The organism is Candidatus Electrothrix sp., assembly GCF_052785085.1.
This window is the reverse complement of record NZ_JALAAI010000003.1, coordinates 1-57671: the sequence shown is the minus strand read 5'-3', so window position 1 is coordinate 57671 and position 57671 is coordinate 1. Positions and strand designations below refer to the sequence as shown.

55 protein-coding genes, 1 tRNA gene and 1 other RNA gene (1 of these 57 running past the window's edge) are annotated in these 57671 nt (G+C 48.5%); 12 read left to right on the top strand and 45 right to left on the bottom strand.

All coding sequences use genetic code 11. From position 1 onward, the window contains the following. Together L2082_RS01010 and L2082_RS01005 are read left to right on the top strand one after the other, a co-directional pair. Window positions 1–239, top strand: the end of a protein-coding gene (locus L2082_RS01010; RefSeq protein ID WP_446008751.1) for an aspartate carbamoyltransferase catalytic subunit. The gene continues 694 nt to the left of window position 1, outside the view; 239 of the gene's 933 nt are visible here — the last part of the coding sequence; its start codon lies beyond the left edge, outside the window; it ends in the stop codon at window positions 237–239. Between the two features lie 71 nt (window positions 240–310). Then, window positions 311–1600 carry a dihydroorotase gene (locus L2082_RS01005; RefSeq protein WP_446008750.1) on the top strand — a complete coding sequence of 430 codons (1290 nt, stop codon included), beginning with the start codon at window positions 311–313 and terminating at the stop codon, window positions 1598–1600. 27 nt (window positions 1601–1627) lie between these two features. Here L2082_RS01005 and L2082_RS01000 read toward each other — a convergent pair whose 3' ends face one another. Beyond that, on the bottom strand, window positions 1628–2803 hold the full coding sequence (locus L2082_RS01000) for an RtcB family protein (RefSeq protein WP_446008749.1): 1176 nt from the start codon (window positions 2801–2803) through the stop codon (window positions 1628–1630). Window positions 2804–2897: 94 nt separating this feature from the next. Further along, the gene (locus tag L2082_RS00995) at window positions 2898–3776 is read right to left on the bottom strand and encodes a DUF1835 domain-containing protein (RefSeq protein WP_446008748.1); all 879 of its coding nucleotides are present in this window, start codon (window positions 3774–3776) and stop codon (window positions 2898–2900) included. A 324-nt stretch (window positions 3777–4100) separates the two neighbouring features. On the opposite strand from L2082_RS00995, the gene L2082_RS00990 reads away from it, so the two are divergent. Then, window positions 4101–4460, top strand: coding sequence for a c-type cytochrome (locus tag L2082_RS00990; RefSeq protein WP_446008747.1), 360 nt, complete (start codon window positions 4101–4103; stop codon window positions 4458–4460). A gap of 133 nt (window positions 4461–4593) precedes the next feature. On the opposite strand, the gene L2082_RS00985 is transcribed toward L2082_RS00990, so the two are convergent. Continuing rightward, window positions 4594–5661, bottom strand: a complete 1068-nt coding sequence (locus L2082_RS00985; protein ID WP_446008746.1) for a hypothetical protein — start codon at window positions 5659–5661, stop codon at window positions 4594–4596. 1054 nt (window positions 5662–6715) lie between these two features. On the opposite strand from L2082_RS00985, the gene L2082_RS00980 reads away from it, so the two are divergent. After that, window positions 6716–7159: a general glycosylation pathway protein gene (locus L2082_RS00980; RefSeq protein ID WP_446008745.1), complete on the top strand. Its 444-nt coding sequence runs from the start codon at window positions 6716–6718 to the stop codon at window positions 7157–7159. A gap of 124 nt (window positions 7160–7283) precedes the next feature. Here L2082_RS00980 and L2082_RS00975 read toward each other — a convergent pair whose 3' ends face one another. The 12 genes from L2082_RS00975 to L2082_RS00920 all read right to left on the bottom strand — a co-directional run bounded on the left by L2082_RS00975 (window position 7284) and on the right by L2082_RS00920 (window position 21315). Continuing rightward, window positions 7284–7934 (bottom strand): bacteriohemerythrin, encoded by a 651-nt coding sequence (locus tag L2082_RS00975; protein WP_446008744.1) that lies wholly within the window; start codon window positions 7932–7934, stop codon window positions 7284–7286. 291 nt (window positions 7935–8225) lie between these two features. Further along, a complete protein-coding gene (locus L2082_RS00970) occupies window positions 8226–9209 on the bottom strand; it encodes an NAD-dependent epimerase/dehydratase family protein (protein ID WP_446008743.1) in 984 nt (327 codons plus the stop codon). 47 nt (window positions 9210–9256) lie between these two features. Then, window positions 9257–10186: a formylglycine-generating enzyme family protein gene (locus L2082_RS00965; protein WP_446008742.1), complete on the bottom strand. Its 930-nt coding sequence runs from the start codon at window positions 10184–10186 to the stop codon at window positions 9257–9259. Further along, window positions 10176–12284 (bottom strand): CotH kinase family protein, encoded by a 2109-nt coding sequence (locus tag L2082_RS00960; protein WP_446008741.1) that lies wholly within the window; start codon window positions 12282–12284, stop codon window positions 10176–10178. The genes L2082_RS00965 and L2082_RS00960 overlap by 11 nt, the downstream gene beginning before the upstream one ends. A gap of 23 nt (window positions 12285–12307) precedes the next feature. Then, complete coding sequence (locus L2082_RS00955) at window positions 12308–13018, bottom strand: DUF4956 domain-containing protein (RefSeq protein ID WP_446008740.1); 711 nt, start codon at window positions 13016–13018, stop codon at window positions 12308–12310. A 57-nt stretch (window positions 13019–13075) separates the two neighbouring features. Next, window positions 13076–13825, bottom strand: coding sequence for a VTC domain-containing protein (locus L2082_RS00950; protein WP_446011357.1), 750 nt, complete (start codon window positions 13823–13825; stop codon window positions 13076–13078). A 31-nt stretch (window positions 13826–13856) separates the two neighbouring features. Then, window positions 13857–15458: an alginate O-acetyltransferase AlgX-related protein gene (locus tag L2082_RS00945; protein ID WP_446008054.1), complete on the bottom strand. Its 1602-nt coding sequence runs from the start codon at window positions 15456–15458 to the stop codon at window positions 13857–13859. 4 nt (window positions 15459–15462) lie between these two features. Beyond that, the gene (locus tag L2082_RS00940; protein WP_446008053.1) at window positions 15463–16905 is read right to left on the bottom strand and encodes an MBOAT family O-acyltransferase; all 1443 of its coding nucleotides are present in this window, start codon (window positions 16903–16905) and stop codon (window positions 15463–15465) included. Between the two features lie 5 nt (window positions 16906–16910). After that, the gene (locus L2082_RS00935; RefSeq protein WP_446008052.1) at window positions 16911–18140 is read right to left on the bottom strand and encodes a glycosyltransferase family 4 protein; all 1230 of its coding nucleotides are present in this window, start codon (window positions 18138–18140) and stop codon (window positions 16911–16913) included. Between the two features lie 24 nt (window positions 18141–18164). Then, the gene (locus tag L2082_RS00930; protein ID WP_446008051.1) at window positions 18165–19883 is read right to left on the bottom strand and encodes an FAD-dependent oxidoreductase; all 1719 of its coding nucleotides are present in this window, start codon (window positions 19881–19883) and stop codon (window positions 18165–18167) included. 18 nt (window positions 19884–19901) lie between these two features. After that, the gene (locus L2082_RS00925) at window positions 19902–20378 is read right to left on the bottom strand and encodes a Uma2 family endonuclease (RefSeq protein ID WP_446008050.1); all 477 of its coding nucleotides are present in this window, start codon (window positions 20376–20378) and stop codon (window positions 19902–19904) included. A 22-nt stretch (window positions 20379–20400) separates the two neighbouring features. Beyond that, the gene (locus L2082_RS00920) at window positions 20401–21315 is read right to left on the bottom strand and encodes a glycosyltransferase family 2 protein (RefSeq protein WP_446011356.1); all 915 of its coding nucleotides are present in this window, start codon (window positions 21313–21315) and stop codon (window positions 20401–20403) included. A gap of 471 nt (window positions 21316–21786) precedes the next feature. On the opposite strand from L2082_RS00920, the gene L2082_RS00915 reads away from it, so the two are divergent. Further along, complete coding sequence (locus L2082_RS00915) at window positions 21787–22404, top strand: hybrid sensor histidine kinase/response regulator (RefSeq protein ID WP_446008048.1); 618 nt, start codon at window positions 21787–21789, stop codon at window positions 22402–22404. A 7-nt stretch (window positions 22405–22411) separates the two neighbouring features. Here L2082_RS00915 and cysK read toward each other — a convergent pair whose 3' ends face one another. The 16 genes from cysK to ispD all read right to left on the bottom strand — a co-directional run bounded on the left by cysK (window position 22412) and on the right by ispD (window position 34152). Further along, window positions 22412–23338, bottom strand: a complete 927-nt coding sequence (cysK, locus tag L2082_RS00910; protein ID WP_446008047.1) for a cysteine synthase A — start codon at window positions 23336–23338, stop codon at window positions 22412–22414. 60 nt (window positions 23339–23398) lie between these two features. Next, the gene (locus L2082_RS00905; protein ID WP_446011355.1) at window positions 23399–24715 is read right to left on the bottom strand and encodes a hypothetical protein; all 1317 of its coding nucleotides are present in this window, start codon (window positions 24713–24715) and stop codon (window positions 23399–23401) included. Window positions 24716–24841: 126 nt separating this feature from the next. Continuing rightward, window positions 24842–25987 carry a M20/M25/M40 family metallo-hydrolase gene (locus tag L2082_RS00900; protein ID WP_446008045.1) on the bottom strand — a complete coding sequence of 382 codons (1146 nt, stop codon included), beginning with the start codon at window positions 25985–25987 and terminating at the stop codon, window positions 24842–24844. Between the two features lie 12 nt (window positions 25988–25999). After that, the gene (locus tag L2082_RS00895) at window positions 26000–26467 is read right to left on the bottom strand and encodes a Uma2 family endonuclease (protein ID WP_446008044.1); all 468 of its coding nucleotides are present in this window, start codon (window positions 26465–26467) and stop codon (window positions 26000–26002) included. Window positions 26468–26530: 63 nt separating this feature from the next. Beyond that, window positions 26531–26974 (bottom strand): type II toxin-antitoxin system VapC family toxin, encoded by a 444-nt coding sequence (locus L2082_RS00890; protein ID WP_446008043.1) that lies wholly within the window; start codon window positions 26972–26974, stop codon window positions 26531–26533. Continuing rightward, window positions 26971–27186 (bottom strand): hypothetical protein, encoded by a 216-nt coding sequence (locus tag L2082_RS00885; protein WP_446008042.1) that lies wholly within the window; start codon window positions 27184–27186, stop codon window positions 26971–26973. The genes L2082_RS00890 and L2082_RS00885 overlap by 4 nt, the downstream gene beginning before the upstream one ends. Window positions 27187–27234: 48 nt before the next feature. Next, entirely contained in the window at window positions 27235–27378 is a 144-nt protein-coding gene (locus L2082_RS00880; RefSeq protein WP_446008041.1) for a hypothetical protein, read from the bottom strand. A gap of 72 nt (window positions 27379–27450) precedes the next feature. Next, window positions 27451–27771: a HigA family addiction module antitoxin gene (locus L2082_RS00875; RefSeq protein ID WP_446008040.1), complete on the bottom strand. Its 321-nt coding sequence runs from the start codon at window positions 27769–27771 to the stop codon at window positions 27451–27453. Between the two features lie 109 nt (window positions 27772–27880). Continuing rightward, window positions 27881–28153 carry a type II toxin-antitoxin system YafQ family toxin gene (locus L2082_RS00870; protein ID WP_446008039.1) on the bottom strand — a complete coding sequence of 91 codons (273 nt, stop codon included), beginning with the start codon at window positions 28151–28153 and terminating at the stop codon, window positions 27881–27883. After that, window positions 28153–28413, bottom strand: coding sequence for a type II toxin-antitoxin system RelB/DinJ family antitoxin (locus tag L2082_RS00865; RefSeq protein WP_446008038.1), 261 nt, complete (start codon window positions 28411–28413; stop codon window positions 28153–28155). The genes L2082_RS00870 and L2082_RS00865 overlap by 1 nt, the downstream gene beginning before the upstream one ends. Before the next feature lie 358 nt (window positions 28414–28771). Then, window positions 28772–29020, bottom strand: coding sequence for a hypothetical protein (locus tag L2082_RS00860; RefSeq protein WP_446008037.1), 249 nt, complete (start codon window positions 29018–29020; stop codon window positions 28772–28774). Between the two features lie 148 nt (window positions 29021–29168). Next, window positions 29169–29549, bottom strand: coding sequence for a PIN domain-containing protein (locus L2082_RS00855; protein ID WP_446008056.1), 381 nt, complete (start codon window positions 29547–29549; stop codon window positions 29169–29171). Then, a complete protein-coding gene (locus L2082_RS00850) occupies window positions 29546–29767 on the bottom strand; it encodes a hypothetical protein (RefSeq protein WP_446008036.1) in 222 nt (73 codons plus the stop codon). Before L2082_RS00850 ends, L2082_RS00855 begins: the two co-directional genes overlap by 4 nt. Before the next feature lie 94 nt (window positions 29768–29861). Beyond that, complete coding sequence (locus tag L2082_RS00845; RefSeq protein ID WP_446008035.1) at window positions 29862–32948, bottom strand: NACHT domain-containing protein; 3087 nt, start codon at window positions 32946–32948, stop codon at window positions 29862–29864. After that, complete coding sequence (ispF, locus tag L2082_RS00840; protein ID WP_446008034.1) at window positions 32945–33421, bottom strand: 2-C-methyl-D-erythritol 2,4-cyclodiphosphate synthase; 477 nt, start codon at window positions 33419–33421, stop codon at window positions 32945–32947. Before ispF ends, L2082_RS00845 begins: the two co-directional genes overlap by 4 nt. Window positions 33422–33438: 17 nt before the next feature. After that, complete coding sequence (ispD, locus tag L2082_RS00835) at window positions 33439–34152, bottom strand: 2-C-methyl-D-erythritol 4-phosphate cytidylyltransferase (protein WP_446008033.1); 714 nt, start codon at window positions 34150–34152, stop codon at window positions 33439–33441. Window positions 34153–34332: 180 nt separating this feature from the next. Here ispD and L2082_RS00830 point away from each other — a divergent pair, with 180 nt between their 5' ends. Then, entirely contained in the window at window positions 34333–34818 is a 486-nt protein-coding gene (locus tag L2082_RS00830; RefSeq protein WP_446008032.1) for a DUF3015 family protein, read from the top strand. Between the two features lie 25 nt (window positions 34819–34843). After that, window positions 34844–36802, top strand: coding sequence for a lipoprotein N-acyltransferase Lnb domain-containing protein (locus L2082_RS00825; RefSeq protein WP_446008031.1), 1959 nt, complete (start codon window positions 34844–34846; stop codon window positions 36800–36802). A 90-nt stretch (window positions 36803–36892) separates the two neighbouring features. Here the strand turns inward: L2082_RS00825 and rnpB are convergent. From rnpB to bamE, 9 genes are all read right to left on the bottom strand, one after another. Next, window positions 36893–37262: RNase P RNA component class A (rnpB, locus tag L2082_RS00820), an RNA gene on the bottom strand. Window positions 37263–37434: 172 nt separating this feature from the next. Then, entirely contained in the window at window positions 37435–38061 is a 627-nt protein-coding gene (locus L2082_RS00815; protein WP_446008030.1) for a ribonuclease HI family protein, read from the bottom strand. After that, window positions 38054–38779: a zinc ribbon domain-containing protein gene (locus L2082_RS00810; protein ID WP_446008029.1), complete on the bottom strand. Its 726-nt coding sequence runs from the start codon at window positions 38777–38779 to the stop codon at window positions 38054–38056. Before L2082_RS00810 ends, L2082_RS00815 begins: the two co-directional genes overlap by 8 nt. A gap of 104 nt (window positions 38780–38883) precedes the next feature. Further along, complete coding sequence (locus tag L2082_RS00805) at window positions 38884–39726, bottom strand: Nif3-like dinuclear metal center hexameric protein (RefSeq protein ID WP_446011354.1); 843 nt, start codon at window positions 39724–39726, stop codon at window positions 38884–38886. Between the two features lie 190 nt (window positions 39727–39916). Then, window positions 39917–39993 (bottom strand) — tRNA-Ile (locus tag L2082_RS00800). Window positions 39994–40104: 111 nt separating this feature from the next. After that, window positions 40105–40623 carry a hypothetical protein gene (locus L2082_RS00795; RefSeq protein ID WP_446009493.1) on the bottom strand — a complete coding sequence of 173 codons (519 nt, stop codon included), beginning with the start codon at window positions 40621–40623 and terminating at the stop codon, window positions 40105–40107. After that, window positions 40623–41384 carry a YqaA family protein gene (locus L2082_RS00790; protein WP_446009494.1) on the bottom strand — a complete coding sequence of 254 codons (762 nt, stop codon included), beginning with the start codon at window positions 41382–41384 and terminating at the stop codon, window positions 40623–40625. Before L2082_RS00790 ends, L2082_RS00795 begins: the two co-directional genes overlap by 1 nt. Then, entirely contained in the window at window positions 41368–41994 is a 627-nt protein-coding gene (locus L2082_RS00785; RefSeq protein ID WP_446009502.1) for a protein-L-isoaspartate(D-aspartate) O-methyltransferase, read from the bottom strand. The genes L2082_RS00790 and L2082_RS00785 overlap by 17 nt, the downstream gene beginning before the upstream one ends. Before the next feature lie 26 nt (window positions 41995–42020). After that, complete coding sequence (gene bamE, locus L2082_RS00780) at window positions 42021–42398, bottom strand: outer membrane protein assembly factor BamE domain-containing protein (RefSeq protein WP_446009495.1); 378 nt, start codon at window positions 42396–42398, stop codon at window positions 42021–42023. Between the two features lie 383 nt (window positions 42399–42781). Between bamE and msbA the strand changes: the two genes are divergently transcribed. Genes msbA through L2082_RS00760 form a run of 4 tightly spaced genes read left to right on the top strand, consistent with a single transcriptional unit; the run spans window position 42782 to window position 48994 of the window. Further along, window positions 42782–44515, top strand: a complete 1734-nt coding sequence (gene msbA / locus L2082_RS00775) for a lipid A export permease/ATP-binding protein MsbA (RefSeq protein ID WP_446009496.1) — start codon at window positions 42782–42784, stop codon at window positions 44513–44515. A gap of 11 nt (window positions 44516–44526) precedes the next feature. Next, a complete protein-coding gene (locus L2082_RS00770; protein WP_446009497.1) occupies window positions 44527–47082 on the top strand; it encodes an O-antigen ligase family protein in 2556 nt (851 codons plus the stop codon). Further along, window positions 47073–48167: a glycosyltransferase family 9 protein gene (locus L2082_RS00765; protein ID WP_446009498.1), complete on the top strand. Its 1095-nt coding sequence runs from the start codon at window positions 47073–47075 to the stop codon at window positions 48165–48167. Before L2082_RS00770 ends, L2082_RS00765 begins: the two co-directional genes overlap by 10 nt. Window positions 48168–48202: 35 nt before the next feature. Continuing rightward, window positions 48203–48994 (top strand): glycosyltransferase family 2 protein, encoded by a 792-nt coding sequence (locus L2082_RS00760; RefSeq protein WP_446009499.1) that lies wholly within the window; start codon window positions 48203–48205, stop codon window positions 48992–48994. Between the two features lie 122 nt (window positions 48995–49116). Here the strand turns inward: L2082_RS00760 and L2082_RS00755 are convergent, their stop codons facing one another. The 3 genes from L2082_RS00755 to L2082_RS00745 form a co-directional block, all read right to left on the bottom strand. Continuing rightward, the gene (locus tag L2082_RS00755) at window positions 49117–49911 is read right to left on the bottom strand and encodes a glycosyltransferase family 2 protein (protein ID WP_446009500.1); all 795 of its coding nucleotides are present in this window, start codon (window positions 49909–49911) and stop codon (window positions 49117–49119) included. Beyond that, window positions 49908–52166 carry a type IV-A pilus assembly ATPase PilB gene (pilB, locus tag L2082_RS00750; protein WP_446011353.1) on the bottom strand — a complete coding sequence of 753 codons (2259 nt, stop codon included), beginning with the start codon at window positions 52164–52166 and terminating at the stop codon, window positions 49908–49910. The genes L2082_RS00755 and pilB overlap by 4 nt, the downstream gene beginning before the upstream one ends. Window positions 52167–52888: 722 nt before the next feature. After that, on the bottom strand, window positions 52889–54652 hold the full coding sequence (locus L2082_RS00745; protein WP_446010455.1) for a formate--tetrahydrofolate ligase: 1764 nt from the start codon (window positions 54650–54652) through the stop codon (window positions 52889–52891). A gap of 425 nt (window positions 54653–55077) precedes the next feature. Between L2082_RS00745 and L2082_RS00740 the strand changes: the two genes are divergently transcribed. Next, window positions 55078–56391: an FAD-dependent thymidylate synthase gene (locus L2082_RS00740; protein WP_446010454.1), complete on the top strand. Its 1314-nt coding sequence runs from the start codon at window positions 55078–55080 to the stop codon at window positions 56389–56391. Window positions 56392–56438: 47 nt separating this feature from the next. Here L2082_RS00740 and L2082_RS00735 read toward each other — a convergent pair whose 3' ends face one another. Continuing rightward, a complete protein-coding gene (locus tag L2082_RS00735) occupies window positions 56439–57194 on the bottom strand; it encodes a hypothetical protein (protein ID WP_446010453.1) in 756 nt (251 codons plus the stop codon). Window positions 57195–57199: 5 nt separating this feature from the next. Further along, window positions 57200–57547, bottom strand: a complete 348-nt coding sequence (locus tag L2082_RS00730; protein WP_446011352.1) for a hypothetical protein — start codon at window positions 57545–57547, stop codon at window positions 57200–57202. Between the last annotated feature and the right edge of the window lie 124 nt (window positions 57548–57671).

Sequence of the window (57671 nt, the reverse complement as noted above, 5' to 3'; positions counted from 1 at the left end):
GCCAGAACGACCCGCTGCTTCCCTCCTTCCGTGAGTACGCATCAAAATACGGTGTCACAGCCGAGGTAGCCTCCTGGGCCCGCCCGGACGCCCTGATTATGCATCCAGGCCCAATCAATCGAGGTGTCGAACTCATGCCCGATGTGGCAGACGGCACGCAGTCGGTCATTCTTGATCAGGTGACCAACGGGGTTGCAGTACGAATGGCCCTCCTGTACCTGGTCTCGGGAAACAGCTAACAGCCAGCTTACAGCTTTCGCCCCTCCCCTTAGGGAAGGGCAAAAAGGATGAATCTCATTGAGGTATAGATATGCCAGCTCCCTTGCTGATAAAAAACGGACGAATCATAGATCCTGCAAACTCCTTTGATGATGTGCGTGATCTCCTCATTGTGGACGGACGCATTGCTGACCCTGCAACAAACATTCCCTCGGATGTTCAGGAGGTGGATGCCAGTGGCTGTTGGGTGATTCCTGGCCTCATTGATATGCATGTACATCTCCGGGAACCAGGTGAAGAGTACAAGGAAGACATCCTTTCCGGTACCAAGGCCGCAGCAGCTGGTGGATTTACTGCGGTGGCCTGCATGCCCAACACCAAACCGGTGAACGACAGTCGGGCCGTAACCTCCTTAATTCTTTCTCAGGCAACACACGCTGATGCACGGGTCTACCCAGTTGCGGCAATCAGTAAAAACAGTCAGGGTTCTGCGCTGACAGAGTTCGGTGAGTTACGGGCAACCGGTGCAGTGGCTGTGAGCGATGATGGCCTGCCCGTCCGTGATAGCCAGCTCATGCGGCGGGCCCTTGAATATGCCGATGACCACGACCTGCTGGTGATATCCCACAGTGAGGAACCCAGCCTGAGCAACGGGGTCATGAATGAGGGCATCGTCTCCACCCGGCTCGGCCTCAAAGGCATTCCCAATGCTGCTGAGTCCATCATGGTGTACCGGGATATCGCCTTGGCCGAGTGCCTTGGTAAGCGAATACACATCGCCCATGTGAGCACAGCCATGAGCACAGATCTTATTCGTTCAGCTAAGGCAAGGGGCGTTCGGGTCACGGCAGAGACTGCCCCCCATTACTTCACCCTCACGGATGAGGCCGTGGTCGGCTACAACACCAATGCCAAGATGAACCCTCCCTTGCGTACAGAGCAGGATCGTCAGGCCATCCGGCAAGGCCTGGCCGACGGCACCTTTGATGCCATTGCCACCGACCATGCCCCCCATTCCATCCTGGAAAAAGAGGTGGAGTTTGATCGGGCCATGAACGGCATCATCGGGCTGGAGACCTCCCTGCCCCTTTCCCTGGCCCTGGTCCGGGAGGGTGTACTTGATGAGAACAAGCTGGTTGAGCTGCTGTCAGTGAATCCGGCCCGGATACTGGGGGTGGAGGGCGGCACTCTCAGTGCAGGGGCAAGGGCTGATGTCACAATAGTCAACCCGGACCTCCAATATACCTACACCGAGGAGCAGGTGGTGTCCAAAAGCAAGAATTCACCCTTTCTCGACGTAGGGGCGACCGGCCGATCGTCCTTACAAGGTCGGGCCGTGTACACCATTATGGGCGGGCGGATAACCCATCGTCTGGCGTAGGGGCGACCGGCCGGTCGCCCCTACAGGTTACCCCTTAATCACCGCCAGGGGTCGTAGCTCCACCTGAATATCAACCAGATCCTGCTGATTCTCCATAACCTGGGAGATATCCTTGTAGGCCCCAGGTGCCTCATCCAGATCCTTGGTATTCCGTATCCCGTGAATCACCCCGACGGCAGCAAGCCGCTCCTGCTCCGCAGCAAGGTCAAGTTCCCGCTGGGCCTGCTTGCGTCCCATCCTGCGGCCAGCTCCGTGTGAGCAGGACATAAAGCTCTCTGACTCCCCCTTCCCCTTAACGATGTAACTGGCTGTGCCCTGACTGCCAGGGATAATCCCCAACTGGTCAGCAGCAGCCTTGGTAGCTCCTTTGCGGTGGATCATCACATTCTTCTTAAAATGATGCTCCATTGCTGCGTAGTTATGAGCGATATTGATCATGTCTGCAAAGTCAACCTCACCCGCCACCTCAGCAAAGGCTTCCTGCATCCGCTGCATCATCAGGCGTCGATTTGCCAGGGCAAAGTCAACACAGTACTGCATCTCCAGCAGATAATCCTGGCCCTTGCGACCATCCAGGGGCAGAAAGGCCAGCTGCCATTTCTCCGGTACCGAGGTATGCCACTTCCGGTTCAGAGCAATAGCCAGCTTGTTGTAATGATGCGCCACCTTATAGCCGAGATTACGGCTTCCCGAGTGGATCATCAGCCAGATATGACCATCACTCCCCTGCTGGATCTCCAGGAAGTGATTCCCTCCTCCCAAGGTACCCAGCTGTTTTAATGCGGCCTTATATTCCTCTCGCACGACCCTGAGTTCATCAAGCCCACCTTCTCCTGTGTCCTCGGGCATGAAGGATGCATCCTGGGCCTTTTTATGGTGCTTGAAGCCAACAGGTATGCTCTTGCGAACCATACCCATGATCTTCTTCAGGGTATCCTGTTCAATCTCTTGCAGAGAAGTCTGGACTGCGCACATGCCGCAGCCTATGTCCACCCCTACTGCATTGGGAATGACCACGCCCTCAGTAGCTAAAACACCACCAATGGGCATACCATAGCCCTGGTGTGCATCGGGCATAAGGGCGATATGGCGAAAGGCAAAGGGCAGATTGGCAAGATGCCTTGCCTGGTCCAAGGCGCCCGCTTCCAGATCATCAAGCCAGAGCTTAATGGGTTTCTTTTCCGTGGTGATAACGTTCTTCATAGGACTCCGTTGTCGATAAAACTCGTGTCTTTCATGTTTTGTAGTCCCGCCCTGGATGGGCGGGATGGTACATGGATGGTACATGGATGGTACATCAGAGGGGATACAAACGAAACTGCCTGAGATCAGCTATCCCCTCCCATTGGGGGAGACGTGCCTGCGGGCCTTGAATCCGCACCAAGGGTGGTTCCTGTTCAGCCAGCTCATTAATCTTTTGCCAAAGGGTGATATCACCCCAGTACTGCGGTGGTGTCTCGCGGTCAGCAACAAAGGCAAAGACCCTTTCCGGCCTGTCGCAGCCGGATTGAATGGCCTCTAAGGCAAGGCGAGACAAACGACCCAGGCCTGTTGCACTGTCCGGCTCTTCCTCTAACCAACGCTGGACAGCAGCAGGAACCCAGGGTAAAGGCGCCTCCTTGCGGGCTGCAAGCCGTGCAAAGGCCTCCCGATCCTGAAGGGCAAAGGCATGATCAACTTGCCCGGCAAAGAGAAACTGCTCCTCTGTGACTGGTTGACGATCTGCATAACAGGAGGCAAGTTGCTCAGACGAGAGTTGGCCCAGCCCATTATAGGGCTCAATTCCAGGAAAGGCATCAATACAGAGCAAAGCAACGTCCTTTTTCCCCAGGAGATGCAGACAGCTGAGGACATGACAGAGCATGGCCTGATCAAACAGGCAGGCATCAAACCAGAGCACCACTGATCCATACGGCGAATCCGGCTGAACAAGCTCTTTGAGTTGAGCATACTGGTCTTGCAAGACCGCCAGTACGTAATCCTCAGCCAGTCCTCCGTCAGTGGTCTCAGAGAGGAAACAAGCACGGGCCTCCAGGATCTCCTCATCCGGCCACCCTGGCTTCCTTGGCCCATCATAGAGGATATCATGCCAAACAATGACCTCACCTGAAACACCGCTTTTTGCAAGGCTCTCACCAGACATGTCGCCACTGCTGATATGTAAAGTAGTTTTCATTTTAGGGATATGTGAAGGATTGCATAAAGGTCGCTGCGATCAAGCCCTGAACAGCACAGCCGGGCGTCCAAAGCCGCCGGGGCAGTATCCTGCCAGATAGGATTATTTCTCAATAAATACAGATTGCTCGCTTAAACAATCGTATCATTTTTCTCTTGACTATACAGTACTCGCTTGTGATATTATCAGATTCATGGAAGGATCGGCATCCGCAGAACCTTCCATGAATGTAAGAGCCACCCAGAGAACCTGATACGTACTGATGGGTTCGTTACGGTTACAGGTGGCAATACACGTTTTTTATTTCAACAAAGGAGGAGTATTGTGAGAACATCTGTTATCAGCATTGCCGCCGCATGTATATTGGTTGCCGGGTCCGCTTTTGCAAGTGAGGAAATTGCAGGGGAATTTGACTGCATGGGATGTCATTCCGTAAAAGAAGATAAAGCGTTGCCTGATAAGTATGGCCCCTATTTTACTGATATTGCAAATGAGTACAAGGAAAAGGGCGACAAAGCTGTCTCTTTACTGGAAAACTCAATCCTTCGCGGCAGCAAGCACAAATGGGATCGCCCTGTGGATATGCAGCCACGGTCGGAAAACGGAAAGACCATAGACCAGGAGAATGCGAAAAAGATGGCCGAATGGATCATGTCTCTGGCAGGGAAAGATTCCGCAGAGTAAATTATACCCCTCCAAGGTACCGACCAGGTGTGAATAAGTATGGGGGCAGGATCTGCCTGTCCTCATACTTGTTCCAGTTCCTCAACCCTGCTTCAGCACATTCCCGCTCTTCGGCCTATCCCACCCTGCAACCTTAGGCACCTGCCTGCACATTCAGAATATCCACCATCCTGCCACTGTAGTTTGTCCTGACCAGTTCCTCCAGACCAGCAGCGTTTTGCACATTGACCTCTAACCCGCTCAGGCCGGAACCGGCAAGATCGGGCAGGATGTACGGTCCGTTACCGTTCACAGTCACGGTATCGGCCTGTACGCCGTTGGCCTGCATGTCAAGAAGACTGAGACGCAGCTCGCCGGAACGACTGTCCAGTACCGCCTGAATCCGCACCTGAGCACTCTCCGCCTCAAGATCGCCGCCACTCACCGTGACCAGGGGATTCCTGTTTGCTCCGCTGAGGATGCCGTCTCCATTGCCCAGGGTTACGGCCAGGGGCGTACGCAACGGACGACCATAGGTACCGGTGCGCAGGCTGCCGTGCTCGGTATAATGGGTCATAACCGACACCTGGTACTCGTTGTTCCATGGGTCATTCTGGGCCGGGATATCCGGTATCACCTGGACCTCGCTGTTGCTGATTGATCCGAAACGGGTCTGCGCAACCTTGCCGTTCCGGGTACCTTCAATGACACAGCCGGTATCGGCTTCATCAGGATCAAAGAATAAATCAGTCCCTGTCAAGCGGAGCAAGCCCTGGGGATTGAGTACATTATCAAGCCGAAGCACTGTGTCCTGGGCACCGGCTATCACAGGTGCCTTCTGGATCGGTGCCAGACGCTCCAGTTGCACCTTCTGCTGCACTTCCTCCACAAAGGCCCTGGCCGCATAGACCTTCACTCGAACGCACTCTTCTGCCGGCGGCAAGGGAGCATCCGGCGCGTCCAGACGGGCGGACAGAGTGAGATGATAGGTAAAGCTGTTTTCCAGAGAGACCTGTTTACCGTTGATCAGCATTTCCATAACCTTCTCGTCCCGGGCCCGGAGGATCGAATCCACCAGATCTGTGCTCCAGAGCGGATTTTCCCGGGAAATCTCCTCGGCCAGTTCTTTGTACCCGATAGTGTCCCTGGGAATAACCTGTGGCTTGTATGAGCGCGGGGTGGTCAGGGCATTTATATACGGTCGCCATTGTACGGTTGACATAGCTGTTCTCCGGTAGAGGTTTAATCTGTTGTAGATCCGCTGAAATTACTTTGATTTCCAAGATTAAAACCGCTCTCGGTCTTTGTCAAGCAAAAAATCAGGCAGCCTCGAAAACATGATGCCCTGAAACCCGATCCTACGTTCGGACCAGGCCCGATCATACGATCCGGCTTTGCCCGATCATGTGATCCGGTTCGTCCCGATCGTACGATCCGGGCAATCAAGCATTCTGGTCAGCAAGGGATGACTCCTCTGTGGAAGATGTGGAAGAAAGGAATGCCGCAATGTCCTGAGATTTAGTCAGCAACCATCCAAGACCACAAAGAGCAAGGATAATAAATACGGCTATAGGATTCTTGATACTTGCAAGGAGAGTATTCATAATTTGTCAGGGAGGTAGGTCACTTGTTTACCGCTTGGGATCAGTACGGAAATGATAGAGCCTGCACCGTAGAATGAGGGCGGGAGATTGTCAAGGGGAATGTCTGGGGGATAGAGAGCCATTGCAATGCCTGTCAGCGCATCAAAAGCACCCAAAAGGTTTGAATGGTGTATACTCGGATGCGCAGGAACTGTAGCTACCCATTGAATGGTATACGGATCGACCTGGATATCACATAAAAATAATTAATTTTGTTGCTAAAATCTGATTTATCATTTACAGTGTAAAGTAGCTTCAGGTTCTGATTCCTTCCTTCTCCATGCAATCCTGCACACTGCCGTAACATATTCCCCCCAAAATGAAAAAAACGACTGGAAGCAATACTCGTCGACCAACCACAAGTATGTCCAATGTAAAAAAAGGTGTGCACCTTATGCGCATAAACAAAAAACAAACAGAACATGCCTTGGAAAAAGCAGCAAAAATGATATGCACCATGAAGCTTGGAGCCTGTCCTCTGCAAGAGGACAATTTTTCCGGTTGCTCAAGTAATTGCCATATACACATTCTTCCCTGGCAATGCTGGAGGTCTCATTTACTCAGTATAAGTGAGAAGTAGCTCGTGGCACCCGTGCCCCTCTCGTCACTAACACTTACAGTTTTGGGTAATCTATGAGTAAATTAAAATTACTTCCTAGTAAAATCGGCCAGGTAATGTTCGCTCTGATCAGTTTATTTCTTAGCCTGATCAGTCTCGCAATGATTACTTTTGCCATTATCAATATTCATACCTCAATCAATGATAAGACATTATTTACAAAAGCTCTTCTTGACGCAGTCGGTTTTATTGTCATAGGTATGGCAGTTTTCGATGTCTCTAAATTCTTGCTGGAAGAAGAAGTTATAAAAAGCCATGAGGAAATAACGCCCGCGACAGAGAAAGCAATGTTGTCAAAATTTCTCGTTATTATAGCTATTGCTGTGAGCTTGGAAGCCTTAGTATTTATCTTTAATGCAGGAAAAGAAGATATTGCTCTGCTCATTTATCCGGCGTTTTTATTAGTTACTGTCAGCTTATTAATAATCAGTCTGGGGCTGTATCATAAGATGACTTAAGCTGATTACTTCCTTTACCTGGGTGCGTGCGTAGCGCAGGACCCGGTATTGCTTTCCCGAATCCTTGATTCGCACCTTCTCTTAAGCGGCCATTCGGGGAGCATCAACGCCCCCCTCTTACTCATCAGCCCTCCAGCATATCCTTCCACTTCAGGTCTTCACTCACCACATGCTTTGTAATCACATTAATCAGAAGAAAACTGAGCAACTCATATGGGGTTGCCTCTTCCGCACGGATATCGTCAACCAGGGACATAGTCTGATCCATAAGCTTCTGATGTGTCGCTTTATGTTGAGGAGCTACTTCCGGGAGCATCTTGATCAAAAACTTCTCTTCATCCCTGAAATGCCTCTGGATATCCCGTAATAGCTTAACCAGGGTCTTTTCGTAATCAAGCTCCTGCTCATCATCTATGATCGCACCTATAATCCTGTTTGCTTCACTGACGAGAAACTTATGCTGCTCATCTATGAGCTTGTCCCCACAGTGAAAGGAGGAACGCCAGACAATGGTTCCTAACTTCTTCAGCTCCTTATGCTCCTCTTCCTTTTCCGCCCTTGCCAGAGCCTTCTGACGCCTGTAGAGGTATCGTTGGCTCGAAACAACCACACTGCTCACAATAAACAAACCACCGCTGAACATACCGAGTGCATTACGTAACAGGACAAAGGTGAACACGCCTGCCCCCATGTACAAGCCTGGAATTGATTCATAAAGCCAATTAGGTTTATACCAGTCACGTTGAGCCTCAATAATATGACGAAGAAGAGCCATAACGTTAAAGGCCTCCATTTATGTGTTAATATGTTATTAATAAGGACGCTGCACAGAACAACAGTCTCTTTATACAACAGGATATCTGTTTTTTTTCCGATGAGTCAAGGGAATAATCATCTTGTAACAATTGATCCTCCTGAGAATCGTTGGCAACATCAACGCTTCTTCAGAGAAAGAGGGAAGTAAAAACAAACGTAATAAAGTGGATGCAAGGAGGGGTGCAGGGGGGCTGTCTCTTCAGGGCAAGAAGGCGAAAAAGAGACAGCCATGAGGGAAAGCAGAAGCAGCCTAGATATACCCCTCAGCCCGGTACCACTCCCCGGTCCGTTTCAACCCCTCATCCAGATCAATCTTGGGAGCATAGCCCAAATCCCGTTTGGCCTTACTGATATCAAAGGCCCGATTCTGGCGGAACCAATCCACCCGACGAGGGAAGATGGGCGGCGTAATCTTAAAGGGCTTGCAGACCTTTTCACAGATATGACCAGCCACCACCAGAGGCATAATGGGATAATGGGGCACCTTGACATCCACGCCCAATGCCTTGCCGGTCTTACGGACCAGGGTCTCAATGGAGACATACTCTTCGTCAGCAATCAGATAGGCCTCGCCCACGCCCTTGCCCGGTTCCATAGCCAGCATCAGAGCATCCACCAGGTTATCAATGTACAGGGGGTGATACAGGGTCTTCCCTGAGCCAAACATGGGAAACGTCCCCTTAGTAACCCGTTTAAAGATCATCTGGAAGCGCTCAGGATCACCAGGGCCATAGATAGCCGCTGGCCGTATGATGATGGTATCCATCCCCTTTTTGCAGTACTCGTTCACCACAGGCTCAGCATCATACTTGGTCTGCTGGTAATAATCCCCTGGCTGGATAGGCGCATCCTCGGCTGCGGGTGGATTATCCACATTGCCATGCACACCACAGGTGGAGCAGTAAACGAATTTCTGCACCTTATGGGCCAGGGCTGCATCCAATACCACCTTGGTACCGCCCACATTGACTTCATCATAATAGCTATTGGGCACATCCAGTTCCCGAAAGGCCGCTGCAAGATGCTGGACCATGTCCACACCTTCCATACATTCTTCAACAACAGCCCGGTTCGTCACCGAGCCGATAACCACCTTGGCGCCCCAGGAACGAATCTCATCGGTTTTTAATCCTTCCTGATAATCCAGACTCACGACATCATGCCCTTCATCAATCAACCGTTTGACCAAGGCCTTGCCAGTAAAGCCGGTGCCGCCTGTTACAAGTACTTTCATGTTTTACATCCTTAAATATTGTATGAAACCGCTTTATAGCGGAGCCTTTAATGATTTTGGAGTCCTGCTTCTTGTTCTGTCTCCATGACTACCCTGAATCCTAGCACATTAAATCTGCTTGCAGGAGGAGAAGGAGAACGCTTGGCGCAGCGGATTGAGTTCGGTTCACTGAGCCAGCTCCCTCCGCGAATGACCCGGTAATCGAACCCGTCCTCTTTCTCTTGGTACAGAGGGTTTCTCGGCCTATCTGCCGCTTGATTGACCCGATATGTTTCCTTGCCATAATGATCTTCACACCATTCCCAGACATTTCCCAGCATATCATACAATCCAGCAGGATTGGCTGGGAAACGACCCACAGGGGCAGAAACAAGGAAACCATCAGAACAATCATGGTAACTTACCCGCTTGAGCTGATAGAAGAAATCAGCAACATTAGCGTACGCACAGGTCTCTGTTGTGCTTTCCTCTTCACCACCCCAGTATCTGGGTGTCTCTGTTCCGGCCCGGACTGCAAACTCCCATTCAGCCTCTGTGGGCAGGCGAAAAAGAGGCCTTCCCTGACGGTCTCTGTTTCGGGTCAACCAATCCATATAGGCCTTGGCATCATACCAGCTCACATACACCACTGGTTGCTCATCACCATTCAACGATCTGCCCTCAGTCTCCTGGCTATTATGGGCTGGTTTGAATTGGCGATACTGACCATTAGTGACCTCATATTTGCCCATCCAGAAACCATCAACACAGACCGTATGCAGCGGTTTTTCAAGGAACAAACGGGTGGGACGCGGATCCCGGCTCCCGAGCTGAAAACAGCCTCCCTGCAACCAGATAAACTCCAGACCTGAGACCGGATCCTTCCACTGCTCATACGGCTGGGGGTCTTCAGGAGGTTGTGCCAATACTCCGATTGTAGAGAGCAACCACACTGCAAGAGAGCATCCCAGAATGCTGTACACATGCCTACTCTTCATCTTGAAAAACCGGCTCAATAATCAAATCTTCACGCACCTCAAGGTCCAACCTGGGACTATTCACTTTTTTTTCGTTCACCAACCAGTAAGAAAATCTCTTCTGATAGGGCGCAGCAATACTGACCGTTATCCGGCTTCCTTTAAAATAATATCCCTGATAACCAGCAGGCTCCTGGTAGCCGTCAATGTCATACTGTATATCAGCCGGGCCTGTGACCTGACACAATAAACTGGGCCCGAGTTTGAAAAGCTTTTCGGTCTCTTTACGCACCACTTCTGGACGTTGCTTCATAAATTCGCCCAGCATCTTCATATACTTCGTGTCTTTTTTGCCGTAATACTCCAACATATTCGTGTAATACGCTATCCTCTCCTTGACAAAACGGGCATTGAGACGATGATTCAACAGATCCCGATACAAGGTAAGGACATATTCACGATACGCAGGATCTTCATTCAGGAGACGACTGAACAGCCGTGGTCGTACATCCTGGGCTGTATAGGGCGGCGAAGCCATATAAACAAGCCTCCAGGCACGCTGCTGCCATTCCGTCATAACGATTTTCTCGGAACGGACATTCTGGATAAAACTCTGATCCATATCCCAATTAATCCAAAAGGCCCTCTTATCCGGTTGACTGTTATCAAGGACAGCCAGTCCCTGATAATAATCACTCGTACCGCAGAAGATAAACGAAAAAAGATGGCGTGCCAAATTGTCAAGATCAACAACTCTACCAGCGGCCTTCATTGTTAAATTCCCCCGTTCTCTCAAGACGCTCCATAACCTGACATTAAGCACACGCCCTTTATGAGAAGGGACGCTCTTATATTTATAATACAAGAAATCACTATGACCAAAGTAGGTTTCCAGCAGCCGCTCTCCCAAATGGGGCACGAAAAAATATATTCCCTGCTCAACACCGTTCAGGTACAGAAGCGCTAAACGGGTTTCCGGGACCTGACAGCCTATACGCCGGGCAATATCATAGGCCAGGGTATTATTAAAATACCATCCTCCTTCAGGCCAGGCAGTATGATGGACCACCAGGCGTTTAACAGGTTCGGTTGTTGTACTAAACCCTATCTTAGGCTGAAAGGCAGAAAAGCGAGACTGACCGTATTCTTTCCTAAAATACAAACGAAAGCTGCTATAAAGCTGCATCCGCTTGCCACCATGCATTCTCATCCCCACCATTGAGGCAAAACGCAACTTGCCATGCTCATCAAAGTATGAGCAATAGGCTGGGCGTTCCCATTGACGCCCACGGGCTGTCTTATTGGCAAGGAGACCTGTATCAGGATGATAGAGATTCGCCTCATCAATAACAAGGGAAAGGATGGGCCAGTTCTCCTTGAAATGCTCTTGCGTAATAACCTGGCTGCTGGGAAAGGATTGTGACCCGTCATCAACAACATGCCGATACAGGCTTTTCTTGCGTTTCCGTGGAAACGCAAGCTGCTCTATCTTTCTGGGGCCACGTACATCATCCAGTTGTAGTTCAAGCTGGGCATCAGCATCCAGAGCTGTGAACGATACCCCATCACCATCATGATGCATGGAACTGATACCTGCTAAGGGCTTCAACAGATCAAGACCGTCCCCAGGAGATAACACGATCTCATGCTCAGCAGAGTACAGGATTATGCGGCGTATTCTTATATCAGCCGGTTTTGTCGTGGGATCAATGCGCAGCAGACGCAGCTCAGACAAGGGAGGAAGGGTGAGGAGATAATCTTTTTGTCCGCTAGCAATAGCAACGCTGCTGCTTCGTTCGATGTCGTACTTCTGCTCTTTTTTCTCTGTCCAGAATACCTGAAGCTCTGTAGCAACTGGGATCTCAAGCTCTATCGTCAGAAGCGATTTCGTGAAATCTAACGCAGTCGCTGATGAAAAAAGTTCCTCCTTGGGCATGGTCTTGATCAGTCCTCTTTCTTTCAGGATCTTTCCCATCTTGCCAACGTCAAGGATTGAGCTGGGAATTTCCTGCCCCTGCAATGCCGTTTTCAAATCAGCAAAAAAAGCCTCTTTTTCCAAAAAACAGGCGCCAAGAGCAAAGCCACAGAGACAGCAGACAATAAGGCCATAGGATCTCATTCTTCCACCATTTCCCAACAGGCCTAAATTGCTCCCTGTTTATTATAGAACATATTTGCCCCGATCGAACCAACCCCATCGTGCTGTCCGTTTTTCAGCTTAGCCTGCAATTGCAGAAAAGCTTCCTGCTCCATCCGGATAAAGTTATAAGAAATAACCGTCTCGCCATTATTATCTGTAATACTGTCAATCCGTCCTTGTGGGATCTCCTCTTTCAGTGTCTGGAAAATAAAGCTGCTCTTTTCCTGAAAGTCATCTGAGGCCAAGGTCAGAATAATGATGCCATCATTCATTGCGCCTTTAAAAATCCGCTGAAAATACTGCATTCCCAGCAGGGCAATCACGCAAACAATCAATAAGATCGCCAAAAACGAGAGATTAAAGGTGGAACAGCAAAGGGATGAGGCAACAACCAGCATGATAAAGCCGATCTCTTCAGGCTCTTTAATAGGGGTACGAAAACGAACAATGGACAAGGCCCCAAGCAAGCCCAGGGAGAGGGGCAGGGAGAACTGAATACTGATAAAAATAGCTGTAATAGAGATGCCGATGAGTGGAAAGGCCCGATGCACCTGACTGCCCGTTGCCCGTACACTGTAAAACCTTGTGTATAAAAACGAAATAAAGACAGAGCTGAGCAACGAAATCAGCATTAAAAATAAGAACGGCAAAAAACCTACCTGTTCCATTCTATTGCTGCCAAAACCGGAAAGGGATGTGAGTAACTCTTCCACGTATGTCTCCTTATTATTTATTCATCCTTTCGCCCTTACAGCGGGGAATACTCTTTTTTAAAAAAACAACCCTGTTAATAATGCATAGCAGCTGCCGTATTTTGAAAAAGCCTGTTTACGACAGCCAAGGGCTGTAAGTTGGTGCAGACTACCTGGCAAATCAGCAATATGACCCTTTACCTCAACAACTCCGGTATTGAGAACAGCCTGGGGCTTGGCAGAGGTCAACATTTGACCATTCACCCGTGGGGCCTGGATATCATAATCAATACATACCCGGCAACGGGTGTTTGGCTCAAGAAACCTGCGTCGTTTGTACTGTATTTGAAAGGCCGGGTAAAGCGAGAAGGGAATCCTGGCCCCCTTTTTCCGGGCCTGTTGTTGTAATTCCAGCAAATCAGGGTCGCTTAATGGTTTAGCAGCAAGTTCCTTGCCCGTATATCTGCTTGCAAAACGCATCTTTTCACGGGTGGCTCCGATCTTGTACTTAACCTCCACAAAAGAACAATCAGGAGGGGATTCGTTTACCCTGTTTTCACCAAACACATCATGCCCAATCCCTTCATACCAACGAACCCTGAATTTGGTCTTATAATAATCGCTATTAAATTTTTCATAGAGAAGCAACCAATCCTTGGTATCATAATAAATACTTGAGATAATCCCTGTTGGAAAATTCGGGTCTGGCAGACAACGTAGTTGTAACCAGCGAATCAGGGTCGGGGCCTGGATATTATGAAAAACAAACTTGGTTTCATGCTCGGGTTGAGGGCTTCTTTTGGTGGGGTCTTGTTTCGTCATCATCATACAGAACGTGCAAAAAAAAAATCTACTCACCTTAATGAGCAACACCCTTCACTGTCAGAGAACGAAGGAGATAGTTACCCGCCTTTTTGCCAGGATCAATACGCAACAAACCACGAACATCTGGATGAGGTAAGCGCAAGAGCAACCGGTTTTTTCCTTTATGTATTTTCTGCTCCACCACTTGTTGTGGTGCTATATCCCTGGTATTTTCTCCAATGGTAAAATACAAGGCAAAGGTAGTGTTCTGTGGAGCATCTACTTCAACTTCAACCAAATAGCGTTCAGGCTTTTCCGGGGGCGTGAACGGAAGCACAAAAAACGGATCGTTACCGTGCGCATGGATCAGCAATCCATCAGCATGGCGTTCCAAACTGACATGGTTACGCAAGGAGATCCTTTGTAAATCCAATGACCCGTCTATACGCATACGTACTGTCTCGGACGCCGCATATTGCTCCTCAAGCACTTTAGTCGTCCATTCAGCCGGATTCGGGGCAAGTGCTCTGCCGAGATTCCTCGCTACCCATATTTCGATAACAATGTCGGGTCGCTCTCCGACTATCAACTTCTGCAGCTTATCAAGCTTAATCTGTCGAGAATAAATAACACGTTTGAAGCGTTCGTTAAAGTATCGTTGAAGAGGAATACCGAAGGAATCATGCACAATAAGAGCTGTCAAAGTCTTATCCAGACAGCCATTTTCAGTGGGTAGTCTCGAAGCAGAAATATCAGCTTCCTGCAAATACTGCGAGGTCGGGGAGGGATGAGTATTTTTTTTCTCAGCGCAGGGTTTCTTTATCTTAAAAACATCAACCTGTTCCGTCACTTCTCCTTCCTGATGCATAAGCCGAGCCAAATCACCTGAAAACGTTACATTCTCCCGCTCAATCTCTTTCTCAATCACAGATGCACTCTCTTCAGGAAACCAATCAGAACATCGCTTCATAATCTGATTAAAAGCCAGCAAGGCTCCGGCATTACTCCAATGGGTATCGGTTTTAAAATAAAGCCGCTCTGCCTGTTTATTGTCTCGTAATACGGGATAAAGATTTATAAAATCCTCAAAAAAAATCTCTCGCTCTAAAAAAGCGGTAAATTGCTCGTAAAAATTCATTCCTCTGACACCTTGCACTCTGTCAGGGAGATATTCATCATAGAGAAAAATTTTATTAGGAACCGGAACAAAAAGATATCTCACGCCAAAACTGGCAAGCCAATTCCGCCGGTCAATCAGTGTTGCAGCATGTTGTTCAAGGGAGATCTGATCAATATGCTCCATCCGGCTAAAATCATCAAACACCCCTTCGCCAATATAAAAAAACCAGCCTTCCTTTCCTTTAAGAACAAAATCAGAAGGTGATACATGAAAAATCTTCAAAGAAAGAAGGTTATATAATCTGATGAGGTTATCACGCAACCCGAAATGATCCCTGTAAAATGCATCAAATTTCTTCGGAAATTCAGTCAATCCGGTCATGGTCGGAACTATCTCGGGAAAAACAGCAAGCTTTCGTTTTTCCGCTTCTGAAATTTCCTTACGCGGGCCTACCATAAACAGACAAAAGGGCAAGAGGAGAAAAAGCAAAAAAATGCCAGAAACTGCTGCCGGATAAACTCGTCTCGTAAAGCTCATGATCTTAGAATCTAAAATAGATAAAAGGATTATACGCTCCAACAGAAATTGATCCGGCTGAAAGCAACAAAACCGTCAAGATGAAACCCAGCTTTACAACCTGCACAGATACGGCGGCAAGGTATTTTTCTTGCATCCAAGCCCTCCAGTATGTCCGCAGCCAGGGATACAACGGGAGACTGAGCAGAATACCGGCTACAAATGAACAGATAAATAACGCATTACAGTCCATACTGATGCGAGGATGCATCCTCTCTGCTCCCGACAAACCATACATAACAGAGAAATAAGAACCTGCCTCTGTTAATTGCTCGAGGCGAAAAAATACCCAGCCATTGATCACCACCAGCAGGGTATAACAATGCTGCCCAATCGGATGCATACCGGTTACGATCCGGCCCCAACACCCCCGTTCTGCAACCAGAAAAAAACCGTACATCAGGCCCCAAAGGATGAAATTCCAACTCGCACCATGCCAAAGACCGCAAAGCAAGAAAACTAATAACAAATTCAAAGCCGTCCGCAAACTGCCGTGTCGGTTGCCCCCTAAGGGAATATAAAGGTAATCCCTGAACCAGGTTGATAAAGAAATATGCCAGCGCCGCCAAAATTCACGAATAGACCGACTGATATAGGGATAATTAAAATTCTCCAGAAAGTGAAACCCGAACATGCGCCCAAGGCCGATGGCCATGTCTGAATATCCTGAAAAATCAAAATAAATCTGCAAGGTATAACAGACAACACCCAGCCAGGCCGTGCCGGTTGAAAGCAGATGCATTTGCATACCGAAAATATGATCCGCCATCAAGCCCATGGGATTGGCGATCAGGACTTTTTTTCCTAAACCGAAAATAAATCGTTCTGTGCCACAGGCAAAATCATGCAGACCAACTGTACGTTTTTTTATATGCTCCGCAATATCACGGTAGCGAACAATAGGCCCAGCAATGAGTTGGGGAAAAAGAGAGATATACAGCCCGAGATAGAGCGGATTTTTTTGCGCCCTGCATTTCCGACGGTACAGATCAACAAGATAGGACATCGCTTGAAAGGTAAAAAAGGAAATACCTATAGGAAGATGCACATCGCTGAGATGGATAAGAGGTATATCAAGCTGGCCGAGTAACATATTAAGGTTATCCACGGCAAAATTTGCATACTTGAAAAAGCCGAGCATACCAAGGTTGGCAGTAAGAGCGGCTGCCAGTAAGATCTTGCCGGATCTGCTTCTTTGTCTCCCTACTCGGTCCAAAAGAAGGCCAAAGATATAATTCATCGCAATAGAGGCAAGCATGACAAAGACGAAGAGCTGCTCACCCCAGAAATAAAAGACAAGACTGGATAAAAGCAAAAACAGATTACGTCCTTTCCTGCCGACACAGAGATAACCGACCAGGACAACCGGCAGAAAAAGAAAAAGAAAGGTAACAGAGCTGAAAACCATCTCTGTTAACCTGAGATGTTGGTTGAAGGATGGATAAACCGCCTGTATACCTCATGAAGAACCTGCCCCACAACAGCTGAGGAATACTGACTCTGAACCTGTTCCCGCCCCTGCTCTCCCCGTCTGCTGGCCTGCGCTCCATCAGCAAGGGCTGCTTCTATGCCAGTCGCCAATCCCTGCCCATCACAGGAAGGTGCATAATAGCCAGCTTCGCTCAACATTTTTCGGTTGTTTTCTGTGGCGAAACAGACCACCGGTAATCCGGCAGCCATATAATGGAGCAGCTTCCCGCTGGCCTCCCCGGAATCTGCCTCCTTGGGTTCCAGGGCAAGATCACCTACGGCCAACCAGTCGCTCAGATCACAATAGGCCACCTGACCCGGCAGCAGACAGGATGACTCCAGCTTATGCTGGCGGATGTACGCTTCTGCAGGTTCCAGGGGGTAACCGACCAGGACAAAAAAAAGATCGTCACGGTGAGCACAAAGAATCCTCATGGCTTCCAGGATATGCTGCATCCCTTTTCCCGGTAATAAAGAGCCAGTATACAGGATTACCTGCTTTCCCTGGGGAATCAGCCCCTGAAAACGAACAGACCGGAGTTGCTCTGATGCAGAGGTCTGAAAAAAAGCATCAGGAACAATATCCTGCAGCAACTGAATCTTCTCCGTTGGCACTTGAAACTCCTTTTGCAGCACCTGACAGCTCTGTTGGGAAGAGCAGAAAAAGAAATCCGGCATCCGGCAGATAATCCCTTCAACAGCACGAAAAAACTTCAAGAGAAAGGAGAAGCTATCAAAGGCCTTATAGGCAGCCAGTTCCCCGGAAAGACTGCCCTGCATATCCATCAGCACCTTGATCTTTCTCCGGAACAGACAGAGTTTCACAGCCCAGCCTATCAGGGCTCCTTCATGGAGGTGGCAATGGAGCAGAGAGGGGCGTTCCTGCCACGTTGTTTTCAGAACGAGAAAGAAGAGTAAAAAATCGGCCAGAAAACGAAAGGGCGAATAACCCGCATCCAATTTGGTATAACCAGGCACTGAAAGAATACGCCGGATATCCATCCCCTCCACATCATTGCCATGATGGTAGGTACAGATAATGATCCGGTACGGATACGAAGCCAGGGCCTCCACCTCGTTACGGATCCGGATATGGCAACCCCGGTCGGCAAAAAACGGGGTGGGAGCAATGTGCAGCACAGTTTTATGCTGCTCAAGGTTCTGATTACTCATCCTCACACACTCTGCTCATTCTGCTCACTCTGTACTACGTTGCCCGTCATTATCTCCATACTCATAACGGGCAAGCACCTTGCTCTTTTCTTCGTGCTTCTGGTCCTCACTCCACCCGAGTTCAGCAGCCATCAGGCCGGCAGCTTGTTCCAAGGTTATCTCATCGGGCTGGCCAATGGTTCCGGCACCGGTACGGCGAAAAAAAACATCATCCAGATGCATTGCCATTTCCTCTTGCACAGCGTAGAACACCTCCACCGCAAGGGTAGAAAGTTTGGAAGAAAGAGGTTGCAGGAGTTCAGGACGACCAACGGCCAGATTCATCATTCGATCAATCTCTGTCCCATGATAACGGATCAGATGCTCTACAGTCTCAGCGGAAAGCAGATCCTTATATTGTGCCTGTTTCTCTTCAATAAAAGCAGGTAGGTCAGCAATAGTTCCCTCCAACAGGGGCGTTGCAACTGTACCGCAGGGCTTCTTCTGCTCGCTGAACTTTTGTGCAGCCAAATCAACAGTCTTTTCCGCCACATTCCTGGCCGTGGTGAATTTAGCACCCAAAGAGGTAATGAGCCTTGGCGTCTTGTCTGTAGCTTCATGATCCACCAGCTGGTACTCACCGGTTCCCTGATATTTATCCTCTTCAATATTACGCACTATAAGAGGATACAAGCCAGTATAGGCATAATGGACATCCTGTCGGGTGAGATGCAAATCCGGCAGGGCCTCGTTGATATCAACAAGAAAATCATCAATATCCTTTTGCGTCACCCTGACCTGATCAAAGGTTCCTTTGAAGGGTACGTTGGTGGTGCCGATGAGAGAGCGGCCACGCCAAGGGATGATGAAAAAATGCCGCCCGCCTCTGGTAACAAAACCCTCAGTTTTCTTACGGGTGGTCAGGGCTAAGGCGTATTCCGGATGGACCTGACGGGTCACCAGATGGACGCCTCGGGCAAAGCCGGTGAGTTCTTTCTTCATCCGAAGCTGGAGACCAGGCACGGAACGATTCAGGGCCTGGGTCGCCGGGCCTGCTGAGTTAATGGTCAGACGTGCTCGCAGGGAAAACTGCTCATCAGTCAGGGCGTCACGTACAACTACGCCCTCAATCCGACCAGCCGAACTCAGATACTGTTCAGCCTCCACATAATTTGCCATCCTTGCACCATTGCTGACCGCAGTCTTGAGAAAAGCCAGGGTCATCCGCTCAGAGCTGTGCATATGTGATTCAAAGAGCACCTGGGCACCGCTTAACCGCTCTATACTGTTCAGCTGAGGAGCTGCGGCCAAGGCTTCTTCAACACCAAGAAATGGCCCCTGTGGTGGCTTTCTGGCCGGATTATCCAACAAATCCTTCAGCCCAAAATGACAAAGGCCGTAGAGCTTCATTGCTGTTTTGAGGGCCCAGGCCCCCTTGGTCAGACTCAAACCATGCTCTGTGGGAATCAAAAAGGGTTTCCAGCTGACAAGATGAGGCGCAAGCTGCTGAAAGATCATCTGCTCACGGCCAGATTCCCTCACCTTCCAGACCTGTCCCATGGGCAGATAGCGAATACCTCCATGCAGCAATTTTGAGGAAGCAGAGGAAGTAAAACCACCAAAATCCTGACGTTCGATCAAAGCTACGGAAAAACCACGCAAAGCCGCATCATGGGCAATACAGGCCCCGGTAATGCCGCCGCCGATCACCAGAATATCAAATTGTTCTTTCTTGAGCTGCTCAAGATGTTTTTTTCGCTGCATATTAAAATAATCAAATAATCACGCATAAATATTCGCAGGAAACTCAGGGCATATCTTTGACTCCGTAATCCTGCCTTTATAGCTAAAGAACTCCATGTCACCGTTCTCATCGCAGAACCATACTTCCTTTGCCCCTTTGGCAAGATACAGCTCTTTTTTTTCCGCCATCTCTCCTTTCATGTTTCCGGGTGAGATAATTTCAACACATATCTCCGGTGCCATACTATACGGTGTTGTAAAACCGTGTTGGGCGATAAACTCAGCGGAAGCCCAGGCAACGTCCGCTACTTTGACGTTTTTTGAGGTCTGAATACTGATTTCGGCAGAGACCTCGCCTTCTTTTGTGCATTGCATGAGCTTCAGAGCAATTTTCACCTGAAGATTGCCGTGCAGATTCGATGCCGGTGTCATCACAATTTTCCCCCACTCATCAAGTTCTATCTTAAACGGTATATTTTGCAGAGACGGGTGTTCGAGAACCTGATTCCATTCCATCTGTACCTCCTCTCTTCTGTAATCAGCGCAGTTTTTTACGCAGCTTGTATTTGATTGCCGAAAACAACAGACGCCCCTGTTCCCGCACACTGGGTTCAGCCTGACCCGCCAGTTCCCCTTGCACCTGCTCCAGCTCATCCCGCAGCTCTAACAGACGCTTTGTCCCTGCGGAGGCTATCATTCTTGATTCTCCGGGTAGGGCTGCCAGCATGTATTTCTGAATGACCTGTATATCCTGCTGCCGCCCAATAATCGCTGCCTCCCCAAGAGTATTGCCATCATGGATGCGGTAATAGAGGAGTTGTTCATCAGCTACATAATGCACCTGATCAGGAAAGGCCAGCATCATCCTGAAGATATAATCATAATCATGCAGGTAACGCAGAGAACAAAATTTGCCGACCCGATGTACAGCCTCTGCGATCATAAACAGATTTGATGTGGTTACCATTAAATTGCCCTTGAGAAAAGCTGTATACAGATCTTCGCAGGCAAAATACCAGTTCCGATTTTTATGATGCCAGCTATTCCAACCAAATTCCGGGTCTGTAAATACCGTACCTGCATCGCAGATGGGAATAACATCAGTAAATAAACAGGCCGCATTGCTTGCCTGCTGATGCGCCACAAGTTTTTCCAACCGATCTTTGGCATAGATATCATCGGAATTCAGGATCGCAATATACTCGCCTTGGGCCAGACTCATTCCCCGGTTAATGGTATTAAAAGCGTCCTGATTTTCCTGATAATAATACGATAAACGAGGATCTGTGTAGGCTTGAACAAGCTCCCCGGTTTTATCGGTGGACCCATCATCAACCACGATCAATTCCAGGTTTTCCCAGGTCTGGCTGAGCACGGAATCCACAGCCGCACCAATAAATTTTTCGTGATTATAAGCAGGGATAACAACGGAAATACGTTTCTTGTGTTCCATAAAACCTTTTCATGCTTGATTCCTATGGCCCCTCTGGAGAGAGACAAAAATTATACCAAGAGGATATTTTTTACGAAGAATAATCGGTTCGTGAAGGGAAAGCAAATTATTGCGAAACCAACAGGTATATTCCAGTTACTCTTCCTGGTACACAATATATTGCCACAGTAACAAAAAACACAACAAGACCTCTACCAGCACTTCTGAAATACACGGTTCCAAATCGGAGTTTGTTAAAATTTTCCATTCCTCTCCTTCATGTAAAAACAAACGATATCCTGCCGGGTAGCATAAAAGGCCTGCTGAAACGATACCTTGTTATCGCACAATCCAGGAGTTCTTCTTATTGACTTCGCAATGCGCTTCCTTTACTATTTACATGTACTCTCTGTTTTCAAAAAGCTGTGGAGCAGCTGAATGTCGTCAGAGACACCTGCCCCTTGACCTTGTCTTGTAACCAATATTTCTCTCATGAAACTTCTCATCGCTGACGACGAAATCTCAACCAGAACCCTCCTCAAAACCTGTGTCACAAAATGGGGATACACGGTTGTCGAGGCCAGGGATGGCTTAGAGGCGATGACCATTCTCCGCAGCCAGGACCCACCCAGAATAGCAGTACTGGACTGGATGATGCCTGGTCTTGACGGAGTGGAAATCTGCTCCCGTTTGCAGGATAACCCCAATGAACAGTTAACCTACACCATCCTTTTGACCTGTAAGTCAGATAAGGAGGATGCTGTCCACGCCCTTGATCAAGGTGCCCATGATTTCCTGAGCAAGCCTGTCCATGTTGGTGAACTGCAAAGTCGTATAGCGGTGGGCAAACGTCTGGTAGAGGCCAATGACCGTTTATTGGAGCTGGATCGTCTCAAAAATCGTTTTCTCCGTATGGCTGCCCATGATCTGAAAAACCCTTTGGGGTTTATCATCTCCATGTCAGAGCTGCTCTCTGATGAAAACTATCCCGAGGTACGCCGGGAACAGGACAAACATCTCCATGCTATCCGTGACTCAGCAGCCAGGATGCAGGGGTTAGTTAATGACCTCCTGAATGTGGCCCACAGCAAAGAAGAGGAAAAAGACTGATATGTGTTCATGCAAGTTTCATCAGCTCCGTGCTCAAATAACGTTCACCTGTATCGGGCAACATAACCACAATCCGTTTCCCCTGATTTTCTGCCCTGCCCCCTATTTTCAAGGCAGCAGCTGCTGCCGCACCGGAAGATATTCCGCAGAGAATCCCCTCTTGCCTGGCAAGACATCGGGCGGCCTGCATGGCCTCCTCATTTGTTACCTGCACAATTTCATCAAGCAGAGACTGATCCAGAATTTCCGGCACAAAACCGGCTCCAATCCCCTGAATCTTATGAGGCCCAGGCTGCCCACCAGACAGAACCGGTGAATCAACTGGTTCCACAGCCACCACCTGAATATCCGGATTCTGTTCTTTGAGAAAACGCCCTGCTCCAGTGATGGTACCTCCAGTCCCTACCCCGGCAACCAGAATATCCACGGTCCCGTCCGTCTGCTCCCAGGTCTCTGGCCCGGTTGTCCGCTGATGCATGGCTGGATTGGCTGGGTTGGCAAATTGATTGGGCATCCAGCTTGGCGCATGCTCTTCCAGCAGTTCTTCTGCCTGGCCAATAGCCCCTTTCATGCCTCCAGCCCCTGGTGTCAGGACTAATTCTGCCCCGAGATAGGCAAGGAGCTTCCGTCGTTCCACGCTCATGGTTTCCGGCATGGTCAGGATCAATCGATAGCCACGGGCAGCACAGACAAAGGCCAGCCCAATACCGGTATTCCCCGAGGTAGGCTCAATCACCGTGGTCTTGGGCGTGAGCAGACCGTCTTTCTCAGCAGTATCTACCATCGCCACAGCAATACGGTCCTTGACACTCCCCAAAGGGTTGGAGGATTCCAGCTTCGCCACGATCTCTGCTGCACAATTCGCCCCGATCCTGCCCAGACGCACCAAAGGGGTTTTGCCTACGCTCTCTGCCAGGTTTGCATAAATCTGCATCTTCCTTGCCTCCCTTTCTTCATGCCTTGTTGTCCCGCCCCCAAGGGGGCGAGACAGGCTTTATTCATTAAAAATAAGGACCGGACTAAAACCGTATCCACCCATATTATTATCACCAAAATGAACCTTATAGGCCTTTCGTCCTGCCTGATCCCGATCCACATGTCCTATTCGGGCCATAGGCACGGTTATAGTTTGCTCATTGTAACGGGCTGTCATAAAGCGCAGCTCAACGATCTTCTCCTGTCCATCATCGGTGATAAAGGTTGTATAATCCACTTTTTTCTGGGCAATATATTCGTCCAGCACCTCAGCCAGCTCATCAAGCACCCTCTCAGATGGACGCAAAAAAAGACGATGACCAGCAGCCCCCCATTTATGCTTCCACACATAGTCATCATAGGCCAGAATTCCCTGACGAAAGGAGGATGCGACCTCAGCGAGTTCATAACAGCTTGGGTTATAGAGATGATCCAAAGAGGGTGCCAGTCGCTTGGAGACGAGGAATTGTTTGATCGGGTGATTAATCAACTTTAATTCTTTATATGCTCTATCAAAACGGTATTGCCAGGATGAACCATCAGGATAATCTTCCAAAAACAAGGCATCAGCCAGGATGATCCGGCTGTACAAACGCCTGATCCGCACCGGCGCACCAGATGCATTCCGATAATACAGGCCTCTGTCCTGCTCGTAAAAATCCTCTACATCTACAATATCAATGGGGAGGCCAAGCTCTTTCTGGGTGGCATAAAACTCAAAATTGGTCTTTTGCTCCTGCACCTTTCGGTCTGTGAGCACAACAGGCTCGCCCTGTTCCCCGCCCAGCATGTTCCGATAGACGTTCAGGAAATCATCCCAAGTCACCTGCGGACCATCGGCAAAAAGAAAGGCATTCTCAATCTTCTCAATATCAGGCAGATGCTGCACAAGCATCCTGTTCAACAAAGCTGCACTGATAGGATAGGTAGCAACGGCCTGGGGCTCAATATTACGCAGACCATCATCGGTCACGGCCATATCAAAACTGCCCATGGAAAAACCACCGCCCTGCTCTATGGGTAACAGGTTCTCCTTTTGCGGGGCAAAACCATTGGGAGGCTGAAAAGCAGGCAGGCGATCGTTGGTTGCTTCCTGTTCAATCGCGGCGATGAATTGATTAAAACTCCGGGCCAGGGTTGCGCTGATGCCAACAAAATAATTGGCAAGCCGCATCCTGCCACCATTTTCCAGGCCGTTGCGAAAATGATATTTCCGGGAAAAGGTCTCTACCATCTCCTGATACACTGCATCCGGGATGCGTTGTAGAAAGACATCCTGCTGTCCAGTGCTGGCTTCAGCTGCTGAGGTTCGATTCTGTTCGAGTATGACTGACATAGTATTTCTGATAAGAGTATGCAAGGCGTGTAGGGGCGAATCCCTGTGTTCGCCCTGAATGTTCCCATGCAATAAATGGGCAGGCACAGGGACCTGCCCCTACGCTCCTGCCTGAAATTGTATTATTCAATTGCTGGCCAAGGCCAGCACCAAGGCAGTTAAGTTGCTCATATCCTCAAGACTGACCTGCTCATCAGTGGAATGAACATGGGTCATGCCGGAGGCAATAATGGCAGTGGGCAGACCAGCCCCATTAAAAATATTGGCATCACTGCCACCGCCAGCGATCTCATGCCCCATGGGAATACCGACCTGAGCTGCTGCTGCATCAAGCCGCTGAATCACCGCATCCTCAGCCGAGAGCTGCATAGCTGGAAAATCCTGCTTGACTTGAAAATCCAATTCCGGAACACCACGGGCCTCGCCTGTGGGATCACTCCATTCATCAATCACCTTGCAAAATGCCTGCTCAATCTCTGCGGTCAGGTTATCCAGTTTTTCCGGGGAATGACTGCGCACTTCACCCACAATCACCACCTCTTCGGCAACAATATTAGAGGCTGCCCCGCCATGAATGGTGCCGAAGTTAGCTGTGGTCTCTTCATCAATCCGGCCACAAGGAGCGGCTGCAAGGGCCTGCCCAGCTAATGTAATAGCATTAATGCCCTGTTCCGGACTTAAACCTGCGTGGGCTGCCATGCCTTTGACCTTAATACGAAGCCGATTTGAAGCAGGTGCTCCGACAATCACCCTGCCAAACCCGGTGGAATCCAGGGCATAGCCCATCCTGGCCTGGATATGGTTCGGGTTCAGGGCCTTGGCCCCGAGCAGACCGATCTCCTCGCAGGTGGTGAAGATAAACTCCATGGGCGCATGGGAAAGCGTATTCTCCCGCAACACAGTCAGGGCCTCAATCATGGCGGCAATCCCGGATTTATCATCACTGCCCAGAATGGTGTCGCCCAGGCTGGTGAAAATATCATCCTTGCGCACCACTTTGATGCCGATGCAGGGTTCCACCGTATCGAGGTGGCAATTGAAGAACAGCGGTTCCAGGTCTGGATCGCCTGCAAAACGGAAAATCAAATTGCCGCATTCCGAACCGGTTTGCGTGGCAGAATCATCTTCAAAGGGAGGGTCTGCACCAAGCTCGCAGAGTATTTCTGTGACCAGAGCAGCCATGCGCCCTTCCTTACGGGAGGGGCTGTCGGTTTCACAAAGGCGAATAAAGGTCTGGGCAAGCCGTTCCTGGTTGATCAGTTCGTGCTGCATTATTTTCTGTCCTTACAGGTTTTGCGCATCAGGGGCCAACGCACTTTGTTCGATTTCTCCGACATGACTGTAGGTCGTGATTTTGCCATCCTCGTACACCACCCAAACCTCTTGGGCACCTTTTGCCAGATAAAGATTTACTTTGCCCGAGATTTCTACTTTGGAGTTTGACGGGGAAACAATCTCAATGCATATTTCCGGGGCCTTGGGGTATGGGGTTTCGTAGGCAAAAGTGCGGATAAACTCATCTGAGGCCCAAGCCACATCAGCCACTTTGACGCCTTCCGAGGTTTGGATAGAGCACTCTGTGATAACCTCACCGTTGGGCAGTTTGTTGATGAGATTGGCTGCCATGCGGCCTTGAATGCGTCCGTGCTGATTAGACGCAGGACTCATCAGGATTTTGCCGAAGCGGTTCAGCTCAATCTTGAAGGGGAGATTCTGCAACAGGGGATTGCCTATGACTTCAGCCCATTCCATGATGTTGCTCCGTTTTTTCTTGTCTTCATCATATCGCCTCAAGCCAGCTTTACTCCGGTCGTATTATTCCACAGGAATCAAGGTCTGAAATCCTGCTTCGCTCACTAAATTTTCAAGAACAGTGTCTGCACTGACAAAAATTGTTGCCGAATCGCAGTATGTCTTAAAAAATGCCGTCTGCAAACTGTCCAGGGTTCTGAGTCCCCGATTCTCTGCTGTACTGCGAAGGAATTCCCAAGCTTCTGCGATAACCAAGGAGGAAAACTTGATTAACTGATACCTGCGATCAAGATCATCCTCAAACTTCTGCACCAGGGCTTCAAGAGTTTCCTGCGTGATGCCGTGTTCACGGTATTTACGATACACAGTCGATAACAGCTCGATTTTCGCAAGCTCTGAGATAAATAATGTATCCGAGCCGCGATAAAGTCCAAGCATCGTCTCTGTACCGATTTCCCGGTGATAAATTTTGACCAGCGCAGACGTGTCGAGATAATAGCTCTTCATAGACGATCCGCCCTCTCTTCAAGAGCCACTTCAGCCCACGAACCGGGACATGAGGCGGTCATCTCAAGGATTGTTTCTACAGAAGAGGTTTCAGGACGTTTGGCAATCCCTTTCATGGCCTGCAGCAGTTGAATCTGTTCATAAACAACGACCAGTTCATTCATGTTCATCGCATTTATTTCATTTACAATCTTTTCTTTCAATTTCGTCACGTCATCTCCTCTTTCGTTAAAGGCTGAAAGCAGGTCCAGAGTCGGTCTCTACCACGCTTCCTTACGGATTGCCTCCTGAGTAATATCTCTGTCCTGCCAGATTCCTGCCAAGGACATAAAATCTACACCACACTCTCCCTGTCCTTGCGCGCGAGCAAACAGGGGATTACCTATGACTTCAGCCCATTCCATGATGTTGCTCCGTGAGTGTTATATATGTACGGGTATATCACCCGACGCTTTGGCAACAGAGTAGATATTCCCTCAGGAGGTCCGGACAACTGTTTCAATGTGAGCCAACTCCTCTTGTATTCGGTGTTCGGTATGCCATAAATCATAGGCTTGCTGCATACGTAGCCAGAGGCCAGGACCGTTGCCGGAAAATTTGCCGATCCTCAAGGCCATTTCCGTTGTGACAGGATGGGTTCCTGCTAAAATACGGTGCAACTGCTGACGAGATACTCCGAGCCGACGAGCTGTTTCGCTAACAGAAAGACCGAGCGAGGGAAGCACATCCTCACGCAGGATTTCCCCCGGATGCACCGGCGGACGTTGCAATGGTCGTTGAACTGCATATTCTCCCATAATTTCACCTCAATGATATTGCACAAGATCAACCCGATATAAAGCGGAGCTTCACGGTGTCTGTGCCCAAGCAGAGCTTGAACACTAGAAAAAATAGGGAACATATTGACTATTTACGAAACAAATCAGTATGGGTACCTGTACGCTCAAAGATAATACTGTCTGACTGGTATTGATAAATAAGCAGCCAATCTGATTCAATGTGGCATTCCCGCCTCCCTTTCCAATTTCCGATGAGCCTATGATCCCGATGGATGGGATCAAGAGATTCTTCCGCAACCAGAGAGCGGATAATCAGCTTGATTTTATCCATATTCTTCCCGCGCTTCCGCATACGCTTGATGTCCCGTTCAAATTTTCGGGTATATACGGGAGTCAGCATCAGATACCGAGCTTTTTAAACATATCTTCAGCATCCTCGCAAACGACCAGATCGCATCCGGCATCTGTGTCGTCAAAAGTCTTGCGGGTAGACTCATTGGGCAATGCTACACTGAAAGGCAGACCCTTTCTTTGTTCCACCTGTTTATAAAACAGAGTAATAGCTTGGGTGGTAGTCAAGCCAAGTTGACGAAAAATATATTCCGCCCGATTTTTTAAGTCAGGCTCAATACGAGCCCGTACGCTTGCTGTTTTATTCATAGCGATTCTCCTTGTATTTCTCTGCATTGTAGCCCAATCGGAACGCAAGCTCAAGAGAAACGAAAAGGAAAGAAGCTGAAGAGGAAAGCCTTCTTACAAGCTTTCTTGCCCTTGGTGATGTCCCGGTGCGGATGTTCTGATAGGGTCTCCCCCTGTGCGGAATCATTCCGCAGGATCGCAGCGTCATCCTTTTCTTGTGCAGAACGATCCGTACCTATCGCAGGATCATGCAGCGGCGTTGCAGAACCACTCGTACCTGTTGCAGAATCGTTCCGAGGCAGGGAATCATGACGCTACGCAATATTTTTGTCATCATTCGGTAGTATCTCGTCATGATTCGACACAAATTGATCATCATTCACAAGAGGATGGTCATCATCCCCCAGTGACGCAGGGCGATCCCCTTGTGACGAGGCGTTATCCCTCTGTGACGCAAGACGATTCCCTTGTGACGAGGCATGATCTCCCAGTGACGCAAGGCAATCCCCTTGTGACGAAACATGATCCCCCGGTGACGCAGAACAATCCCCTTGTGACGAGGCATCATCCCTCGGTGACGCAGGACGACCCCCTTGTGACGAAGAATCATTCCCCGGTGACGGGACATGCTCGCCCTCATTCAAATATAGATTTTTCTATTTTTGCACGTTGAAAACCGGGTGCAGAGGGCAAGGCGAAAACTTCCCGGCTTCACTGCCCTTGGTTATGTCCCAGCCCATGTGTTCTGAAAGCGAGCGCACGGATTCCTCTTCCACTTATGCTGCGGGGCGGTGCAGGTTCAAGCCGGAGATGAAACGAAAATCTTTGACGTTCAACGTATACAGAGACAGATCATGCGACAGGGCAGTTGCCGCAATCAACGCATCCGGCAGGCTCAGTTTATGACTTAACGAATAGGTTTCCATGAGCTGAAGAAACCGGGTTGAAATTGGGATATCCAGAGGAAAACCGGTCAGCAGTGCAAGGTGTTGCTTGATGCGCTGTAACTCCGCTTTGTTCAAAGCACCGAAATACAGTTCGGCCTGGGTAATCGCGCTGATAGCCAGGCGGTTCGGGCCGATCTGGCGCAGCTCTTCTGTAATCTGCGGATTATTTTTGTAGAATTCGATCAGAATGTTGGTGTCACAGAGGATCATGTCTCCTGCCTCGGCCACGCTTCTTTACGGATTGCCTCCTGAGTAATATCTCTGTCCTGCCAGATTCCTGCCAAGGAAAAGAAATCATCCGGGGTATCCTGCTCAGAAGTTTCGCTTTGACCGGCCTGAACAGAATCAACAAAGTCCAACGCTGTCAGCAGATCAAGCAGCATTTTGGCCTTTTCTTTATCCCGTACTTGGACAACTATTTGTTCCATATCGTGTATCCTTGCTGCTGTTTTTGTTCGCGTTGCTGTTCCGTAACGATTTTATTATAGCACAGAAACAGTAAGGGCGAAAAATCTTTCGGCCCTAGGGCAACTTCCCGGCCTCGCTGCCTTTGGTGATGTCCCAGCCCATGTGTTCGGAAAGGGAACGCACGGTTTCGTCGATTTTGTCCGGGGGAATATTGGCTTCTTCTGCGGCTTTTTGGATGTGTTCGGCGGAGATTGGTTGACGAGGATTGAGATACCCGTAGTCAAACTCTACGTACTCTTGAAATACAACTTCACCAAAACGGGAAAACTCTTTGCCGTACAAAAGTGCAGCTGTGCCTTCTACTGGTGCTAGTTCTCTAATTAGCTGACGAGTTTCATCATCAGGCCAGTGCCTGACCAACAACGTCAATGCAGTGCTACGGACATCTTGATCCTCATCCTGATTAATACGTTCTTTGAGCAATTGAAGCCCCTTATCATCCTTCCAATGTGCAATCAATTGCTCCAGCGCACTCTTACGGATAGAGCCATCCTCGTCCTGTACAACGCGTTCACTAAGCAACTGAAGAGTATCGCTATCCGGCCAGTGTTTGACCATCTGCTCCAGTGCCGTATAACGGATAGAAATCCCTTCATCCTGCACAACACGTTCACGAAGCAGCTGGCGAGTTTCATCATCAGGCCAGTATTCACTTAATATCTTCACTCCGCTGTGGCGATTCTCCCAATTTTCATCCAAACAGAATTGGTTGACCAAAACTCGTTGTTGCAAAACATGTGCGAAAAAAACGACCGCCTCTTTATTATATGGTATATATCCTTTTGGCACGCTATATTTTACACATGTACTATCAAAATAAAACTTCGATTTCCCAGGCCATTCTGGCCCAACACTCTTAGTTGCAACAAGTAATTGTTTAGCGAAATATCCTGAATAACAAGATGTAAGAAGATCAGACACTGAAGCCATCTCTCTCCTCCCAGAAAGGAAACAATGGATCACCTTCAGCAGCAACTCCACTCCTATTTTCTCCTCAATAAGCTTTAGGTTTCGCACCTCACTCAAACACCAAACCGCCAGCACCAACTCCGGCAACGGCGTTTCCCCATCCCACGCCTCCATATCCACCTGCTCCGTTAAGTGCGCAATAATTTCCCCGGCAAACTGTTCATCAAGCTGCCCGCAGATCAGGCGCAGCACTTCCTGCCAGTCATCGTCCCGGCAATATTTATCATACAGAGCAAGCAGCTCCTCAAGGCTCAAGCTCTTTTTCTTTTCAAACTGGTGAACAAACTCGGTGGCGCAGAAGTATTCAAGAAAGGTGCGGTGGACAAAGGCATAGCTGTCACCGCCAAGAAAGCAGAGGATGAAATTCCGTTCCCGTAATTGCTTAACCAAGGCATTAGCCGCAGCACGGGCCTGATCAAAATGAAGATCTTCCCGCAAATAGGCTTCAATCAGCCCGGCGAGTCGTTCGCCCTGAATGATATTGGCAGCCCGGCCTTCCTCCTGCCCTTCAGCGGTCTGCATCGCCAGAGCCACCCGGCGCAGAATGGCGGACTTTGCCCGGAGGTCGATCTCTCCGCTGAGGCCGGGGAAATCCTGCAACGAGCGTTCTGTTTCCCATTGCTGAAGCAGTAGCTCCGCCGCCTTTTCATAGAGCAAGACCCGATCACGGGGTAATTCCTGATAACGGTTAATGATTGCCATCAAGGTAAGGAGAAGAGGATTACCCGCCAGCAGCTTGATAGGATTAGATTCCCTGATTGCTTTAGCCAGCCGTTCCCGCTTGCGCTGGGCCTCATTGATATCCGTAAAGGTGGTCTCATGCCAAAGAACCAGAAATTGCTCAACCTGCTCTTCATCCAAATCCTGGAGCATAAAGTCTTTAAATTCTGCATCCCGCAACCTCTGCGTCTTATACCCCACCACCCGAGAGGTCAGGATAATCCGGGTATCAGGGTAATCATTGCTGAAGCGATGGATATCATTGATGGCCTGCTCACGCTCCTTGGGATCAAAGATTTCATCCAGGCCATCCAGCAGGAGCACAACCCGGCCCGGTATTTTAAGCAAGGCATCAAGGGTCTGTTGATTAAGACGGTGCCAAGTACGGGCATGATGCAGATACGAGACAAAGCCCTTACCATTGGGGCAGTCCCACTGGTTGTAATCGCGCAGCTCGATGAGCAGAGGTAGGGGTGCAGTATAACGGCGGTTGGCGTCCTCATCTCGTGCCCATTCCAGGGCCAGGAAGCGGAGCAGAGAAGATTTGCCGGAACCGGGATCGCCGAGAATGACGAGCCGGGGCAGTTGCGGGTCAGCGCAGACCTCCAAGACCGGTCGCGGGGTCTGGTCAAAATAGGCCCGCCGCAGGTCGTGACGTTCGCGCTCCAGCAGCTCCAATTCGCGAGCATCGACCTCACCCTGCTGAATCAGGCGTTGCTGTTCTTCCTTGGGCAGCTCCAGCAACTGCGGTCGGTAGTTCTGACATTCCCGGATGGACTGGGGCACAAACACGTTCCAGAGGCGGACCGCATTATAGGCCGCGCCCTCGGTGTCCAAGCTATCCAGACCGAGGCTGGCAAAGCGTTCCACCAGAGCATCCGCGTATTTGTCCAGATCAAACTCTGGAGGTAGGTCACGTCCTTTCTGCCAATCCTCGCTGTCCTTGGCAGAACGCAGACGGGCAAAGGTTTCCCGCAGTTCCGCTGAATCATCTCGAATAGCCTCCACCTCGCGGCTGAAGCGTTTGCTGATTCGCTTCCAGGAAAAATCATTGGGCAGGGCCGGAGCATCAGGAGTATCCTGCCACGCTTTTACAAAAAGGGCCGGATCAAGATAATAGCCCGGCTCCAGAAATAAAGAACCGATGGCCTGCTGCACAACGTCCTGCTCCAAAAAGTCGGCAACGACATCACGCATCACCTCCAGCTCGCGGGTCTCCAGCTCCGCATCCAGCAATTCATCTTCCAGCAGCTTGAGCAGCTCTTTCACTGCGAGACCGGTTGCCTTGGTCAGCGGCTTGCGGTTCAGGGGCGATAATACACTGCCGAAGCATTTACCGACATAGCTTTTAGCCGCATCCTTCGCCACACCCTGAGCAATATTTTCCAAAACCGGGCCAAAAACCGACCATGCTGCTGTAGCACCCCAGCTTATAAGCACTCCTTCAATCATACCGCCTCAGCGAGCAGCACCACTGCATGGGCAGTAATCCCCTCGCCCCGCCCGGTATAACCCATCTTCTCTGTGGTGGTGGCCTTGATATTGATCTGCTCCGGTGAGACTCCGCAAACAGCGGCAAGATTGCTTTGCATGGTCGCCAAGTGGGGAGCAAGTTTAGGCTGCTGGCAGACCACCGTGATATCCGCGTTCTCCAGGTGCATCTTTTTCGCCCTGACCAGTTCCATGACCCGTTCAAGCAGCTTGAGGCTGTCCGCGCCCCGGTACTGCTCATCCGTATCCGGGAAATGTCGCCCGATATCCCCTGCCCCCAAGGCACCGAGCAGGGCATCCATCAGGGCATGAACCAGGACATCCGCATCCGAGTGACCGACCAGCCCTAGCTCGTAGGGAATCTCCACCCCGCCGAGAATCAGTTTCCTTCCTTTTGTCAATCGATGGGCATCAAAACCGTGTCCGATCCGCATAGCGTCCTCTTCTTTCCCTACCCCTTCCGAAGCAGAGCGGCTGCGATCTTCAGATCATCCGGCCGGGTAATTTTAATATTTTCCTCACTGCCCATCACCACACTCACTGAAACCCCGGCGTGTTCCAGCAGAGACGCCTCATCTGTGCCAATAAAACCAGTGGCTGCAGCATACTCATAGGCCCGTTCCAGCAAATGGAGATCCATTGCCTGGGGAGTCTGGGCCTGCCAGAGTCGGGAGCGATCCACAGTGCCAACAATCTCTGTGCAACCCTCATCAACCTCTTTCAGGGTATCCTTGACCGGAAGCGCTGCAATTACAGCCCCATGCTCCTCAATACCTGCAAGGCATCTATCAATAATCTCCCCTTTGACCAGAGGCCGTGCCCCATCATGGACAAAAATCCGCTCAATAGAAGCAGGCAGGGCTTTGATCCCGTTCTGGACCGAGTGCTGACGGGTGTCGCCCCCAGCCACATATATAATCCTGCTCTGTTCCTCTTTGCTCAGAAAAGGAATAAGTTGATCTTTGCCGGTTTCAAGATGTACAGGAGGAAGGATCAACATAATCAGGTCAATGGCCGGGTGGGCAAGAAAAACCCGCAGGGTGCGAACCAGGACAGGCTCGCCAGCCAGTTCAAGAAATTGTTTCGGGATCCCAGCTCCCATCCGGGTTCCCAAACCTGCTGCCGGGATAATGGCAGCCACGGAGTGTGTTGTCGTATCAATCATATTTGTTCACCATAGCGTGCTGAAGTTTAATCATACTATAGTACTGCGAACGAAGAATGATAGCAAAATATAATTCGGAACAAAGCATTATTGACAGCAGAGAGCTTCCCGGCTACTATTGGCAGAGAGAAATGATGTTACAATTCATTCAACTTCTGTACAAAAAGGAGAACAAGAGACATGCGTACCCCAAAATTGACCTTCCTTGCCCTGAGTTGTGCTGCCTCCTTAGCTCTTGCCCAAACCGCAACAGCCAGAGAATTTGCCGAGATCTATATAGATTGTGGACTCGGCGCAATCATCGCACCCCGCACCCCGGTAGTGGCTGCTATCACCAACGTCACCTTTGATTTGGGAACCACTGCTATTTCCTCCAACATCTCATCTCCTGAGACCTGCTCAGGTGGACAGGCCCGTATGGCCACTTTTGTCCATGATGCCTATGAGTCTCTGGAAGTTGAGCTGGCAGCCGGAGAAGGCAAATACCTTGATTCATTGACTGCGCTGGCAGGGGTTGAACAGGAAGAGAAAACAGCCTTTGTGGAAGACGTTCGCAAGCAGTTTGCCCATTCTGTTGCAGCTGCTGATTATACCCAACAGACCCTCTTTACCAAGGCTGAAAACCTGTACAATATTCTTCACAAGGAAATGGAAAACCGGAGCTGATCAGCCTATGCCAGGTATACGCTGTATGCGTGCGTCGGCGTATACCTGCCGCCAGCCCCATCCCCTCCTCTCCAGCCCCCGCAAAGCCCTCTTTTTCATCCACCCGTGTATTACCTGCGCCCTATTATGGATGCTCTGGGGACTTGCTCCAGAATCAGGCTGGGCACATCATTCAGATATCAAGCCCCCTGTCAACTTCTCACCGGATCAGGTACAAGCACTTGCTCATAATCCGGTTTGGCTCAAACTCCTCCATTATAAAGATGGTCAGGATGAGCAGAGCGAGGTATTAACCAAAGAGTTTTTTCTTTCCCAAAACGGCAAGCAAGATCCTGCGGCAGAACTCCATGCTACCCTGGCTGCCTATTCCCAACCCTGGTCAGCGGATGACAACACTCATGCCCGCTGTCGTTTCCCTGCCCGCTATTTCTGGCTTTCACAGCATGTTTCCCTGCCAGAGTATACACCGCAACCATCGCAATGTACCCGCTTGAGCAAATGGTCTTTACCTGGGCAGGTTACCTCAACCAGTCTCTTTCTGGTCAGTGGCTATCTCGGCAACCCAGCCTCTGTCTTTGGCCACACCTTATTAAAGTTCAACACAGACAGCCACGATGATCAGGCTGGACTCTTTGATCTCACTGTTAATTACGGTGCCCTGGTTCCAGAGAACGAGTCGACCTTACGCTATATTATCTACGGTATTGGCGGCGGCTATCAGGCAGGATTTTCAGATCGATATTTTTACACGCAGGATCTGGTCTATTCCCGAACAGAATTCCGCGATATCTGGGATTATCAATTACGTCTGTCAGATGACCAGCAACAGCTGTTGATTTTTCACCTCTGGGAAATCCTGGGCAAAAAATTTACCTATTATTTCTTTCATAAAAACTGCGCAGCCCGCCTTGCTGAACTCCTGGAACTGATTCTGGAGGAACCACTGCTGGATAATGCACGCCTCTGGTATGCCCCGGTTGAAATCTTTCATCATTTTGAAGAAATAGATCGTAGCAGGCAGGAGGTTGGTAAAAAAGGACTCATTCAATCTATCCGCTTTATCCCTTCGGTTGAGAGTACCCTCTACTATCGCTTTGACCAGCTGGGAAAAGACGAAAAAGAAGCTGTACAGACGGTGATAGAGAAAGGAACAGGAACTCTTCAGGAATCCCTGAAACAAATCGATGTTGAACAACAACCAGCAGTGCTAGATACCCTGCTGGCCTATTTCAATTATCGGCTCGTTGAGGAGGCACCCAATCCTGCAGAAGAAATCCTGCAAAGTAAAAAGGATCTGCTCCTTGCCCGACTTGGTCTGCCACCCCGGACAACTCCCTTGGAACAACCTCCTGAACTGGCATCGCCAGCCAAGGGAAACCCTCCTTTGCTCACAGGATTGGGCATAGGTCATAATAAAATCCGCAACAGTTATGTACGCCTTCATTTGGCCCCGTTTACCCAGGAAAGTGTGGGCCGCAACAGCTTGGGCGGCGACGAATTAACAGTACTGGATACCGTGGTAGGAATCGGAGAAGAGGATTTTTTTGTGGATCGTTTTGATCTGCTCAGGATCAGGAAACTCAAAACCAATCATGCACTCATCCATGAAAAGAATCCCTGGTCATGGCAACTTCGGGCAGGAATGGAATCTGTTGAAGAGGATGGTGTTGCTGAACAGGACTTCTTTTTTCGTTTTGGCGCAGGCCGGGCCCGAAAATTTGGCAACGACATTACTGCCTATGCCCTGCTTGAGGTCTCAGCCCATACTGAGCAACCCCATGCCCGCCTCTTTCCCCATATCGGGGTTCTGACAGATTTTGGTCGGATCAAATCCCGGATCTACGGAGGAGCCAGCCTCAGTTATCAGGATCATCTTGAGGCTATGTATGGAATAGAACTTCAGTACCATATCTCAGCACGCTCCGCCCTCTCCCTGCTGGGGGAAAAGGACACAATCGCTGTTGAACTCAAATGGTATTGGTAGGAATAACTTCCATCCCTCCCCCTTGGGGGAGGGACAACAAAACACGAAGATTGGGCGACTCCAAGGAGTCACCCAAGACTTTCATATAAAAAAACAGGGCAGACTATAAGCCGAATTCTGTTCCTGCCAAAGCAGGCCATGATCATTTAACTGGGATGCCGGTTGCCCGGCACCTCGTGCAACCTACCCGGAAACATCGGACGAGCCGCCCTCAAACGTTTCCCTATTTGGTTTTGCACCCGGTGGGGTTTACCCTGCCCTTTATGTCGCCATAAAGGCGGTGAGCTCTTACCTCACCATTTCAACCTTACCTGTGAACAACTGCGTCGTTCCATCGGCGGTGTCTTTTCTGTGGCACTTTCCTCCGGTTACCCGGAGTTCCCGTTAGGAACCACCGTGCCCTGCGGTGTTCGGACTTTCCTCACCGGCTTAACGCCGGAGCGACCATGCGTCCGCCCTGAAACTGTTTATATCTCTCTATCGTAGTCCTATTAAAAGCCAGGCTTCTTCTGGGTAAAGGCAGCAGCTTTCCGGGTTGCAGGGAGAAAATTTCTGGAAAAAGCCAGAAGCGTTCTGGCTTCAGCCCTCAAGCCTCCTCAAAGATACAAGAGAATTCCTTACTTGGTAAGGAATCAGGCTACCTTATTATCAATGCCCTGATTCGCCAAGGCATCAGCACGCTTATTCTGCTCCCGAGGCACATGGGCAACCGACCAGTTCTCTATCCTGGTCAGCAACTCCTTCACCTCAAAAAAAAGAGGCTTTAAAGTCGGATGCTTCACCTTATACTGCCCCTGCAACTGCCGGACAATCAATTGAGAATCAAGAAAGATCTCCAATTTGCCACAACCCAGCTCAAGGGCCGACTGCAAACCAAGCAGCAAGGCCTTGTACTCGGCCACATTATTGGTACATTGACCAAGATAAAGCGAACGGGCCGCAAGCTCCTGACCATTGCTCTCCAAAAGCACACTCCCGGCCCCGGCTTCTCCGGGATTGCCACGGGAAGCACCATCCGTAAAGAGCTTACAGGCTAAACCGGAACCAGAAGCCTGCTCAGGAAACAGACTTTGCTGCTGAACAGAAGGAGCTGGAGAGGACGTAATTATAACCGGGCTGACTGTCTTCTGCTGACCACACAAAACAGCACGTATATCAGCAAGAGCATACTCCGGGAACAACTTTGCCAGGACAGCATCTGACAGACGCTCCCCAAGAACGGCAGCAAGAGCCGCCTGATCCAAACAGGACTCAGGCATCAACTTCTTCTGTTTCAGGTAAATAATACAGGGTACGCTGACAGGTTGGGCAGGAAAAAATATCCTCTCCCAAACGGATATCGTTATACTTCTGCGGTGGGATAGTCATAAAACAGCCCTGACACACAGCATCAATAACCCGGACAACAGCAAGTCCTTCCCGTTTTTTGAGCAATTTATCATATCGCTTCATCAGCGAAGAAGGAACATTCCTGGCCATCTTATCGCGTTGTTCCTGCACAGCTAATCGCTTATTATTCAATTCATCAACTGCTTTTTCAACCTTCGCAGCCTCCTCAGCAAGTAACTCCCGTTCTCCAGTGCAGAGGTTTTCCAATTCTTTTGCCTTGGCTTCTTCTGCCTCGACCTGCTCCATCACCTGAAGCAACTCTTCCTCAGTATCCTTGATCGTTTTTTTGGCATCTTCAATCTCTTTGAGCAAGGCCTGATGCTCCCGGCTGGTCTGCACCTGCATCATTTTACTCTGGCGATCCTTAATGCGCTCAGCAGCATCCTCACTACCGTTCTTGATATCACGTTGGCTCTGCTTCAGCTCCGCTGCTTTTTCCTTGCACTGCCCGGCAAGGACTTCTTTTTCGGCAATGGCCTGCTCACGCGCTGTCAACTCCTGTTTCTTTTCTTCAATTTTCCGATCAAATCCAGAAAGTTCTGTATCAAGTTCCTGCAGGGCTATAAGCACGCTGATATCTTCTTTCAAGGCAAACTCCTCATGTATCAAGCCTGACCGTTAACAACGGCCAGTATGTTAAATATTGAAAATAGTCTCAAAAATATATAGAAAGGTCTTATTTGCATTCTTCTTTAGCAGGCCTTTCCTGCTGCCAGGCGTAAAGGTGGTTCCTGGTACGCACAACGCACCGACACCTCCAGACCCGAGGCATCCAGCCTCTTAACAAGCACATCTCGTAATCCTTTCATTGCTGGATATTCAGTGGCAAAATGACCGGCATCAATCAGCCAGAACCCAGCTTCTTCAGCCCAACGGGCAATATCATGTTTCACCTCAGAGGTGATAAACACATCTGCTCCGCCCCTCAAGGCTGTTGCAGAAACATCAGAGCAGGATCCGCCACAAACAGCGACCTTATGTATTTTATCAGGCCGTGGCCCTGCTTCCAGTAACCAGGGAGGAGATATGGCGCGATCAAGCTGCTCCAAAAAACATTCCGGGGTAAGAGGTGCTGATAACATCCCTATACGGCCTAAGCCGGTCTTTTGCCCACAACCTTCAGTGGTGTCAGGTAACAGAGGAACCGCGTCCTGAAGGGCAAGTAATTGCGCCAACACATCATTCACTCCACCACAGGCCGCATCCAGATTGGTATGACAACCAATGACATGAAGCCCTGCCTGCACAGCTGCAAAAAGAAATTTTTCTGTTGGACGATCTGAACGAAGGCTTTTCAACGGACGGAAAAGAGCTGGGTGGTGGGTGATAATAAGTTCGGCATTGCATTGCTCAGCCTCGGCAAGCAAGGCTGTGGTTGGATCCAGAGCAAGAAGAATTGAGCTGACCTGTCCTTCAGGGGTACCAACAAGCAGACCAACATTATCCCAGGACTGGGCAAGGTCAAGAGGAGCGATCTCCTGAAGAATATCAAATATATTCTGAACTTTTACCACAATAAAAAGAAAAAGAGGCACAGCCCGTAAAGGGTGTACCTCTTATATTGACGTTTGTTCATTATTGCCTTGTACGATAAATTTCCTATACAGGCAGATTTTTTTACGTAAGCTCTGAAGACTCAAAAGACGAAAAAAGAATAAGATTATCAAAAAGCGTTGAGCCTCTGCTCAATCACCTGTTGTTCTGTGTAATAGTTTCAATGAAAACTGGTGGGCCTACTTGGACTCGAACCAAGGACCTATCGGTTATGAGCCGATGGCTCTAGCCAGCTGAGCTATAGGCCCCCAATTATCACAAAGGGAATATAATACCAGCGACGTTTTTTTGGTCAAGAAAAAAGGAGCACGATTGCAAAAAAACGGAACAATTAGATCAAAAGCCAAAAGGGAGCTACGTCAATTACCTGAGAAAATACTTTTTGTGCTCTCGACAAGCAATCCAGCCAACACACTCGGTGTCACAGCAGCAGCCATTGATTTTATTGCGTCACGGAGCGTCTTCTTGTTTGCAGGCTGCAAGTCTGATTTTTCAATATTCTCCAGAAGTCTTTCCAGAAGCCTATCTGCATCTGCTCCGTTGATATGAATATCTTGCCCGGCGATATTCACCGTTCCCGCAGCACCGTGTATATTAATTGTCTGCGAAACAGGCGGTGCCTCATCTTTTCTTTCCATAAACTCTCTTCCCTCCTTGGTGATTTTAATACCAGCTAACTCCAATGGCATTCCTGAGTTTTCGCATGTGTTATCTAAGATAAAGAAAGCTTCAACAAGCCGTCGCTGATGCAGCTCCATTAAAAAGTTAAGAAAATCCTGTTTCTCATCTTCTGCAATTGCAAAGTCGTTAACCTTTGATTGTCTCGGATAATTCTCAATTAACTTTTCCAACACGACGCGAGTCTTATATTCATCCATTACATAATCACCTTCAGGATCAGAAAGCCTCCGACCAAGAGCACAACAAAAGCGATTGACAGGAGATTAAAATAACGATCTATAAAACGCCGGGCCGGATCCCCCCATTTATGAAGAATCCAGGCCACCACAAAAAAGCGCAAGGCCCTGGATAAAATAGAAGCAATCAAGAAAACAGGCAGGTTGACCCGGGCCACACCAGCAGTAATGGTCACCAATTTATAGGGCAGCGGTGTCAAACCAAAGACAAAGACAATCCAGGCATTCCAATAATCATAAACCTGAAAGAGATATTCACCGCCTAAAGAACTCCCCATCCCGGTAATAAGATAGGAAGGCAGGGCAATATCCAGACGGCCATCCACCTCAGTCAGCTCCATATGGGCAACATGCTGAACAATCCATTGACCAATGGTTTCCCAGCCAAAGACACCTATTCCATAGCCAGCCAGCCCACCAATCACCGAGGATACGGTACACCAAAAGGCAAACTTATACCAACGGGTCGTTGCTCCAAGGACCAAGGCCACCAGCAGCACATCCGGCGGGATGGGGAAAAAGCTGGACTCAATAAACGCGATAATAATAAGGGCATGAAGACCATAGGGGCTATCTGCCCAGCTCAACATCCAATCGTACAGGCGACGTATCAGGCCAGGTTTTTTTTTCTTTTCAGTACGCTCTTCCTGTACCCCTTGCCCTTGCTCCTTACAGTCTTCCTTTATCTCCACCTGCTTTCTCACCTTACTCTCTCCAGCCATGTTCCCCTATCAGGTTGACAAAACGAACATGCCCGATAGATTGAATCCGAATTCTTCTGTTGCGCTTCTCCAGAAGCTGCAATTCCTGCTCTTCCTGCGTGCCCACCGGCATAACCATTCTACCTGGATCGGCCAGTTGTTCGATCAGAGGCTCAGGGATCTTCGGCCCACCTGCGGTGACCACAATTGCATCAAAGGGTGCCTGGTCAGGCCAGCCCACAGTGCCGTCATCAATACAGGAAATAATATTATAATAATGCAATTGATCAAAAACCTTTCGGGCCCGACCAAGCAGGGAATGAATTCGTTCAATCGTGTACACCCGCTTACAGAGCCGGGAAAGTACTGCTGCCTGATACCCTGAGCCTGTACCAATCTCCAATACCCGCTCATGCCCCTGAAGCCCAAGAGCCTGAGTCATTGTCGCAACAACAACAGGCTGAGAAATGGTCTGTTGAGAACCAATGGGCAGAGGGAAATCGCCATAAGCCCGGGCCTGCATGGCATCTTCAACAAACTGATGCCGAGGCACCTCAGTCATGGCACGCAACGTGGCATGATCCTCAATACCACGTTCAATAAGGGTCTCTTTCATCCGCTGCCGGTGCATGGCAAAAGAGGCAAGAGATCTTGCACTCACGGAAGCTGCTCCTCGCTCACAGCAGCAGCCCAGTCTTTATCCCCGGCCTTATGGATCAAAAAATCACAATCTATAACCGTATCACCATCCAGAATGACTAAAATCATTTCATAACTGCTCGGATCAAGCTGCTCGCCAATAAAGGGCAAGCCGCCCAAAAATCCTTTTCGCTCGTTATAATAGACATATTCTTCCATATTGGGAGAAAGGGTTCGACGCCTGTCAGGCTCTCCAAGGTAACGCACCACATCTTCTCGTGTGGATATACCCGGCTTTACCAAGGCAGCATCAGAGGCCAAATGACGAACCGGTTTTGAAGAACAGCCGACAAGGAACAAAAGAGCAGCAAAGAGCAAAAAAATAACGCGTTGCATTGTGGAAGGACTCCGCTCGAAAATTTACTGTAAAAGTCAGGGTAAAACATATAATCACCCATCTTGCCCATCCGGGGCAGGACAACAGCATCATATTCTACACCCAACACCATAAACCTTCAAGCTGTAGCTTATCCCTTCTCTCTACCAAGCCTATTTTTAGCTGCCCCCTACTATTTACTTGATCTTTGCCAAGGCATAATATAGGCTCCCAGCATCTGCAGGAACACATCTTCCAGGCCTTCTCAGTCGCTGGTTGCTTGCTTTTTTCCTCTAGAGATTTCCAGTTTAAATCTCTCAGGAAACAAACCCGTTATTGCCCTACTGAGACGGTAAGGAATTGAAGGTATAGTCCAAGGCCCTCTCAGATAAAATAATACCCTATGACAACTAAAACTATCCTCGCCCGCCTGTACAAGGTACTACATCCGTACAGGAAAAAGCTCATTATCTCAATGCTGGCAATGATTATTGTTGCAGGCTTTAATGCGGCTCAGGCCTATATGGTCAAACCCTTGCTTGATGAAATATTTTTACACAAGAAACGGGAATGGCTGCTCATACTCCCTCTTGCCTTGCTCGCTGTTTTTTTCATCAAAGGTATTTTTTATTTCCTTTACTCCTATCTTCTTGAATGGATTGGTCAATGCGTGATCAAAGATCTGCGCTGCAGGATTTACGGCCATCTCAATGACCTCTCTATGGGATTTTTCCATAAAAATTCCACTGGCGACTTAATTTCCAGAATCATGAATGATGTCAGTATGCTTCAAGGATCTGTCTCCCACGCCTTGATCCATCTGCTCCGGGATTTCTTTACCGTTTGCGGCCTGCTCGCTGTAATCTTTTATATGGACTGGCGTCTGGCTTTTGTTTCTTTAATTTTCATCCCTATGGCTGCGATTCCTATCGTGGTCTTTGGCAAAAAATTTCGGCGAATCAGCACCAACTATCAGCAGGGTATGGCTGAGGCCAGTGATTTCCTCAACGAGACCATCCGGGGAACCCGGATAGTCAAGGCCTTTTGTATGGAAGAGCAGGAAAAAAAGCTCTTTGGTAAAAAAATGCAGTACCTTTTCGATACCCTGATGACAGAAACCAAATTCCGAAGCCTTTCCCACCCCTTGATTGAATTCCTCGGCGGCATTGGAATGGCCTTGATCCTCTGGTTCGGGGGCATGCAGGTGCTGGCTGGAGATTCAACTCCAGGTACCTTTATGTCCTTTCTCACTGCGCTGGTTATGCTCTACGAGCCGGTCAAAGGGGTGAGTAAGATTAACTCCACCATCCAGTCCGGTATAGCTGCGGCTATTCGAATCTTCAACCTGCTTGATATTGAACCTGAAATCAAAGAAAAACCAGAAAGCAAGATACTCCCTCCTTTTCATGATACTATTGAGTTCAACAAGGTCAGCTTTGCCTATAATAAGGATGAGCCCGTGCTCCGGGACGTTCAGCTCAAGGTCACTCAGGGTGAAATCCTGGCTGTTGTTGGTCCTTCTGGCGGCGGTAAGACAACCCTGTCCAGCCTCATCCCCAGATTTCATGATGTCTGCCAGGGAGCCATACGTATTGATGGACAGGATATTCGAGATGTTAGCCTCCACTCCCTGCGGAGCCAGATTGCCCTGGTTACCCAACAGACCATCTTGTTTAACGATACAGTGCGCAATAATATCGGCTATGGCAGTCCAAACTGCACAGATGAAGACATTCACCAGGCTGCTGAGGCAGCCTTTGCCATGGAATTTATCAAAGACCTGCCCAAAGGTTTTGATACAGTAATCGGAGAATCCGGTACCCGTCTTTCTGGTGGACAACAACAGCGGGTGTCCATTGCCCGGGCTATTCTTAAAGACGCGCCTATCCTGGTGCTGGACGAAGCCACCTCTGCCCTGGACACTGAATCAGAACGCAAGGTGCAAAAGGCCCTGGATAATCTGATGAAAAACCGAACCACCATTGTCATTGCTCACCGTCTCTCCACGATTAAAAACGCAGACCGCATCATTGTTATGCAGAACGGACGATTAGTGGAAGAAGGCACTCATGAAAGCCTCCTGGAACAGCATGGTGTCTATAAAGGCTTGTACACCATGCAGTATGCGGACAGATAATCAGGACCTTGATGAATTCAGCAGTCAAACAAATAAATACTCCAGCTCGCTCATTCCGAAACCGTGCTGGCCAAATAAACAGCTTGCTGCCTGCTCTGCTGGCCTTTGCAGTTCCCCTGTCCACATCAGCAGTTTCTGTGGTAGCTCTTTTGATTCTGCTGTTCTGGCTGATTGAAGGAGAATTCATAGAAAAAGGTGTAGAGATTTTCTCCCATCCGGTTGCTGTAACGATCCTTGCCTTTCTTGGCCTGCTTTGCCTGGGCCTGCTCTGGTCAGACAACTTTTCCGCAGGTCTTGGCGCTCTGAAAGATCAGTGGAAACTTGCTCTCTTCCCTGTCTTGCTGACTGCTGTCACATACCGCAACCGCTCAATCTACCTCTATGCCTTTCTGGCTGGAATGACCGTGGCCATGAGCATCACCTTCCTGGTGCGCTTTGGCCTGGTTCAGTATGCTGATGTCAGCCCGACCCATCTGACGCCAAAGACCTTTCATGTTATCTACAATCCACTCCTGGCCTTTGCTATCTACCTGAGCCTTCATGAGTCCATTTGGGGAATGGCTCGCCAAAGACCTCATCTCCGAATCCTGCTCATCCCTCTTGCCGGGTTGATGACCGTGAATATGTTCATCACCGAAGGAAGGACTGGTCAACTCGTTTTCCTGGTCCTCATGGGCCTGCTCTTGTTGCAATTCTTTAACAAAAATCGTTTAAAGGCCATAGGAGCTATTTGTTTCCTTCTCCCCGCAATCTCCATAACCAGCTATCTGTACAGCCCAACCTTTCAACAGCGGGTCAATATTGCCTGGCAGGAGATAGAAAATTTCAAAAAAAATCCTGACACTTCTGTGGGGATGCGTCTTCTGTTTGTACGCAACTCTCTTGAGATTATCAGCCAGCATCCCTGTTTTGGCGTGGGAACCGGTGATTTCCAATCCGCCTATGCAGCGGTCAATCGCAAACGAAGTCCGGCAAGTATTGCAACTGATAACCCTCATAATCAATACGTCTTAGTCGGAGCCATGCTTGGCATACCCGGCATTCTCTTGTTACTTCTGATCTTTCTTACCATGTCTTTCCAGGCCAAAACCCTTCAGGACGATGTACAACGGCTTTGTACAGCCCTTCCTCTTTTTTTCCTGGTTATTATGTTGGCAGAATCATACCTTACTGTTTATCAGACAGCCTTCTTCTTTGTTGTCATGACTGCTGCCCTGTATAAAAAGCAACCCAATCAACGGCTCCAGGAATTCCTTACCCTGGAGCAGCCCCAAAAATGCTGGTTAATCCTCTCCTATCGAGCCAATATTCCAGGGTCAGCCTGTTCCCAACATATTGATGACCGACTCCCCTTTTTTCGGGAACAAGGGATTGAGCCAATCCTGCTCAGTGGACCTGTTGGCAGGCCTTCAAAACAATGGATCCACCACAGAACCCTCAGTCTTGCACCATCAGGTATCCGTTTTGAACTCCGCCATTTTCTCCGTAAGCACCTTCATAAACGCTGGCAGTTTAAACTGGTCGAAACAATCTGCATGGTGCCTGTTTTTCCTTTTTATCTTCTGGAAAAAATTATCATTAATATGGAGAGTGAATGGTCCTGGTGTTTTCTCGCCTCCTTACGTGGTTTTCTCCTCTGTCGACAACTGCAACCAGAGGTTATCTACTCCACTGGCGGCTCTGCTTCCGCCCATATTGCTGCCTTAGTCATTAAACGCTGGACCGGGTGTACCTGGATTGCCGAAACCCAGGATCCCCTGGTCCATGATCACGGATGGCGACGTAGCAAAAGAGTTTTACAGGTTTACAAAACACTTGAGAAAAAGATTTGTCAGCATGCAGACAGGTTTGTTTTTCTCGTTCATGCAGCTATGCAGCATTGCAACATAAGAACCAAGGGGGCATGCCCAGGGGCTGTTGTCTATCCAGGATCAATACCTGGTCTTTTTCAACAAAAATTCCATAAAGGAACACGTTACCATTTTGCCCATTTTGGCTCATTGGCCGGAACCCGTAATCTTGTCCCCTTTTTTCAGGCACTGCACCAAATCAGCAGCCGCAATCAACACAACGCAGAATTCCGAAAAAAAATTCAGGTGGATGTCTATGGCTCTTTTGACGGTGCCTCTGAGCGGGAAATGGAACGGCTTGGGCTGAGTGACCTGGTTGTCCGGCACGGAACCGTATCACGCCAGAAGGCCCTGACAGCCATGCAGCAAACAGACTGCCTGCTGCTTATCCAGAATATTATCTATTTTTCTTGTGAAACCATTCCTTCCAAGGTGTATGAATACCTCCTCACCGGACGCCCTATCATTGGTTTAGTGTATAATAATAAAGAGCTGGATACTATACTTACAGAACATGGACATTTAGCTGTACCTGCAAATAATGTGCAGGCGATTGCCAGGGCTATTGAAAAAGTCCTTGATAATTTTACTCAGGAAGAGGAACAAACAGAGGTTTCTGCACAAACCAGGCAACACGCTTCCACACTTCCAACGGTTGCTGATGCTGTCCAGCAACTGATCAGCTTGGCAGAGGGCGAGGCAACAACATGCAGCTAAACAACAAGGGTATTCTTATTATCAAACCCAGTTCGTTGGGAGATATCATTCATACCTTACCGGTTGTCCATGCCATCAAACGCTCTTTTCCTGACTGTTCTATCGGCTGGGTCGTTCAACGTTCCTTTGCCCCTTTGCTTGAAGCGGATGACAGCATTGATACCGTGTATCCCATCCATATTCCCTCCACCAGCGACCCTCATGCTGGTCGATGGTCCTGGTTCAAAGCCTTACACGCAACCATCAGTACCATACAGGAATTACGCAGGCAGTTTCAGCAGCACCCATATGATCTGGTTCTCGACCTGCATGCCTCCCTCCGTAGTGGCCTGTTAGGACGGACAAATCCTGGCGGACAACGGGTTGGATTCAGTGATGCCAAAGAACTCAACACGTTTTTTCAAAATCACCTTATTAATATCCCTGCCACAACAAAGCATGCGCAGGAAAAGAACCTCCTGTTTTGCAAATACATGGGGGCCAACGTGAGAGATGAAGATTTTTATCTCTGCACCAGTGAAGACGATCGCCAGACCGTGCAACAATTTCTCCTATCACATAAGATTGACAGGAATGATACAAATGGTGCTGATCCTTCCATTTCCATAGTCTATGCCAATCCTGCTGCTCGCTGGCAGAGCAAATTCTGGCCTGTTAAGTATTGGGCCAAGCTCGCCGATATGCTGCATGACAAAGAAGTACCCATGTTTTTTGGTGGTGGAGCGCAGGATAAAGAATATATTGCCTCCATTGCACAACACATGACAACAGAACCTCTCATTGCAGCTGGTCAATTAACCCTGCCTCAATCAGTTGCTCTAATACAGCGTGCCTCTCTCTATATTGGGCTTGACTCCGGCCCTATGCATATTGCGGCCTTGACCGGAACCCCGGTAGTAGCCCTGTTTGGCCCTACTCATCCTGACAAAGTTGGTCCCTATAGCCTGGGGAAAAATAAGCATCGCATTCTCCGGGCAACAGGGTTGGACTGCCTTGAGTGCAGAAAGCGCAAATGCTCCCATTGTTCCTGTATGCAGCAAATTTCCCCTGAAGCGGTGTACGAGTCAGCTCTTTCCCTTTTGTAAACACCTCCTCTATCAACCAACGAACAACCCGTACCATGAAGGTCAGCCTTATTATCACCACTTATAACTGGAAAGATGCCTTAGAGCTTTCTTTACTGAGCGGCTTACAACAAACAACAAAACCCATGGAAATTATTGTTGCTGATGATGGCTCAAGGCCGGATACAAGAAAGATGATTGCAAGGGTTGCTGCCCAATCGTCCTTACCAGTAATTCATTCCTGGCAGGAAGATAAAGGTTTTCAGCTTTCAGCAAGCAGGAATAAAGCCATCGCAAAAACAAACGGTGAGTACATTGTCCTGATTGATGGCGATATCGTTATGGAAAAGCATTTTATTGCCGACCATCTGTCTTTTGCGCAACCAGGCTATTTTGTTCAAGGAACTCGGGTACTCCTCAAGGAAGAATTGTCTCAAGAAGTTTTGATGCGAAAAAAGATGCCAGAGACCCTATGCAAACAAAGCGTTGAAAACAGGAAAAACTGTCTGCGTTCGGTCTTACTCTCCCGTCTGTTTTCTTTTAAAAATCATGGGATGAACGGGGTCAGAACCTGCAATTTTGCCTTTTGGCGTAAAGATGCCCTTGCTGTCAACGGATTTAATGAAGAATTTATCGGTTGGGGAAGAGAGGATTCAGAATTCACTGCACGACTGCTCAATTACGGTCTTATCCGCAAAAATGTAAAGTTCAAAGCCCTTGCCTATCATCTCTATCATCCAAGAAATGACCGTAGCCATTTACCAGAAAACGACAGACTTCTTAGCGAAACCATTGAACAAAAAAAAATCTGGTGCGACAAGGGTGTTAATGCCTATTTTAAGCAGTAACCGTCCTCATGTAGAACTCCATTCCCCCTTGGGAAATGGGTGGAGAGGGACAGGAAAACATGAAAGTTGATCAGAGGACGCCAAGGAGCTGTCAGTACCTTCAGGTAAATCTTTGTCGATGATTATTTTTTACGGAGCGGAGGTGAATCCGGCTGCTGCCAGTTTTCCTCAAGCTCGTGTAGCTTGGCGTATTTATACCAGGTACCTTCAAAATTACCGATTGCAATAACTAGTCCAGGCCAACCATCAAGGATGCCTTTTTTCAGGATGTACATGTGAAAAAAAGACCATAAGCCACGACCAAGAGCCTTGAGCATCCCTCCATGTCGTCCACGCTGTTGGAGCTTCTTTGCCCCTAAGCTTGAATAGCGATTTGCCTTCTGTGCAACTTCTTCCATATTTTTATAGGGAAATTGCCAGATCGGCTGTTGTAGGTAGCCCACAGGTTTATCAGAATGAATCGTATACTCTTCATGTACCGGATCATCGGTCTTAAAATGGAGAGATCCTTTTCGAAAAAGCTGGGGCTGACGATAATCAGGATAAAACCCGGAATGCTTGATCCAGCGTCCCATGAAATAATTTCGCCTCGGTATATAATAGGCATCTGCAGGATCAGTCAAGGCAACAGTGGCCAGAATCTCATCCCGCACCTCTGGTGTGCAGCGCTCATCTGCATCCAGAGAAAAAATCCAATCATGGGTGCAGGCAGCCATAGCTTGATTGCGCAACTCGCCAAAACCACAAAACTTGATCTGCTCGACCCGAGCACCCATTTCAAGAGCAATGGCAGCGGTTTCATCCTCACTAAAGGAATCCACTAAAATAATTTCATCGGCCCAAAGAACAGAGTTGAGAGCTGAACGGATCTTATCAGCCTCGTTCCAGGCAATAATATAAACAGATATTTTGCTCATCTTCGTCGGGGAGGAGGTGTTGGACCTGAGCCTCTTTTACCGCCAGCAAGCTGGATAACAATATTGTCGGTTTTGCGCAACCGTTTGGCCATTGTTTTAAAGAGCTTCCGGGAAATTTCCGGATATTGCTCAATAAGCTCGGTTAACTTCTCTCCAGGATAACGCTTAATTTTACAACGGCCTATGGAGATAACTGAGGCATAGCGGGCCTCGTTCATGAGGCAGGCCATTTCCCCAAAATACTCTCCAGGTTCGGTTATTTCAGCAATTTTTTTCCCTTGCTTCAGGACTGCTACCTTTCCCCGAACCAATTGATAAAAATTTCTATCATCCTCATTTCCTTCCTGAATGATAATATCACCGTCCTCATATTCTTCAATATCCGGATTAACCAGATACGCAGGCAAGGTATCTCCATGGATCACGGTTCGACGCAGTACTTCGTCAACACTGGTCACGCCTTGAATCGCCTTTTTGATAGCAGCCTGCCGGAGCGGGACCATGCCTGCCTGGACTGCAACCTTACGGAGCTGTTCTTCCGGGACCTCGGCCTGAATGGCCTCACCTACTTCCTCAGTAACCTCTAATAATTCAAAAAAACCAACCCGACCCTTATAACCAAGGCCGTTACAGGTCGGACACCCTTTGGGGCCGTACAACTGAAAGCCTTCTGTGTCAAGCTGTTCCTCGGTAAAACCAATAGTAAGCAGGTGCTGCCGCTCATAGGTGGCAGGTTGCTTACATTTCGCACAGAGCCTTCGGCCCAAACGCTGGGCCAGAACCATGGTCAGTGATCCGGCCAGAAGATACGGTGGAATACCAATATCCACCATACGACCGACTGTTGAGGGGGAATCGTTGGTATGGAGCGTACTGAAAACGAGATGGCCCGTCATAGCAGCCTTCATGGCAATTTCTGCAGTACTGATATCACGGATCTCACCAACCATGATAATATCCGGATCCTGACGAAGAAAGGCCTTAAGGGCAGCAGGAAAGGTCATGCCAACTTCAACGTTAACATTGACCTGATTAATACCCTTAAAGTTGAACTCCACCGGATCTTCTGCGGTCAGGATCTTGATGTCCTCACTATTCAAGGAGTTTAATGCTGAATACAGGGTAACAGTCTTACCAGAACCGGTGGGGCCGGTAACCAGAAGCAACCCCTGGGGACTGGACAAACATTTCTTGAGAATTTCAAAAGTTTCCGGTTCAAAACCCAATTTAGTCAAGTCAACATTAAGGGAACCCTTATCCAGAATACGAAGAACCGTACCTTCCCCGTGCAGCAAAGGCAGGGTTGAGACACGAAAGTCGACGGCCTTGTTGCGGCCTAAACGAATACTGATACGTCCGTCCTGAGGCACCCTGCGCTCGGTAATATTAAGACCTGCGAGGATTTTCATCCGGGCAATCAGGGCATTTTTGATGGTCAGCGGCAAGTTCATCGACTTGAATAACGAACCATCTTTCCGATAGCGAACCTGCATAGTCTTTTCAAAGGGTTCAATATGAATATCACTGACCCCGTCCTGCACAGCCTTGACCAGAATACCGTTCACCAATTTGATGATCGGCGCATCATTGGCGGAAAATTGGCCGGCAATGCCGATATCGTCATCATCTTTATTCTCTTCAAACTCAAACTCATCAGCAACATCAGAAACCAAGGCGCCCCAGTCCTCGACCTGCTCAACCTGAACGTCCTGATCCTCATCTTCTGCAAAGAAAGAGTTATATTCTTCCTCATCAATCTTGTAATAGGTCTTATAGGCCTCAATAATGTCCCTGGCTGTGGAAACACAGACATCAAGCCCTTTCTTTACCTCATTTTGTAGTTCTTCCACCTCAAGGGCATCAGTGGGCTCGGCCATGGTGACCTGTAAGGTGTCACCTGCCACTCTGAGGGGAAAAGCAAGATACTTCTTGGCTGTCTCGTAAGGTACGAGTTGGACAGCGTCCTGACTCGGTGGCTCCTCAGCAATATTCACCAGAGTATAGTTATGCTGCCTGCTGAGAAAATTTGGGATGGTATCGGATTCAATGGTTCCATTCTCAACCAGAATTTTCCCTAAACGTTCCCCGCTTTTTTTATTGATCGCCTTCGCATTATTGAACTCTGCAGCTGTAATATAGCCCGCTTTTTGCAGAAGTTCGCCAATCCTGAGTTTGCCAGCCCCTGATTGATCTTTTACTGTCCTCCTCATAGAGGCTTTATGCTGTGCTTTGGAGTCTGTTGCTTTTTTTACCATAATATCTCAGAAAAAAATTTCCGATCACAGGAGTAAATTACAGAATTATGTACTCAAACATATCTTCTAATATTAACTGCTTAATATATTTCATAACAGAGCTGTATCGCTCCCTCGCGACATTGCCCTTGCCTTTTCTCCTAAAAAAACTTTAAAAATTGTAACAGTTTTAAATAACAAAGAAATACCTTTCCTCTCTGACAGGAGCACGATACACCCTTTCCAACTATCCTTCCACAATACACTTTCTTATCTTACTACAAAAAAAAACAGGTCAAAAGCTATTTCACTCTTGACCTCTTTTTTTCTCAGTCCATCACTCCCACTGGAGCAAAACAAAAAAAATGGCCCCGTTGTTTTGCAGACAATTTCTCATATTGATAAAGCTTAACCGGATTGCGCAATGTTATCAAGGCAATTTCATTCCACCCCCTCATCTCCCCCGGTACCATACAGGTAAGTCCCAGAGACATACCTAGGTAAGTCCGTCAGTACCATACAGGTAAGTCCCGGAGACATACCTATATGATACCCTCTCTCCGACCTATATAGCAGCAGGCTGCCCACTCCCTGTTCCGCACCTCGCCCACCGCACCTCGTACCATTCGGCAACAATATGCAATGATAGGCGCTTTTTCGTGCAATACCCGCAAACAACAACGGGCCGAAAGGATTTCTCCCTCCGGCCCGTCTGCCAGCAAACAGCAATGTGCAAGCGCAGTTTAGAACACGCCCTTCACCTTCCCGGTATCCGTATCCACATCAATACGGCGGTAGGCCGGATCAGAGGCCGTACCCGGCATCAGGCTGATGGCCCCGGCCACGGGCACGACAAAGCCTGCGCCTTTGTAGGTCAGGATGTCCTGTACCGGCAGGGTCCAGCCCTTGGGGGTTCCCTTGAGCTTGGGATCATGGGACAGGGAAAGATGGGTCTTGACCATACAGGTAGTCATCTCCTTCATCTCCGGATCCGCTTCAATGCGCTTGAGCTTGGCAGCTGCTTCTGGACTGTAGCTTACCCCGTCGCCGCCGTAAACCTCTTTGACGATCAGCTCGATGCGCTTGGACAGCGGGGTGTCCAAATCATAGAGGAACTTAAATTCATTCTCTTCCTCACAGGCGTCAGCAACTGCATCAGCGAATTCCAGGGCACCGTCACCGCCGTGCTCCCAATGACGGGACAGGGCAACACGGGCACCGGCAGCCTCGGACAGGCGGCGGACAGCGGCGATCTCGTTGTCCGTGTCGGTGTAAAAGGCGTTAATGCAGACCACTGGATTGATCCCCGCTTTTTTGACGGTCTCAATGTGATGGATAAGGTTCTTGCAGCCTTCCTCAACCCAGCCCACATTCTCACCGCTGTATTCCTGGGGCATGGGTTTACCCGGAACAGGAATGGGCGCACCGCCGTGACATTTGAGGGCACGGATGGTGGCCACAACAACTGCGCAATGCGGCTTAAGGCCGGAATAACGGCACTTAAGGTTCCAGAACTTCTCAAAGCCGATATCCGCACCGAAACCGGACTCGGTCACGTTATAGTCAGCCAGCTTCAGGCCGACCCGATCAGCAATAACAGAGGACTGACCAATGGCGATGTTGGCAAACGGGCCAGCATGGACAACAACCGGCTGGCCTTCCAGGGTCTGCATCAGGTTGGGGTTGATGGCGTCGACCATCCAGGCGGTCATGGCGCCGTCCACTTCCAGATCCGCCGTGGTGATGGGCCGATCCTGCTTGTCATAGGCCACCACGATCCTGCCGATGCGCTCGCGCATATCTTTCAGATCCTTGGCAATGGACAGGATAGCCATGATCTCGGAAGATACCGCGATGTTGAAACCGGACTGCATGGTCATGCCGTCCATCTTGCCGCCGATACCTGTCGTAATATTACGCAGGGCCTGAGCACAGTAGTCCATGATCCAGCGGAATTCCACCTTTTTCGGGTGAATATCCAGCCGCTTCAGGTTGCGCTGGGCCAGCTGCTCATCCGTGTAATTACACTCATGCTGCATCCGGGCGGTCAAGGCGACCATACCCAGGTTATGGGCATTCATGATGGCGTTAATGTCGCCAGTCATACCCAAAGAAAACGGGGTCAAAGGAATACACTGGGCCAAACCACCACCAGCAGCAGAACCCTTGATGTTCATGGTCGGGCCACCAGAAGGCTGGCGGATAGCACCAATAACCGATTTACCGCGTTTCCCCAGCCCCTGCACCAAGCCCATGGCACAGGTGGACTTGCCTTCACCCAACGGAGTTGGAGATATAGCAGTCACGTCAACATACTTGCCGTCTGGCTTATCTTTCAGGCGGTCAAGGATCTTGCGATAGTCCAGCTTGGCCAGATAATGGCCGTGCGGCAGCAGTTCCTCTTTCTCCAGTCCAAGCTTTTCACCCAGCTCGTACACTGTTTTCATCCGGCTTTCAGCCTCTTCGGCAATTTCCCAGTCTGCATGTTTCGTTGGATCCAAAACCATGAACAGTCTCCTATAACGTTGAATATTTAAAGGTTACGAATAATTAAATCAGAGAGCGGATACAACTGGAAGATGAGGACTTAAAGGCAAATATCTACCCGCAAGAACCTGAACAAATGCATCCTGCACATAAAAGAAATAACCATACTATCGGATTTAGAACCTATTGTCAACAAATTAGTCAATACCAAAACATTACTGCATGACAAATTAAACATTTTTGTGAGAAATTAATCAGGTAAAAACAGATGGAAAACGCTGCTGAAAATCCTTCTGCAGCGGGATCATCACTTCCCGCATAGAGGGTTCCGCAGCTTTGATAAAGTGCTTTTCATGAGAGAAAAAAGGGAATATAGTCTTCCCGGTTACACAACTTCGTTCTGCGGAACATCTGCCATTCTCAACAAAAAGGACGTGATAACAAAGTGAAAATATTTATCAACGACGAATTCGATCCCGAATCATCAGCTATGATGCAAGCACTTTACAGTCGCTCATCAGCAAGTGTAGAAAGACATATTGAACAGGTCAAAAAGGCCGGTTCTTCAAATTTCATGAAGAGCTACTATGTGGGCTACGGACATGCTTCAATCGGAGACTGTGGAACAACAACGCTTTTTCTAGAGGGTGTTTCTATATTGGCCGCAAAAGCTATACAGGACAATCCGCTTTATTCCGGTCAGGAAACTTCGACAAGATATATTGATTTTTCCAGCCAGTCCCTAATTGATCCTGTGAGCACGGAAGAATCCCAGGAATTACTAAAAAATTGGATTAAATTTTACACTGCTTCAACAGAAGTTGTTCGATCATACTTGAAAGATCGCTTCCCGCTGGAACAAGGACAACAATATAGTGTATGGAAAAAAGCAATAGATGCAAGAGGGTTTGATATTCTCAGAGGATTTCTTCCGGCCGGAGCAACCACTCAACTATCATGGAGCACGAATTTAAGACAGGCACATGACAAACTTTGCCAACTTAGATTTCATCCTTTAGATGAAGTGCGTTTCATTGCTGAGGCGGCATTGAAAAAACTTTCGACAAAATACCCCAGCAGTTTTTCCCATACGCAAAAGGACGAAGCGGAAAAATATTACAGCCGGTTTTCTAAAAAAATTCATTATTCATCATACACCCCATCGCTAACAGAAGAAGATTTTCTTTGCAGGACAGATATTGATAACAAGCTGCTGGAGGATGAAGAGCATGAGGTTATAGGACTGCGCCCGAAAGGAGCTTTGCTTCCAAGGTATATCTCAAGGTACGGTCGATACAACTGCATGTTTTTACTTGATTATGGAAGCTATCGAGATTTACAAAGACACAGAAATGGACTTTGCAGATTACCTGTTCTTACAACTAACTACGGCTTTAATCAATGGTATTTAAAACATCTACCTAACGAACTTCGCAATCAAGCTGACTTATTAATAAAGAAACAATTTCGCAGAATTAAAGAACTGGCCGAAAAACACAACCTTTCTTCAGCAGAAACACAGTATTACATTCCAATGGGGTCGAATATTGTTTGCGAGATAGTCTATGACCTTCCAGAAATGGTTTATGTTGCCGAACTCAGATCTCGCTCAACAGTTCACCCTACCTTGCGAAGAATCGCACATAACATGTGTAATGCTTTAAAAAATAACCACCCTGCTCTTAAAATCCACGCAGATTTAAGTAAAGATAAATTCGAGGTTAAACGAGGTTTGCAGGATATTGAAAAGATCAACTGAGAATAAGGAGGCTCGGTGGTATCTGTAAAATGAAAAAGACAAGTTGGTTAAACTATTTTTTTGCAGAAATTTGAATCTTCCCAAAGCTTCAAAAAGTAATCGGAATAATATTTGGCACCTTTTGAATCTGGCCTATATTCATATGCAATAGTCTGCTGGCTTGGCTTTCCGTAATGGAACGGGCCAACATACACATAGTTATCAACTTTTTGATACATATCTTGAGGTAAACTGTCATAGGTTTTAACCTCAATTGTCCCTCTTTTTTTCTGAAACTTTACTCTTTCCGCCCAACTAATGAGTTCTGCTATTGAATTTCTAATTTGCCCTGGTGGCTCCTTTTCTTCCAGCTCTCTTTGGGCGACATATTTACTGTCAGGAGCGATTGTCAGGATTCGAATTGACCGACCTTTTTCGATCTTATCTTCAAGAAGTTGTTTCTTGGCAGCTAAAAAATTCTTCATGCCAAATGCAACAATGTCCATTCCGTCTTTCATGTTATCGAGCTTTTCGTTTATCTCGTAGTTAAGAGCCGATCGTACCTCAATATTTTTCAATCCCCATTTGTCAATAACACGCCGGGCCTCTTTATCATCATTTAAATACCACGTCATGATAAAAGAAATTATAGATGTTGCTATTATTGAACAGCCAACACTAATTAGAATATTTTGAATTGCGCTTCGTGGAATACACAAGAATGTACCTGTTTTTTCTGTTTCGATAATTATACCAATGGCCGAAAAAGCAAAGCCAATCAAAAATATTAATGAGTTTAGAATGGTTATTGTTTTAAATTTCATTTTTTTCAGTCTCCAAAGACTTGAAAACTATTTTCATAAACAGTCGTGTACTGCTGCAATATATTTTTCACATTAAAATATTCTCTTGTTTCCGATTCCACCAAAATATAACTGTTGCTGACAACCGCTTTATTTCCTTTTGTACCAGGAGAAGATACAAATAATTTGCCCAAGATTACAGGAAGAGGAATACACTGCAATATCTTAACAATTTCCGGCAAACTTTTCAAAGTCTTATTCCCCAGAAAAGGTTTTATATAAATCGCAGTATTAAAACCATTCTCATGCAAAACTTTAATAGATTCAATTCGCTGACGCAGAGAGCGTAACCGTTCACCCCCCTCATTCCACACAAAAAAAGATTGGACAAAAAAAGAAGATCACGATAGTTTAAGGGTCACAACGTTTTTTACGAGATCTATCCACGTTCTGAGTTCGCATGCACCTATCCAGAGAAGAGTTGCGAAAAATAGATAA

What these genes read in the sequence shown, in the direction of transcription:
- L2082_RS01005 (WP_446008750.1), top strand. Translation starts at nt 311, where the DNA reads ATGCCAGCTCCCTTGCTGATAAAAAACGGACGAATCATAGATCCTGCA.
- L2082_RS01000 (WP_446008749.1), bottom strand. Translation starts at nt 2,803, where the DNA reads ATGAAGAACGTTATCACCACGGAAAAGAAACCCATTAAGCTCTGGCTT.
- L2082_RS00995 (WP_446008748.1), bottom strand. Translation starts at nt 3,776, where the DNA reads ATGAAAACTACTTTACATATCAGCAGTGGCGACATGTCTGGTGAGAGC.
- L2082_RS00985 (WP_446008746.1), bottom strand. Translation starts at nt 5,661, where the DNA reads ATGTCAACCGTACAATGGCGACCGTATATAAATGCCCTGACCACCCCG.
- L2082_RS00980 (WP_446008745.1), top strand. Translation starts at nt 6,716, where the DNA reads ATGAGTAAATTAAAATTACTTCCTAGTAAAATCGGCCAGGTAATGTTC.
- L2082_RS00975 (WP_446008744.1), bottom strand. Translation starts at nt 7,934, where the DNA reads ATGGCTCTTCTTCGTCATATTATTGAGGCTCAACGTGACTGGTATAAA.
- L2082_RS00970 (WP_446008743.1), bottom strand. Translation starts at nt 9,209, where the DNA reads ATGAAAGTACTTGTAACAGGCGGCACCGGCTTTACTGGCAAGGCCTTG.
- L2082_RS00965 (WP_446008742.1), bottom strand. Translation starts at nt 10,186, where the DNA reads ATGAAGAGTAGGCATGTGTACAGCATTCTGGGATGCTCTCTTGCAGTG.
- L2082_RS00960 (WP_446008741.1), bottom strand. Translation starts at nt 12,284, where the DNA reads ATGAGATCCTATGGCCTTATTGTCTGCTGTCTCTGTGGCTTTGCTCTT.
- L2082_RS00950 (WP_446011357.1), bottom strand. Translation starts at nt 13,825, where the DNA reads ATGATGATGACGAAACAAGACCCCACCAAAAGAAGCCCTCAACCCGAG.
- L2082_RS00945 (WP_446008054.1), bottom strand. Translation starts at nt 15,458, where the DNA reads ATGAGCTTTACGAGACGAGTTTATCCGGCAGCAGTTTCTGGCATTTTT.
- L2082_RS00940 (WP_446008053.1), bottom strand. Translation starts at nt 16,905, where the DNA reads ATGGTTTTCAGCTCTGTTACCTTTCTTTTTCTTTTTCTGCCGGTTGTC.
- L2082_RS00935 (WP_446008052.1), bottom strand. Translation starts at nt 18,140, where the DNA reads ATGAGTAATCAGAACCTTGAGCAGCATAAAACTGTGCTGCACATTGCT.
- L2082_RS00930 (WP_446008051.1), bottom strand. Translation starts at nt 19,883, where the DNA reads ATGCAGCGAAAAAAACATCTTGAGCAGCTCAAGAAAGAACAATTTGAT.
- L2082_RS00925 (WP_446008050.1), bottom strand. Translation starts at nt 20,378, where the DNA reads ATGGAATGGAATCAGGTTCTCGAACACCCGTCTCTGCAAAATATACCG.
- L2082_RS00920 (WP_446011356.1), bottom strand. Translation starts at nt 21,315, where the DNA reads ATGGAACACAAGAAACGTATTTCCGTTGTTATCCCTGCTTATAATCAC.
- L2082_RS00915 (WP_446008048.1), top strand. Translation starts at nt 21,787, where the DNA reads ATGAAACTTCTCATCGCTGACGACGAAATCTCAACCAGAACCCTCCTC.
- cysK (WP_446008047.1), bottom strand. Translation starts at nt 23,338, where the DNA reads ATGCAGATTTATGCAAACCTGGCAGAGAGCGTAGGCAAAACCCCTTTG.
- L2082_RS00905 (WP_446011355.1), bottom strand. Translation starts at nt 24,715, where the DNA reads ATGTCAGTCATACTCGAACAGAATCGAACCTCAGCAGCTGAAGCCAGC.
- L2082_RS00900 (WP_446008045.1), bottom strand. Translation starts at nt 25,987, where the DNA reads ATGCAGCACGAACTGATCAACCAGGAACGGCTTGCCCAGACCTTTATT.
- L2082_RS00895 (WP_446008044.1), bottom strand. Translation starts at nt 26,467, where the DNA reads ATGGAATGGGCTGAAGTCATAGGCAATCCCCTGTTGCAGAATCTCCCC.
- L2082_RS00890 (WP_446008043.1), bottom strand. Translation starts at nt 26,974, where the DNA reads ATGAAGAGCTATTATCTCGACACGTCTGCGCTGGTCAAAATTTATCAC.
- L2082_RS00880 (WP_446008041.1), bottom strand. Translation starts at nt 27,378, where the DNA reads ATGGAATGGGCTGAAGTCATAGGTAATCCCCTGTTTGCTCGCGCGCAA.
- L2082_RS00875 (WP_446008040.1), bottom strand. Translation starts at nt 27,771, where the DNA reads ATGGGAGAATATGCAGTTCAACGACCATTGCAACGTCCGCCGGTGCAT.
- L2082_RS00870 (WP_446008039.1), bottom strand. Translation starts at nt 28,153, where the DNA reads ATGCTGACTCCCGTATATACCCGAAAATTTGAACGGGACATCAAGCGT.
- L2082_RS00865 (WP_446008038.1), bottom strand. Translation starts at nt 28,413, where the DNA reads ATGAATAAAACAGCAAGCGTACGGGCTCGTATTGAGCCTGACTTAAAA.
- L2082_RS00860 (WP_446008037.1), bottom strand. Translation starts at nt 29,020, where the DNA reads ATGTCCCGTCACCGGGGAATGATTCTTCGTCACAAGGGGGTCGTCCTG.
- L2082_RS00855 (WP_446008056.1), bottom strand. Translation starts at nt 29,549, where the DNA reads ATGATCCTCTGTGACACCAACATTCTGATCGAATTCTACAAAAATAAT.
- L2082_RS00850 (WP_446008036.1), bottom strand. Translation starts at nt 29,767, where the DNA reads ATGGAACAAATAGTTGTCCAAGTACGGGATAAAGAAAAGGCCAAAATG.
- L2082_RS00845 (WP_446008035.1), bottom strand. Translation starts at nt 32,948, where the DNA reads ATGATTGAAGGAGTGCTTATAAGCTGGGGTGCTACAGCAGCATGGTCG.
- ispF (WP_446008034.1), bottom strand. Translation starts at nt 33,421, where the DNA reads ATGCGGATCGGACACGGTTTTGATGCCCATCGATTGACAAAAGGAAGG.
- ispD (WP_446008033.1), bottom strand. Translation starts at nt 34,152, where the DNA reads ATGATTGATACGACAACACACTCCGTGGCTGCCATTATCCCGGCAGCA.
- L2082_RS00830 (WP_446008032.1), top strand. Translation starts at nt 34,333, where the DNA reads ATGCGTACCCCAAAATTGACCTTCCTTGCCCTGAGTTGTGCTGCCTCC.
- L2082_RS00825 (WP_446008031.1), top strand. Translation starts at nt 34,844, where the DNA reads ATGCGTGCGTCGGCGTATACCTGCCGCCAGCCCCATCCCCTCCTCTCC.
- L2082_RS00815 (WP_446008030.1), bottom strand. Translation starts at nt 38,061, where the DNA reads ATGCCTGAGTCCTGTTTGGATCAGGCGGCTCTTGCTGCCGTTCTTGGG.
- L2082_RS00795 (WP_446009493.1), bottom strand. Translation starts at nt 40,623, where the DNA reads ATGGATGAATATAAGACTCGCGTCGTGTTGGAAAAGTTAATTGAGAAT.
- L2082_RS00790 (WP_446009494.1), bottom strand. Translation starts at nt 41,384, where the DNA reads ATGGCTGGAGAGAGTAAGGTGAGAAAGCAGGTGGAGATAAAGGAAGAC.
- L2082_RS00785 (WP_446009502.1), bottom strand. Translation starts at nt 41,994, where the DNA reads ATGCACCGGCAGCGGATGAAAGAGACCCTTATTGAACGTGGTATTGAG.
- bamE (WP_446009495.1), bottom strand. Translation starts at nt 42,398, where the DNA reads ATGCAACGCGTTATTTTTTTGCTCTTTGCTGCTCTTTTGTTCCTTGTC.
- msbA (WP_446009496.1), top strand. Translation starts at nt 42,782, where the DNA reads ATGACAACTAAAACTATCCTCGCCCGCCTGTACAAGGTACTACATCCG.
- L2082_RS00770 (WP_446009497.1), top strand. Translation starts at nt 44,527, where the DNA reads ATGAATTCAGCAGTCAAACAAATAAATACTCCAGCTCGCTCATTCCGA.
- L2082_RS00765 (WP_446009498.1), top strand. Translation starts at nt 47,073, where the DNA reads ATGCAGCTAAACAACAAGGGTATTCTTATTATCAAACCCAGTTCGTTG.
- L2082_RS00760 (WP_446009499.1), top strand. Translation starts at nt 48,203, where the DNA reads ATGAAGGTCAGCCTTATTATCACCACTTATAACTGGAAAGATGCCTTA.
- L2082_RS00755 (WP_446009500.1), bottom strand. Translation starts at nt 49,911, where the DNA reads ATGAGCAAAATATCTGTTTATATTATTGCCTGGAACGAGGCTGATAAG.
- pilB (WP_446011353.1), bottom strand. Translation starts at nt 52,166, where the DNA reads ATGGTAAAAAAAGCAACAGACTCCAAAGCACAGCATAAAGCCTCTATG.
- L2082_RS00745 (WP_446010455.1), bottom strand. Translation starts at nt 54,652, where the DNA reads ATGGTTTTGGATCCAACGAAACATGCAGACTGGGAAATTGCCGAAGAG.
- L2082_RS00735 (WP_446010453.1), bottom strand. Translation starts at nt 57,194, where the DNA reads ATGAAATTTAAAACAATAACCATTCTAAACTCATTAATATTTTTGATT.